Raw genomic sequence first — 55,952 nt, forward strand, 5'->3', positions numbered from 1 at the left:
ACCCTTCTGGCCTGTTGTGCGGTCGACCGTCAGGTCGTGAATCAGGACCGGTATGCCGTCTTTTGACAGGACCAGATCCAATTCAAAATGCCGGATTCCATGACGATAGGCATGGATGAACCCCGGCAGCGTATTTTCGGGAGCCTCACCTTTGGCTCCCCGGTGTCCGTAGACGATCATTCTGGTGCTGAATCCTTCAGGCGTTGGTAAATGTCTCTTCGTTTTTTCCACGTGTCATGGCACAGGCGAATGTCTTCAAGGTAGGCTGACAATTCTTTCATCAACAGCGCCTGGGGGCCATCGACCAGAGCTTTTTCCGGTTTCGGATGGAAGTCGACCAGTACCATGTTGGCACCGGCAATAACACCCTGAGCCGTTGCGTGCATGACATCCAGAATGCCGTCAGGTGAGGCCTCACGACTGCCTACGGAGTGGGATGGATCAACGCAGACAGGCATGCGCGTCAGGCGTTTTACCGCAGGCACATGAGCGAAGTCCACCATGTTGCGATGGGGTTGGCCCGCCTCGGTTTTCATACCCCGCAGGCAGAACACGACATTGGCGTTACCTTCACTGGCGAGATATTCTGCCGCATTGAGGGATTCGTTCAGGGTGATGCCAAAGCCTCGCTTGAGCAGAACCGGGTAGGTGCTCTGGCGACCGATGGCCTTGAGCAGCTCGAAGTTCTGGGTGTTGCGGGTACCTACCTGCAGCATGACCCCGGTAGGACGCCCCAGCTTTTCGAGGCAGGTATCAATCTCTTCGATATGACTCTCATGAGTGATCTCCATGGCGATCACCTTGATACCATGCTTTCCGGCCTTCTCGAAGACCCAGGGCAGACAGCCCTTGCCGTGACCCTGGAACGAATAAGGGTTGGTGCGGGGCTTGTAGGCGCCCATACGGGTACACACTTCACCTTGATCCTCGAGGGCTTTGAGGATCATTTCCACGTGTTCAGGGACATCCACCGCGCACAATCCGGCGAACACGTTGAGGTTGTCCTGGTTGAACTCTACCCCGTTGTAGTTGAACCCGCTCTGGCGCCGGTCATCCTTGTGGCGGCCAAGAATCCGGTAGTCATCGGAAATCCGGATCGCCCGTTCAACAGCCGGGAGTGCTTCAATTTCTTCTTTGTCCAGTGACTTGGTGTCACCCAACAGATAGATTTCCGTCAGACGCTGGCTGGCACCCTGAACTTCATGGACCCGCAGGGACACTCCGGGCAGGTTCTCCAGATAATGCAGGGTCTGGCGGTACCCTTCGCTGTCCAGAGGGGTATTAGGATGAAGAATCGCTAGCATACTGTCTCCTTGTTAACCGGCGCCTTCTGCGCGGTGTCTCGCCTGCATGTATTCCCTGTGATTAAGGTGCAGCAGGTCGGCCATGCGGCGAATCAGGTGCTCTTCGTATTTGTCGATGCGACCGTCCGCGAATGCGACTCGCCAGATATTTTCGAGCAGAATCTGCTTTGCGTCCTGATCCAGGCTTTCGTTGATCTGGCCGGTGAACTCGTACATGGATGTGGCATCATCGGCGTGATCGAGGGCATCCTTCAGGATCTCTTCGGCCTCTTCCCGCGTCACCTGGTTGGCTTTGACGGCACAATCGACGATGGTCTGGAGTTCACGGTCATCCTGATTGCTGTCGACCCGGGCCAACTGCACCATAAGCGACGTGGAGGCTATGGCCAGTTGGCGGGCGTCCGGAGCTTTTCGCTCCGGGGCAGGTGCCGAGAAAAGTTGTTTCAGGCGTTCAATCATAGTTGGATCAACAGCTCCGCTTGTGTATCAGGCCGCCTTGGCCAGTTGCCGGACACGGTTTTCCAGCTCAATCTGATCAACGGTAAATCGGCGAATGCCGTCTGCCAGTTTCTCGGTGGCCATAGCGTCTTCGTTGGACTCCCAGCGGAACAGTACCTCATCGATTCCGCCGAAGTTGTCCGAAGATGAGGCGTTTTCCGGAGCCAGACGGCGGCTGAGACTGCCGGTGTCGTCCTGCAACTCCTGCAACAGGGAAGGGCTGATGGTCAGACGGTCACAGCCCGCCAGCATTTCAATCTCCCCTGTGTTACGGAAACTGGCGCCCATAACCACAGTGTCGAACCCTTTGGTTTTGTAGTAATTATAGATCCGGGATACCGACAGCACACCGGGATCTTCTGCTGCCGGGTAACTGTCACGCCCTGAGTTAGCCACGTGCCAGTCCAGAATGCGGCCTACAAACGGCGAGATCAGGAATGCACCTGCTTCGGCGCAGGCGGCAGCCTGAATAAACGAGAACAGCAGCGTGAGGTTGCAGCGAATCCCTTCCTTTTCCAGCTGTTCAGCTGCCCGGATGCCTTCCCAGGTGGAGGCGATCTTGATCAGTACGCGATTAGTGTCCACTCCCTGTTTGTCGTAGAACTCGACGAGGCGTCGGGCGCGGTCCAGGGTACTTTGGGTATCAAAAGACAGTCGTGCATCGACCTCGGTGGATACAACGCCCGGGATCAGGTTGAGTATCTCGCGTCCCGCCAGTACAGCCAGCATGTCGGTGGCGATGGCTAACTGGTCGGCATCCGATCCACCCAGACGCCGGGCTTCGGCTACGGCCTGATCCAGCATGGGGCGATAGGCATCAGAGGCAGCCGCTTTCAACAACAGCGACGGGTTGGTGGTGGCATCTTCCGGCCGCCATTTTGCAATGGCGTCAATGTCTCCGGTATCGGCCACCACGGTGGTCATGGTCTTCAGTTGGTCGAGCTTGTTCGTCATTCGTCCTGTCGTCCCGGTTGAACTGTTTTGTAGGCATCCGTCTCCCGGATGTGGTGTTAATGCCTACAATAGCGGGCTGCTCTGACAGGAACAAGACAACAAAAGGTATGGAGACGATTACGCTTCCGCAATGGCGGGGTTTTCATGCTCGCGTACTTTTTCCAGGGCGGCCTGGATTACTTCAATTCCGGCGCCACGCTTGTGAGCATTCTCGCTGATATAGCGACGGAACTGGCGGCCGCCGGGAATGCCGTGGAACAGGCCCAGCAGGTGGCGGGAGATGTGAGTAAGGAACACCCCACGCTCGAGTTCGCTTTCGATGAATGGGATCATGGCGCGCAGGGCCTCATGACGAGTCTGCACCGGTGCCCGCTCGCCAAAGAACTCGGGGTCTACCCCGGCCAGCAGCCAGGGGTTATGGTAGGCCTCGCGCCCCAGCATCACGCCATCGGTGTGTTGCAGGTGGTCGTGGCACTCATCAAAGGTTTTGATGCCGCCGTTAATGATGATTTCCAGATCCGGATAGGTCTGCTTCAGGCGGTACACCCAGTCGTATTTGAGCGGCGGAATATCGCGGTTTTCCTTCGGGCTCAGGCCTTCCAGAATGGCAATGCGGGCGTGGACGATGAACGTCCGGCAGCCAGCGGCAGCCACTTTCTCAACAAATTCACACAGTTCGTCCCAGGATTCGCGGCCATTGATACCGATGCGATGTTTGACGGTAACCGGCAGGTTGGTCGCGTCGATCATCGCCGACACACCCTCGGCTACCTTGTCCGGGTGCCCCATCAGGCAGGCGCCAATCATATTGTTCTGAACCCGATCACTCGGGCAGCCAACGTTCAGGTTCACCTCATCAAACCCGAACTGTTCAGCCAGTTTTGCACATTGTGCCAATTCACCGGCATGACTGCCGCCTAATTGAAGCGCCAGGGGATATTCCGCCGGGTCGTGGCGTAAAAAACGCTGGGTATCGCCGTGGATCAGGGCGCCAGTGGTGACCATCTCCGTGTAGAGCAGCGTGTGACGGCTAAGCAGGCGGGCCAGGTAACGGAAGTGTGGTGTCGTCCAGTCCATCATTGGTGCCACCGAGAAGCGGCGCGAGAGGCCAGTGGTCGGGGGCATGGTGTTTTCTGGGGGCAATACGGACATTTCAGGAACCTGTTTGCGACAAACTCTGGGGTATACGTGTCATTGAGCGGTGTAGTTTAACAGGAAGGGGGGTGTGATTTCTGTAGGGCTTTGGCGAAGGCTATAGCGGACAGTACTCTTCCAGTCGCGCATATTGTGTAAACCGTTCCCCATTCCATTGCAGCACATAGTGCCCTGACTGAATAACCGGAGTCGTCGCTGAGGGCCGGAGCAGGGCAATGGCTTCGGCGCCGGGATGGCGGATGGAGCTGAACAGAACGCCGTATTCACCGGCATTCAGGAGATCGGCTGCCATACGCTGTCCTGGCGCGTAGTTGGTGTCGTGCATGTATTGAGACTGGTTGCGCAGATCCACCAGAGGCTCTGCGGTGTGGCCGGTGTAACACCTGACGACTGCGGAGTAATCATTCGTTACCCCGAACCCCTGCCACACCTTGCCCGAGTGATAGACCCATTCCCGGAGTGCGGTTTCAAGTGAATCTCCGGCATAGTATGCCCCGCGTGAAAGCGTATTGAAGCGGCCTTCAGCCGGGTAGCAGAATGAGGCCATGACCGGCCCCCAGCCTGGGCCGTAGCGAAAATCCGATTCGTCGACATACCGTGGCCAATGAGCCACCCGGTCGCTGGTGGCGGACTCGAGTTCGCCGAGGATCATGGCGTCATCGCTCTCAAAGCAGTCCAGCGGGGGGTACTTGCTGTGTATGACCCTGTGATGCTTCCATTCCGGCTTTATGTGTTCCACCGGGTGCTCCTTATATCATTTATGCGTCAGCCGCGCATGGCGTCAAGGTTGCGGCGCACGTAATAGAGAGCGTCCATGGAGCCCTGTTCGAGCAGATAGTCCCGGATGGATTGGCCCCTCAGCCCCATGAGTTCCACAGGCTTCTGGAACCATTCGTAGGCCAGGCGCTCATGCCCCGCTGGTGAGAGCAGGGTAAGGGCCTTGTGGATTCCCAGCAGCAAGCTGATCCTGTCCATGGTGTCGCGAGAGACCTCAACCTGATCTCCGCCATTGATCCGCCGTTGCCAATCAGTGAGTGTGCGCCGGCGAACGCCGCCCAGAAGGGTTCCGAGGTCGTCCATTGTCAGGCCCCAGAGTTCACGGCGTTCAAACAGCCAGCGCAGCCCCGCTGTGCTGTGTACGGCTGTCAGTGCAGGACCTGATCTGGATGGCGGTGCGGTATCAGTTGGCTGATGGTGTCCCAGGCCGATCATGGGGTCGCCTCCTGTTGAATGTGGATTGCTCACTGTTGTTATTGTGAAAGTTTAGTGCCTGGGATGTGTATAGGCAAATATGCTCAGATTGGGTATTTGTGGGAATTATTGCCTATGCATGTTTCCCTTCGGGCAGATACACTGTGTGTTCATGACGACAACGAGGCGTCCGTGACGGTACCTGGAGCCATCCGGGCTGTGCTGGATGACGATGTTAGGTGGCAGACAAGTAGAATGAACAGATCTCCCCGGATAGAGAACGCCGGTGTTGGCGCCTGGCTGGTGCGGTTATTCGACATGATCGAAGAGCAGAACCTGCCATGGGTGATGGCGCTGGCCCGGGAGTGTGAACAGACCTTTGGAGTGGCATTGATCGATCTTGTGCCATCTTACACAACACTCCTTGTTCAATATGACCCTCTGAGGATGTCTCCGGATCAGGCCAGGGGCTTGCTTCAGCAATTGGTATCCGCACTGGCTGTGACGGACGATGGAGGTGATAGCCCGGTCCGGGAGCTGCCGGTGTGGTATGACCCTTCGGTGGGCCCTGAACTTCTGGTCCTTGCAGAGGGCAAAGGGCTGAGCGTGACCTCATTAATCGAACTGCATACAGCGCCTGTCTATCAGGTATTTGCGCTGGGCTTCGCACCCGGATTTGCCTTTATGGGTTCGGTGGATCCTGAACTTCGGGCCCCCAGATTGGCGACACCGAGAAAGCGGGTTTACCCGGGCAGCGTTGCGATTGCCGGAAGTCAGACCTCCGCTTATCCGGCGGCGTCTCCAGGCGGCTGGAACCTGATCGGGCGTACACCCACGGTGTTGTTTGACCGGAATCGTGAACAGATGAGTTATTTCCAGGTGGGCGATAAAGTCCGGATGGTCTCTGTCAGCAAAGACGAGTTTCTCCGCCTCGGTGGCGACACTACACCTCAGGAGGCTGACGGATAAATGGCACACGTTTCTGGTTTTGAAACGCTCCGGTCGGGGCCGCTGGCTTCCCTTCAGGATGCCGGGCGTTTTGGTGTACGTCACCTGGGTATTACTCAGGGCGGCGCGGTGGATCTGCATGCTTGGGCCTGGGCCAACTGGCTGGTTGCGAACCCGTGGGGAGCTCCTGCTCTCGAAATTACGTTCGGTGGTTTGCAATTGAAAGCCATGGAAGATCTCTACCTGGCTATTTCAGGTGCTGACCTGGGTGCTGAGATCGACGGCGAACCACCGCCCCCCTGGTCTGCCTTCATGATGCGGTCTGGTCAGGTGCTTGAGTTCAAGGCACCACGTTCGGGATTGCGGGCTTATCTGGCGGTCTTCGGCGGGTTCCAGGCGGAGCCGGTACTGGGGAGCTGTTCCGGGGTTGTGCGCGAAGGGCTGGGCGGCCATGACGGACAGGGGCGTCAACTGGCGGTGGGAGATCGCCTGCAGGTTCGCCGGGAGGCCATCGAAAACACTCCATGTAACCGGGCCGTGCCTGAGATCGAAAAGCTGGATTATACCGGGCTTGCTGAGCTTGAATTTGTGTTGGGCGCACAAGCCGGTGAATTCAGTGGCGTCAGCCTTTTTGAATTTTTCAATCGCCAGTGGGAAGTTGACAGCCGTTCTGATCGAATGGGAATCCGCCTGCAGGGGCCGGCGCTGAAATGTGCGATTTCCAACATGGTATCTGAGGGGCTGGCTCTCGGTGCGGTACAGGTGCCGCCGGACGGCCAGCCCATCGTGTTGATGAATGACCGGCAAACCATCGGTGGTTATCCGAGGCTGGGTACCTTGCCGCCTCTTGCATGTAGCCGATTGGCCCAGTGCCAGCCGGGTAGCGAGGTCAGCTTTCGGCCGGTATCGCTTGAGCGGGCACATAGGGATTACATAGAGTTTGTTCGTCGGTTTCAGTGACGCTTGTTCCCCGGCAGGCTAAGCCCTCGCCACAAACTGATCAAACACTTGTTTAAGTTTGGCGTTGGTGTTTATCTACACCCTGGACGTCGTGGGCGTTTCCAGATGAATTCACCAACAAAAACGGACTTAACACATGACCCAATCGATCTTTATTACCGGCGCCGCTGCCGGCATAGGCCGGGAAACTGCTCGGCTCTTCGCTTCCAAAGGCTGGTTTATCGGTGCGGCCGACCGCGATGAGCAGGCGCTGGCGGAACTGAAAACCGAGTTGGGGGAGGGTGCCTGTTCGATTCATGTGATGGACGTGACAGACCAGGCTTCGGTTGCCAGAGCTCTGGCGGATTTTGTTCGTCACACGGATGGCAAGATCCATGCGCTGCACAATAACGCGGGCATTCTTCGGGTTGGTGCATTTGAAGAGATCGAAATGTCTGTTCATCGGGCCATTGTTGATATCAACGTTGTTGGCCTGATGAATGTCCTGCACGCGGCTTTCCCCTATCTCAAAGAAACCCCGGGTGCCGTCGTGGTGAATATGAGTTCAGCATCTGCGGCCTATGGTACACCGGACTTTGCCTCATACTCGGCCAGCAAGCATGCCGTACGCGCGATGACGGAGGCGTTGGATATCGAGTGGGAAGAGCACGATATTCGCGTCTGTGATCTCATGCCTCCGTTCGTGAACACCGGAATGGTTCAGGACAATGCCGGTGCATCGAAGCTGTTTGATTCCCTGGGTATCAATTTGAAGCCAGAGCAGATTGCCCGGGAAGCCTGGGCGCAGGTTCAGTCTCCCCGCTTGCATCGGCCCATTTCTGCACAGTTCAAAGCGCTGTGGCCAATTACCCGTTCCGCGCCGACCAAAGTCACGCGCACCATTCTCAAAAAGCTGCGGGGACGCTAACCTCAGCACTTTGTATACGGGACGCTGGATAGGGCATTTGTTAAGCTTCGTCGCAGTATCGCACTGTCTGGAGGTTTGAATGCCCGTCGTTGTGCAGGCGCTGTTTCCTGTATTCACCCTGATTCTGCTGGGTTACTTCCTCAACCGGGTGCAATTCCCGGGTGGCGACTTCTGGCACCAGGCTGAGCGCTTCACCTATTATGTGCTTTTCCCGGTGATGCTCGTGTTCAAGCTGGGTCAGGCCCGGCTCCCGCCTTCGGCCTATACTGACATCGCCATTCTTATCTGTTCCATGTTGCTGGCCATGACTCTGGTGCTTGTATTGGCCCAGTGGTTCTGGAAATGGCCCGGTGCGGTGTTCTCTTCGGTCTACCAGGGAGCGATCCGCTTTAACTCCTATGTAGGCCTGGCGGCGGGCGGCATGCTGCTGGGTGATGACGGGTTATCTCTGACAGCGATTTCAGTGGCGGTTATGGTGCCACTGCTCAATCTGCTCTGCATTGTGATGTTCTCGCTGGTGTCCAGCCAGGACAAGGTGCGGTTTGCGCCGCTGATGAAGGCCATTGTCACCAATCCACTGATTGTCGGATCGGTGATTGGCGTACTCTGGAGTTTCTTTGAAGTGGGTTTTCATCCGCTGTTAGCGGGCATTCTGGCTCCGCTCAGCAACCTGGCTTTACCCATGGGCCTGATGACGGTCGGGGCGGGTCTGCATCTGAAGGCGCTCAGCGGCGCATCTGTTCCGTTCCTGGTCTCGTCCGTGCTCAAGCTCTTTGCCTTCCCCGTGATGGCTGCCGGCCTTGCCATGCTGCTCGGGATAGAAGGGCTGCTGGTTCAGGTGATTGTGCTGCTGGCGGCGCTGCCAACTGCCACCTCGGCCTATATTCTGGCCAGGCAGCTGGGGGGCGATGCGCCGCTCATGGCCGGCATTATCAGTGGCCAGACATTGCTGGCCATGATTTCCATTCCCTTAATGCTGGCTTTCCTCTGGTAGGCATTTCAGCACGGCGTCAGCGATGCTGTGCTGGAATTCCAGATAGCCTGTTGCCGAAACCTCGACATCGGTGGCCAGCGGGTCCCAGGTGCTGAAGGACACGTCCAGTCCGCGAGTAATCGATGTCCACCACTGCCGGTTGAACTGAGGCTCGGTCAGCAGGCAGGGGTGAGTGGCATCTTTCAGCTTGTTTTGAACCTCTGCGATGTGACGGGCTCCGGGCGACAGCTCCGGGTTCAGTGTCAATACATCCACCAGTTCCAGTTCATAGTGTTCTGCAAATCGGGTGAATGCCTCGTGGTAAGCAAACAGGCTGATGTCACGGGCTGGCGCGAGTTTGTCCCGGATGGCGGCTTCGGTTTCGGCAACCTGGGCTTTAAACCGGGCCAGATTGCGGTCCAGCAGCTCGGTGTCAGCACTCTCCAGTGCTGCCAGTGCATCCCGAATCCGCTCGGCCATTTCAATGGCCATTTCCGGGTCCGTCCAGATATGCGGGTCTTCCCCGTCACCATGATCATGACCGTGGCCATGGCTGTGCTCTGTAGGCTCTTCTTCATGGTGGTCCGGTTCGTGGTGGTCGTGATCGTCATGCTCTTCATGCTCGTCACCTTCCAACTCATGCTCCGCGCCGTCTTCTGTTGGCATCAGGGCGATGGACCGCGCCTCGAACTCGTGGCCACTGAGAAGACGGGTCAGAAAGCTCTCCATATCAGGACCTACCCAGAAGATCACATCGGCATTTTCCAGAGCCCGTCTCTGGGAGGGCTTCATGGTGTACGTGTGAGGGCTGGAGCCGGCCGGAACAACGGTGCTGGTGTGCACGTCATCTGTGGCAATAGCATGGACCAGAAGTTCAAGGGGTTTAATCGAGGTAACAACTTCCGCGGCTGTAGAAACAGAGGGAAAGGCGAGTATAGCGCTTGCGGTAATGGCGGCAGCGAGGGTGGAGCGTTGATGCATGATGTGATCATCCAGCAGATTTAACGAAATGTTATAATATTACATTAAGGCGGGTGGTTAGCCAATAGGGCGGGTATCGGAATTGCCGGTTATGCGAAACACCGGGCGGGTCGGTATAATGCCGGCCTTAATAAACGGCCACCGATAATTCAGGAAGCTTTCATGACAGTACGTACCCGAATTGCCCCTTCACCCACCGGTGATCCTCACGTTGGTACCGCCTACGTGGCCCTGTTCAATCTGTGTTTTGCCCGTCAGCATGGCGGCCAGTTCATTCTGCGGATTGAAGACACCGACCAGGTTCGCAGTACCCCGGAATCCGAACAGGATATTCTGAAGGCACTTCGCTGGCTGGGGCTGAACTGGGATGAGGGCCCGGATGTTGGCGGCCCTCATGGCCCGTACCGTCAGTCAGAGCGCAAGGATTCCTATCGCCAGTACGCCGAAGATCTGGTTACGGCAGGCCACGCGTTTTACTGCTTTCGTACTCCTGAAGAACTGGATGCCATTCGTGAAGAGCGCAAAGCTGCCGGCCTGAACCCGGGTATCAAGGGTGATCTTGAATTACCCGAAGAGGAGGTCAAGCGGCGTCTGGATGCGGGTGAGCCTCACGTAATCCGCATGAAAGTGCCGGATGAGGGCGTGTGCGAGATTCAGGACATGTTGCGTGGGGTGATTGAAATCGACTGGGCGCAGGTCGATTGCCAGATTCTGCTCAAGTCTGATGGTATGCCGACATACCACCTGGCCAACGTGGTTGATGATCACCTGATGCAGATTACCCACGTGTTGCGGGGCGAGGAGTGGATCAACTCGGCTCCCAAGCACAAGCTTCTGTATCAGTACTTTGGCTGGGATATGCCCGAGTTGTGTCATCTGCCGCTTCTGCGCAATCCGGATAAGAGCAAGCTGTCCAAGCGGAAAAATCCCACCAGCATCAATTTCTATGAGCGCATGGGGTTCCTGCCGGAAGCAGTGACCAACTACCTTGGCCGCATGGGCTGGTCCATGCCGGATGAGCGGGAGAAGTTCTCTCTGGATGAGATGATTGAGAACTTCGACATCCAGCGAGTTTCCCTGGGTGGCCCGGTATTTGATGTGGAGAAGCTTCGCTGGCTAAACGGTCAGTGGCTGCGTGACGACCTGACAGAGCAGCAGTTCGTGGAGCGCATGCGCCAGTGGTGGTTTAACGAAGATGCCCTGCAAGCGCTGATTCCCCATATCAAGGGTCGGGCAGAGGTATTCTCGGATGTGGCTCCGATGGCTCAGTTCATGTTCTCGGGTATGCTGAATCTGAAGCCGGAGGATTTCAGCCATAACAAGCTGGAGGAGGCGCAGATCAAACGGGTGCTTCAGTTTACGCTTTGGAGGCTGGAAGCCCAGCGCCATTGGAGCAAAGAAAATATCTTTGCAGATGTGAAAGCACTGGCCAAAGCCATGGATCTGAAAATGGGGGATTTCATGTTCTCCATCTTTGTGGCCATCGCCGGTACGCCGAACTCCTGGTCAGTTATGGACTCTATGGCGTTGCTGGGGCCGGATATGACCCGTTCGCGTTTACGCCATGCGCTTGATGTACTGGGCGGTTTCTCGAAGAAGGAAACCAAAAAAGTGGAGAAAGAGTACGCCGCTCTGGGTTGATCTGGCTGCTAAATAACCGCTTTGTGCAAGAAGTAAACGGCTGCAGTACGAATGTTCAGAAAACTGATAAAAAGTGTGTTTTAAAGGTTGACGCCCATAGGGCGGATCCTTAATATACGCAGCCGTTGAGGGGCCATAGCTCAGCTGGGAGAGCGCAACACTGGCAGTGTTGAGGTCAGCGGTTCGATCCCGCTTGGCTCCACCAATTTCTAGTCCCCTTCGTCTAGTGGCCTAGGACTCCGCCCTTTCACGGCGGCAACAGGGGTTCGAACCCCCTAGGGGACGCCAATACGGCTTGACGGTTTAGTCCACCGGATAGCCATCAAAAAAACCGCCTTCGGGCGGTTTTTTTGTGCCTGACAGAAAGTCAGGGAGCAATTCGGCGAAAGCCAGGTAATAAAAAAGGCCGGAAGAATATTCTCCAGGCCTTTGCTTCCGGGTACAGACCCTGCATTACCGCTCGGCAATCGCGCCCTTGCCTACACCCTCGTATGCCTTGACCCGAATGGAATCAGTCGGGAACTCCAGCTTTAGCTGGTCTGCAATGTGGGCCGCGATTAGCTCAACCGTCGTGTCCGTATCCAGCATATACACCTGTTCCTCCGGCAGTGTCAGACCAAATTCGCCCTGATTTGCCTCATACTCGAAGGTGATATAGCGAATGCCATCCTCGCCCACATGACGGCGGGCAACGTCTTCCTCCGAGCCCACATAGATATCCTGCCAAAGGATGGCCCAACGCTGTTCCAGGTCGTAATCCCGGTGGCCGTTGCGATCAATCCGAATAGGGGAGCGGTGGCCGTGGGCGATGCGCTGGCAGTTGCCCAGGTGTTTCTTGAGTCCGTGGACATAATGGTAGTAGGGACCTTCGATAACCTCTTCCCGCAGGTTAATCTCAATCGAGATGACGTTTGCCGGCAGGACCGATTTAAGTTCCCGCTCCAGTAAGGCTGCAACGGCCGATGGCACTACCCGCTCGGAAGAGAGCCAGACCACAGCTTCGTCCGGGCCACGGTGGACCAGTTGGCCGCCGGTGGTCAGAGTCCAGCTGAAGGTGTCCGGTTCATCATCATTCAGAGTCAGGCCTTCGTAGCCGCGAGGGATCACCAGGCGATGATCTACGCGCTCGTCGATAACCCGTTTAATCGTGCGTTTTACGTTACTGAAATCGAACACCATACCCTGTTCGTCGAGGTTTCCTCCCAGGACGACGTCCACGATCCAGCTTTCACCGACCAGCCCTCTTGAAGGGTCCAGGTAGGCAAAATCGATAACAGTCAGGTTGTCCACAAACAGGTGATTCATCAGGTGTCCGGAAGGGTATGGTTGATTGATGGGCGAATTCTAGCAAAAATCGGGGTCTACGGCAGTCTGGCACAGTGCCAGCGTTCATTGCTTCTGGCTATTGGGGTGAGAAAATAAACCTGTCTCCTGTTTCAAACGATCAGCAATTTCCGGTACTTGTGCTAGCCGCCGGGGCATCCAGTCGAATGGGGCGGCCAAAGGCTCTGTTACCGCTCAAGGAGGGCGGGGGTGTCCTGCTGGATCGGGCAATTGCTCAGGCCAGGGTGCTGAGCCGAGATGTACGCGTGGTGTGTGGTGCCTGGTACCCATTGATACGCTTTCGTGTGGCGGTGCCGCCATCTGCCTGGCTGCGAACCCCGGATTGGCATGAAGGGCTCTCTGCGTCAATCAGGCGTGGGCTGCTATCGTTGGGTCCCGAGGTGAAAGGGGTGTTTATTCTGGTGGCCGATCAGCCGCTACTCGGGATTGCTGAGCTCAAGGCCCTTGGGAAGGCCGCGCGTTATGTTCCGAACCAGCCGGTTGCTGCGGACTATAACGGTTGGCCGGGTGTTCCGGCCTATCTGCCCCGCTGGCTCTGGCCTTACGCCAAGTCGTTGGACGGTGATCAGGGCGCGGGCCGGCTTTTAGCGGAAGTCAGCGCTACTCGGGTCGGGATTCCAGGTGCCCAGGACGACGTTGATACATTGGAAGACTGGGACCGAATAAGGCATCGCTTAGCCGAGTAGGCCTGATAACCACGCAATTCCGACGCTGAAAATCCCGAGGCTGATCGCCAGGCCCACGGTATAGATCTTGGAGGCCGCAGTTTGCTGCTGGGCCACGAACAGGTCTATGGTGCGCTGGGCAATGTCTTCAGCGGTTTCACGGGAGATCTCGTGGGCTTGCTGAATGGCTTCAGACTGCAATGTTTGCCAGAACTCGGTATCGATGGTTTGTACGCTGGTGATGTGGTCTTTCAGCTCAGCCATGTGCTCGCCAGTGAAGCCCGTGTTTTGCTTCAACTCCTTCTTCAGTCCAGCGAGTTCCTGAACGAGGTTCAGGTTTACTTCTGCCGCCACGTCGTCCCGCAAGTGACGGGTACGCTCTTCAATCATGGCTTCCATGGCATCCAGCTTTTCCTGAATCACGCCTTCCTGTTTGTGCCGGGATTCATCCAGAGCTCGTTTGAGATGGTCGAATTGCTCATCAAACAGTGAACTGAGCAGTTCGTGCAGACGGTTGTTGATATGGGTTTTCACCGCCGAGCGGGCGATCTGTTCAATCAGCTCGCTGGTCAGCGGTACCGAGCTGGACTGAGGGGTGTAATCCGGTTCTTTGTCGGTCTTCGGAGACATTGCCACGGAGGCATTCGGAGCTACGTCGAGGCGGTCTTCCTCGTCGATTGCCAAATCTGCTGGTGGTGCTTCTGGCAGGGTGCCTTCCGTAACGTCCCGGTCGAGCTGGTCGAGTACCAGGGACAGTCCTTCGGTGTGAGGGGGCTTGGTCAGAATGTTATAGACACCGAAGTTTTTGGCCTCGTCCATAAAGCTGGAGGACTTCTTGGATGTGCACATGATGATCGGAATGGAGGCGGTGTCCGGGTTGCCCTTTATGGCCTTGGTGGCTTCGACACCGTTCATCCCCGGCATCAGGTGATCCATGAAAATCACATCTGGTCGGCTCTGGCTGTTCAGGAAGTCCAGGGCTTCCTCGGCAGACCCGGCCATGTTGACTTCCATATCACGACTTTCCAGCAATTTGCTCAAGGCAAAGCGTGCCACTTTCGAGTCGTCCACCAGCAGAGCGTTCTTGATCGCCATGTCACTACCTCAATCCTGTACTACAAGCGCGTGTGTTATCGGGCTGGCGCCAGTCACCAGCCTTCCAGTTGCGGGCATTGGGTTGCCCGGTAGCTCTTTTCCCGATAACAGACACCGGGTTCCGTGGTGCGGGCAGTGAACATTTCTCCTGCCGCTGTTGTCAGGCGAACCTGTCCGTATGGTTTGCCATGTTTGAAGGTTGCTTCGATGGAACTGCCGTTTGGGTTGAGAAGCAATCCATGCCCGTGAAATCGACCTTCCATGTACTCACCTTCGTACTTTTTGCCATCGGCAAAAATCTCCGAACCCTTGCCATGGAAGGCTCCATTAGAGAACTCGCCTTCGTAGTGACGGCCATCCGGGTAGGTCAGGGCGCCACGTCCGTGGAATTCGTCATCTCTGAAACTGCCGACATAAAGCATGCCGTCTGCTGTCGTGATGGAACCGTGGCCGTTGAGGCGGCCACGCTGCCAGTTGCCGGTCAGGATATCTCCGTTAGCCATTGTCAGGGTGCCCTTGCCGTTAAACTGGTCGCCTTCGAACTCGCCGGAATAGTACGTGCCATCCGCATCGCGCCAGGCGCCTTCACCACTGCGCTGACCTTGCTCCCAATCACCTTCGTAACGACTCCCGTCAGGGTACCAGGCTGTTCCTTCGCCGCTGAATTGTCCATCCATGAAGTGACCCTGGTATTTCAGGCCGTTGTCATCCTGGTAGGTGCCATCCCCGGTTTTCACTCCGCCGGTCCAGGTTCCGTTCTTATAATCAACGGTGGTGTAGGCGTGTAACTTTGCTGCCAGGGTCAGTTCATTACCGGCTTTCAGTGAAATGCTTTGGCTCCATGGTTTGAAGCCGTCTTTGCTGATCACAACGTCATACTGACCAGGCTTAAGTTCGAGATCCAGGCGGGTTGCGCCGTAAGGGGTGCCATTGATCGTGACAGTGTCATCCGTCACATTGGAGCGTAAAACCAGCTTTCCGGTGGTCGGTGCCGGTTTATCCGGCTCAGGGGTCGGTTCCGTTTCCGCGAGAGTAAAGGGCTCACTGACACGGCCCGTTGGGGGGATCATGGCCTCTGTGGATTCGGCCATGGCAAGCATTTCCGGCTCTTCCGAACGCGGGGTAGTGATGAAAATCTCTGGTTCTGCTTCGATATCCGCAGCCTGAACCGATTGTGATCTGGCTTCCTCTGCCACGTTCAGCGCCATGTCCCTCTGTACCGACGCATAGCCGGCGGTGACCAGCAGCATCAGAGCGAGTGCGTTAATAAACAGAAGTGGCCTGAAATCGACCATGGCGGAACCTCTTGATCCTGATTTCCCTGGAACCCGTCTACCTGGTCATCTTAACCAGTGATTGCAACGCTATGTAACGAAAAGTGACTGGATTTGATGAGAATGCTGGCCAAATCACATTTTATCCGGAAGCTGATCATGGTTAAGTTGTTCCCAGGATCTCATGTACACGTCAGCTTCATATTCGTAGGGAGACCGGAAGGGAGTCAGTACGAAATCAAATACCAGGAATATGAACCCGATTGAGGCCCATGCAATGGTCAGGGTACTGAGGGTCGTTGCCTGTACTTCCGGGTTTGAGTTCACGAATTCCTGGAGCATGGGGATGAATTCGGAGGCCATCACTACCGGATTGAAACTGGCCAGCACGAAAGGAATCCAGAAGGCGATGAATACCGGGAAAAAGCCAAAAGACCACAACACGCGTCGCAGCAGATAAATTGCAACTTCGCGCCAGAAACGGTGTCTGATTTCAGGAACCTTGCGAATGCGCTCCAGATATCTCCGTCTCTCGGCCCAGTAAGCTGCAACTTCGGGGGCATCCACGGGTTTTGTCTGAGGAGGGGTGGTGGTCATGGATCGCGATACTACCTTATCGGGTCTGGACTGTGCATGATAATCGAAACTACGTGTTACCCTACAAGTCTACAAACGTTAAAGACAGGATAGTTTGAATGGCTGCAGTGATCGACAACGCAACCCATCCGGCCTTTGAAAAGCTACGCACTCACCGGATTGGCACCCTCAACCTTGATGTTGAGGAATATCGCCACAAAAAGACCGGTGCCCGCCATCTGCATCTGGCGGCAGACAACGAGGAAAACGTATTCTTCGTGGCCCTGCGGACCTTCCCCATGGATTCCACTGGGGTGGCTCATATCCTGGAGCATACTGCCCTGTGTGGCAGCGAACGCTATCCGGTGCGTGATCCGTTTTTCATGATGATCCGCCGTTCGCTCAATACCTTCATGAACGCGTTCACCAGCAGTGACTGGACAGCGTATCCATTTGCGTCCATGAACCGAAAGGATTTCGACAACCTGTTGTCGGTCTATCTGGACTCCGTGTTCTTTTCCAAGCTGGATCAGATGGACTTCTCTCAGGAAGGGCATCGCCTGGAATTCGACAAACCGGAAGATCCGGAAACCGATCTGGTGTACCGGGGTGTTGTTTACAATGAGATGAAGGGCGCCATGAGTTCGCCGACATCACAGCTCTGGCAGAACCTCAGCAGTTACCTGTTCCCGACGACCACCTACCATTACAACAGTGGTGGTGAACCGGACCATATTGTTGATCTGAGTTATGAAGATCTGGTGAAGTTCTACCGTCACCATTACCACCCGAGCAATGCCATTTTTGCCACCTACGGCAACATTCCTGCGCGCGAGCACCATGACCGTTTTGAAGAATTGGCGCTCAAACGTTTTGATCGCCTGGACATCGAACTGCCGGTGCATGATGAGAAGCGGATGTTCGCTCCAATCAGAGTGGAACAAGGCTATGCAGTCAATGAGGGTGAAGGGACTGATAGCAAGACTCACATTGTGATGGGCTGGTTGCTGGGACACAGTTTTGACCTGCAGGAGAATCTGGAAGGCCAGTTGCTTTCCGCAGTGTTGCTGGAAAACAGCGCATCGCCGCTGATGCGTGCTCTGGAAACCACCGATCTGGGCCATGCGCCTTCACCGATGTGTGGTCTGGAAGACTCGAATCGGGAAATGACGTTTGTTTGCGGTATCGAGGGTAGTGAGCCCGAGAAGCAGGCTGAACTGGAAGCACTTGTTGAAGGTACCCTCAATAAGGTTGTTGAGGACGGCGTCAGCGAGGAACGCCTGGAAGCTATTTTGCACCAGCTTGAGCTGCACCAGCGGGAGATTGCGGGTGATCAGTTCCCATATGGTCTGCAGTTGATCATGAGCGCTATTGCTCCGATGGTACACGGCGGTGACCCGGTTGAGCTGCTGGATCTTGAGCCGGTATTGGCGACCCTTCGGGAGAAAATCAAGGATCCGCAGTACGTTCCAAACCTGATCCGCAAAAAGCTTCTTGATAACCCGCACCGGGTCACCTTGACCCTGCGCCCGGATGACAAGTTGGAAGCCCGTCGCCAGCAGGCCATTCGTGAAGCGCTGGCTCGCCGGAAGGCTGAGCTGACTGAGGATGAAAAGCAGCAGATCGTTGATCGGGCAAAGGCTCTTGAAGAGCGGCAGATGAGCAAAGACGACATATCCATTCTTCCAAAGGTGGATCTGACCGATGTGCCCTTGCAGATGCCCGAGCCGGAGGCCCGTTTCGACGGCGATATTTCAGCAACAGTTTATGCCCGGGGGACGAATGGTCTGGTCTATGAGCAGGTGATCGTGCCGGTTCCTGAGCTCTCTGAAGAAGAGCTGTTGCTGATCCCGTACTACACCACTTTGATCTCCGAAGTCGGCTGTGGCGACCTGGACTACCTGCAGATGCAGGACCGTATTTCTGCTGAATCCGGCGGCATCGGGGCTGCCTTCAGTTCGAAAGGGCGTATTGACGATGTTCAGGATCTGTCCGGGTACATCATCTTCAACGGTAAAGCGCTGGCCCGGAACCGTGGTGCGCTGACCAGACTGCTCAAGGACGTTTACACCAGTGCCCGTTTTGATGAAAAAGACCGAATCCGGGAAATCATCGCCCAGATTCGCGCCCGTCGGGAACAGGCCGTTACCGGCAGTGGTCATGCGCTGGCGATGGGAGCCGCTGCCCAGGGTATGAGTCCTGGCGCCTGGCTATCTTTCCGTTTGGGTGGCCTTGAAGGTATTCGTGGCACCAAGCAGCTGGACCAGGCCCTGAAGGATCCGGCCGAGCTGGAGGCGTTGTGCAGCAAGCTGGCGGCGTTGCATCGAAAGATCAATCAGCAGCAGCGTCAGTTCCTGGTTATTGGCGAGGAAGAACAGCTTTCAGCCATGGTGGATGATCTGAAATCAGGCTGGGAGAATGAGTCCGGTGTCAGCGGCGGAGGCTGGAAGTTTGAGCCAGTCAGCTACACCACCAGGGAAGCCTGGTTGACATCAACCCAGGTCAATTTCTGTGCGAAGGCCTACAGTACGGTGCCGGTAGATCACCCTGATGCGGCGGCATTGACGGTTCTCGGCGGATTCCTGCGTAATGGGTATCTGCATCGGGCGATCCGGGAGAAAGGTGGTGCCTATGGCGGAGGCGCAGGTCAGGACAGCGTTAACGGTACGTTCCGCTTCTTCTCCTACCGAGATCCCCGTCTGGCGGAGACCCTGGAGGACTTTGACAAGTCGCTGGAGTGGCTGCAGGAGACCGAGCACGATGCGCAGGAGCTGGAAGAGTCCATTCTCGGCGTGATTGGCCAGCTGGATCGTCCTCGCTCGCCTGCAGGTGCTGCGCGTCATGCTTTCCATAACAAACTGTTTGGTCGCTCTCCGGAGCAGCGCGCGCGTTTCCGTGAGCGGGTATTGGCTGTGACTCTGGAAGATCTGAAACGGGTTGCCAGTACCTGGCTGGTGCCGGAAAAGGCCAGTATGGCGGTTGTCACCAGCCCGGAAAGCCGGGAGCTGGTTACTTCCCTCGGGATGTCCGTGCAGGAAATGTAATCCCCGGAAGTTGAATCAGAAAGAGGGCCCTCAGGGCCCTCTTTTTTGTTGCGTGGGTGCGTGCTTCAGCGATTCCGTTTAAGCCCTGTGGTCACCATGATTCGCGTTGAGATCTCTTCGACGGAGTAGGCGGTTGTGTTCAGATAGGGAATCCGTTCTCTGCGATACATCAGTTCGATTTCTTCGATTTCGTGCATACACTGCTTAAGTGAGGAATAGCGGGAATTTGGCCGTCGTTCATTACGGATAGTGGCCAGCCGCTCCGGATCAATAGTGAGCCCGAAGATTTTCTGTTTATGGGCCCGCAACGCCCCCGGGATCTTCTGGTCTTCCAGGTCTTCTTCTGTGATTGGATAGTTTGCCGCCTTGATGCCATATTGCAGCGCCAGATAAAGGCATGTGGGGGTCTTGCCACTTCGAGAGGCGCCCACCAGGATCAGGTCCGCTTCGTCGTAGTGGCGTGTGCGCGCGCCATCATCGTTATCGAGAGCAAAATTCACAGCGTTGATGCGGCGCTCGTAGCCTCCGGCATTGTTGATTGAATGAGATTTCCCGACGGTATACGAAGAAGATGATTGCAATTCCTGCTCCATCGGGCTCAGGAATGTGCCGAAAATATCCACCATGAATCCGTCTGCCGTAGCGATAATCGCCCGGATGTCGCTGTTAACGATGGTATCGAACACCAGAGGGCGTTCACCGTCCGATTCTGCGGCCTTGTTTATCCGTTTGACCATGTCCCGGGCCTTTTCTTCATCATCAATGTAAGGCACGGTGACTCTCTCGAATTCAATCTTTTCAAATTGGGCCAGCAGGCTGTGGCCGAGTGCTTCAGCAGTCAGCCCGGTGCCGTCAGAAATGAAGAAAGCGGTACGTCTCATGGCAAATTGTCCGGTGATGAGTTGTCCGGGACTTGGTTATGTCCCTAGGTAATTTCCGCAGGTTACAGTATCATACACGCCAAGTTCGAGACCCCGCAGTGGATATTGCTTACTTCAGACCCGTCGATATCCTGCTGGCCGGGCAGCCTCTATGTAATACAGATTCAAGGGAGACGTGCTTTGGAAGATTACATTATCTGGTTTGATCACCTGGGAATGTCCGATGTAGACCGGGTGGGCGGTAAAAACGCTTCTCTCGGTGAAATGATCAGTAATCTCGCCAACGCAGGTGTTACCGTCCCGGGCGGTTTCGCGACTACGGCTCATGCCTATCGCGAGTTTCTGGCCACCGACGGACTGAAAGACAAGATTGATAACGCTCTGGATGTTCTGGACGTTAATGATGTGAACGAACTGGCTCGTGTGGGCGCCCAGATTCGCCAGTGGGTTATTGATACAGACTTCCCCGAAGCTCTGGAGACTGCTCTGGAAGAGGCTTATGCCAAGCTTCGAAGCGGAAACGAGCATATGGCTGTTGCGGTGCGTTCCTCTGCTACCGCAGAAGACCTGCCGGATGCGTCCTTTGCGGGCCAGCAGGAAACGTTCCTCAACGTCGTCGGCCTGGAGCAGGTGCGCACCTCTGTGAAGGAGGTTTTCGCTTCTCTGTTTAACGATCGCGCGATTTCCTACCGTGTTCACCATGGCTTCGACCACAAACTGGTGGCCCTGTCTGCGGGTATCCAGAAAATGGTACGAAGTGAAACCGCGGCCAGTGGCGTTATGTTCACCCTGGATACCGAATCCGGTTTCCGTGATGTGGTATTTGTGACTGCATCCTATGGCTTGGGTGAGACGGTGGTTCAGGGCGCTGTAAACCCGGATGAATTCTACGTACACAAGCCGACTCTGGCTGCAGGCCGGCCGTCTGTGCTGCGCCGTAACCTTGGTAGCAAGGCCATCAAGATGGTTTACCACAGCAACCCGGGCGAGGGTGAGTTCGTGGAGACCGTCAAGGTTGATCAGGAAGAGCGTAACCGCTTCTCCATTACTGATGCTGAGGTCGAAGAGCTGGCCAAGCAGGCCATGATCATCGAGAAGCACTATGAGCGCCCGATGGACATCGAGTGGGCCAAAGATGGTGATGACGGCAAGATCTACATCGTTCAGGCCCGTCCTGAAACAGTCAAGAGCCGTGCATCAGCTAATGTGATGGAGCGTTACCTGCTGAAAGAAACCGGCAAGGTATTGGTGGAAGGTCGTAGTATCGGTCACAAGATCGGTAGTGGTCCGGTCAAGGTGATCACCAGCATTAACGAAATGGATCGGGTCCAGGCCGGCGACGTTCTGGTTACCGATATGACCGACCCGGACTGGGAGCCGGTCATGAAACGTGCTTCTGCGATTGTCACGGACCGCGGTGGCCGGACCTGTCATGCAGCGATCATTGCCCGTGAGCTGGGTATCCCTGCGGTTGTGGGCTGTGGTGATGCCACCGAGCTGCTGAAAGAAGGTCAGGAAGTTACCGTTTCCTGCGCCGAAGGCGACACCGGCATGATTTACGAGGGTGCACTTGACTTCGAACTGCGCGAGAACACCGTAGACTCCATGCCGAATATACCGTTCAAGATCATGATGAACGTAGGCAACCCGGATCGTGCCTTTGACTTCCAGGCGCTGCCGAACGAAGGCGTTGGACTTGCCCGTCTGGAGTTCATCATCAACCGTATGATCGGCGTACACCCGAAGGCGCTGTTGAACTTTGATGGCCTGCCTCGCGACGTCAAGCAGACTGTTGAGAAGCGTATCTCGGGCTATGACTCTCCCGTTGATTTCTACGTAGACAAACTGGTTGAGGGAATCTCTACCCTGGCTGCGGCATTTGCGCCGAAAAAGGTCATTGTTCGTCTGTCTGATTTTAAATCCAACGAATACGCCAACCTGATTGGCGGTACGCTCTACGAGCCGGACGAAGAAAACCCGATGCTGGGCTTCCGTGGTGCTTCCCGTTATATCTCGGAAACCTTCCGGGATTGCTTCGAGCTTGAGTGCCGTGCCCTGAAGAAGGTTCGTAATGAAATGGGCCTGACGAATGTTGAGGTCATGGTGCCATTCGTTCGTACGGTTGGTGAAGCGAAGCAGGTTGTGGATCTGCTGGCTGAGAATGGCCTGAAGCGTGGCGACAACGGCCTGCGGGTTATCATGATGTGTGAGTTGCCGGCCAATGCCTTGCTGGCGGATCAGTTCCTGGAGCATTTCGATGGCTTCTCCATTGGTTCCAACGATCTGACTCAGCTTACTCTGGGGCTGGACCGGGATTCTGGCATCATTGCTCACTTGTTTGATGAACGTAACGATGCGGTCAAGGTGCTGCTGTCCAACGCGATTCAGGCGTGTAAGAAGGCAGGTAAGTACATCGGTATCTGTGGTCAGGGACCGTCCGATCATCCGGACCTTGCCAAGTGGCTGATGGAACAGGGTATTGACACTGTCTCTCTGAACCCGGATTCGGTTCTGGATACCTGGTTCTTCCTGGCCGATGAAAAGATCGACTGAGCCCCATTATTCAATCCAGGAATAGGAGAGCGACAAATGGCAGATATTATTACGCCTGATCTGTGCGATGAGTTTCCGGATGTGCAGGTAGTTGAGCCCGGTTTCAATAACTACGGTGGTATCAAGGCATTTGGCGGTGAGATTGTCACCGTCAAGTGCTTCGAAGATAACTCGGTCGTCAAGGAGCAGGTAGGGCAGCCGGGTAACGGCCGGGTGATGGTTGTAGATGGCGGTGCTTCCAAGCGTAACGCGCTTCTGGGCGATATGCTGGCTGAAAAAGCAGCCAAGAACGGCTGGGCAGGGCTGATAATCTATGGCTGCATCCGTGATGTCGATGAGATCGGCAAAACGGATCTGGGCGTCCAGGCTCTGGGTACCGTACCTATGAAAACGGAAAAGCGTGGAATTGGAGATCTGAATGTACCGGTCAAGTTCCACGGGGTTACGTTCTACCCGGGCCAGTACATCTACGCTGATAATAACGGCATTATCGTGTCTGAGAAGCCTCTGGTCTGAGGCTTTTCGGTGATTCCGGGGGGGGCGGGGCCGGGCTGCTGGTACACCCCCGTGCCCACCCCTGGAATTGCGTGTGACCTGAGGGTTCAGGTCACTTCATTGATGGTGGTTCCGATCAGGAAACCGTCCCCCTCCAGTTCACACCGCAGTACTTCACACACGGTTTCCAGCGGCGGAATGGCGTCGCCGGTAGGGTGGAGAACCGTTTTCAGCTCTTCGCCTACGGCTACCGGTCGGTCAACAAACAGTTGCATGCCGGTTGCGCTCAGGTCGCGACAGGTTCCCGTGAAAACCTCGCCCTTGCTATTTGTGATTTCGATTTTCGAGTTCACCTGCATGCGGTGAAAATCGCGCTTTTCCGAGTAGTCCTTCATAGCGTCATGCCCAATTGTCAGTTTTTCTTGTTGGTTTCAGCATAGGGATAATCAGTGCAAGTAGCACGCCGCCAAGTACGAGGCCTGCACCCAGTAGCATGAAATCGGATTCCTTGCTGGCTTCGAGTCGTTCGTTTTCGGCTGTCAGTACTTCGAGGTCGTTGCGGATTTTCTGGTTTTCTTCCAGGAGTTCGCGGTTTCTGCGCTCAAGGTTGATAGAGTCCGCAGCGATATTCTTGATGCGCTGGAGCTCCTGCTGGAGGTCCTGTGAGCGTGAAGACAGGGCCGTTTCGGAGCTTTCCAGCGAATTACGCTCGGAGGTGACCTGTGCCAGCTGTTCTTTGGCCTGAGACAGTTCTTCCCGGGCTTGCTCCAGCTGACGATTCGCCCGAGCTAACTGATCCGCGGCTACCGGTGTTTCGCTGACATACTGGCTTGCTACCCAGCCCTCATTGCCTTTCGGTGTGCGAACCCGGGTATATCCGGAGTCACTTGTCTCGAGCAGTTCCAATGGTGTTCCACTGGGGAGAGCATTCTCGATGATCCTGTATTGGGTGCCTGCGCCGGAACGGACCGGTAGGTACAGCATGTCGTCCACCCACACGGTTTTGGCCTGGGCGACCGCGACTGAGGACAGAATCAAGATTGTGCTGAGAATGAGACGAAAAGGCGTCACTGGATGCTTTCCCTGAGTTGGACAATTAGAAAATAGATTATGAGATTAAAGACGCAATTCTGTCACAGATGACCCGCCGTTCAAGCGGGCCATCATTACAATAAACTCATCGACTGCTGCCGTTCCTTATGGCAGGACAACTTTGTAAGGTTTGACGACCACTTTCTGATAAACGCCTGCTTCAATATAAGGGTCAGAGTCAGCCCAGCTCTGCGCGGCTTCCAGTGAGTCAAACTCTGCGACGACCAGGCTACCGGAAAATCCCGCATCGCCAGGATCAGGGGTGTCGATAGCCGGATGGGGGCCTGCTACAAGCAAGCGACCTTCCTCTTTCAGGGCCTGCAGGCGTTCCACATGGGCTGGGCGGGCCTCCATGCGCATGGGCAGGCTGTTCTCGACATCTTCGCTGATAATGGCGTAATACATTCAAAACTCCCTTGGATGAACTTCTGCCGAACATGGCGGCGGAATGGAAAATACAGGGCCCGGGGAGGGCTGTTATACTGGACCCTCAACTTAAGCAGGACTCCACGTGACTATACCGCAACACCCTGATTTGTGCATCGATCTGCATTGCCACAGCACTGCATCGGATGGCGCTCTATCCCCCTCAGAGCTTCTGAAGAGGGCGGCAGAGCGTGGTGTGACGCATCTGGCATTAACCGACCATGACACTATTGCGGGCCTGGCTGGAGCGCGCTCTGAGGCCCGGTTGCACGGAATTACATTGATTCCTGGGATTGAACTATCGTGCCAATGGAAGGGGCGGACCATTCACATTGTTGGTCTGGATTTTGATGATCAGGATGAGCGTTTCCTGGCAGCGCTCGCACGGCAAAATGATAATCGTTGGGCCAGGGCCAGAACGATTGCTGACCGGTTGAGCCGATTGAAAGTGGACGATCTGCTTGACCAGGCGACGGCAGTAGCTGGCGGAGATGTGCCTGGCCGGCCGCATTTCGCGGAAGTGATGGTGCAGTGCGGCATCGTGCGTAATCCGGCTCAAGCCTTCAAGCGTTATCTGGGCAACGGTAAACCCGGGGATGTGAAGGCTTTCTGGCCGGAATTACCTGAGGTGGTTCAGTGGATTAGCGGTGCTGGCGGCGTTGCCGTTCTCGCTCACCCAAGGAAGTACCAGCTTACTGCCACCAAGCTCCGCGATCTGGTGAAAGATTTTTCCAGAGCAGGGGGGCGTGGCATTGAGGTGTCCACCTCGGGGCAATCCAGCGGCGATCTGGGGTTCCTGGCAGAGCTATGCCGGCGGGAAGGGTTGTTGGCGTCACAAGGCAGTGATTTCCATTTTCCCGGAGCACCCTGGTGTGAACTGGGAAAGATTATGAAAATGCCAGACGGGCTGGAGCCAGTCTGGCATCATTTCAAAGCACCTGTTGGTCTTCCGTCCCCGATTTAATCCGGGGCGTGGAACAGCAAGTAGAGGTCGGTCAGGGCGTCAGGGATGGCATCCGCCATCTGGCGTGACAGTTTGTCGCTGTTCCGCACCTTCTTGAAGTCCTCGTCGTCAAACAGGCCAGACAGCGTCAGCATCGGCACCATCAGATCAGCGGTTTCTTCCTCGCTCGCACTCTCCAGCCACTCTTCCTCGTGCTCAAGGAAGGTGTCTACAAAGCCTGCACACCAGTTTTCCAGGGCATTCATCGGGTCGCCGTCTTCGGGCTCTGGCAATTCCAGCGCCTGGCCCATGTCCAGAGCGTTTGCCATACCTTCAGCCAACTGCTTTACGCAGCGGCTGAATACCTCGGGAACCTTGCTGTCGGCAATATCTTCCACCCCGGTCGCGAGGCAGAAGATATCCCTGGCATCAAGTTCTACCGGACCGATAACGCTGGCGCATACCACACCGTGAAGGCCGAAGAAGTCCAGGGCATCGTCGCCCCAGGGTTCGGCGAACAGGATGTCCTCCAGCGCCTCAATGTCGGAATTCGATAGCATCGATCAGTTACTCCCCGGCCTTTTTGGCCTCTTCCGCAGCGCGCTGGCGCCGACGGACTTCCCTAGGATCATTGTAGGCGCGTCCCGGAGTAACAGGAAGGTCAGCTTCCGGCTTCTGGTCAGCTTGTGGCTGTTTGCTTTCCTGCTGAGCCGGTTTCGGCTCGGGCGCTTTTGCTTTCGGAGTTTCCTGTTCGGATGCAGAAGCTGTGGTTTCAGCTCCCTTGGCTTCCCCGGCTGGCTTACCCTGCTTTGGCGCTTCGACCTTCTCTGCAACCGGCTTTTCAGTAGCGGTGGGCTTTTTCGGCTCGACCGGCTTCTGCTCGGTGGCAGTAACTTCAGAGGCGACAGGAGCCTTGCTTGAAGACTTCTGCTCCGGAGCCTTTTCTTCGGCGGGCGCGCTGGTCTTGGTTGAAGCTTGCTCTTCCTTGGCCGTTGTTTTGGTCTCAGAAGAGGCCGCTTCCTTGGTTTTAGCGCTGGCCTGGGGGGCTTCCTGCTTGGCCTTTTCGGTTTTAGCGGGCTCGGCTGTAGCGGGTTTTGCGTCTGCAGACGCGGCAATTGCCTCGGAAGAGCTCTTATCCTCTGTCGCGGCGTCTTGTTTCTTCGGCTCGGCTGCGGGCGCTTCAGCGGCCTTTGGCGCCGCCGGTTTCGCGGACGCTTCTCCGGATTCGGGAGCCTTTTCTGCAGTTAGCTGCCTGGCTTCATCTTTGCCTGCTTCTTCCTTGGGATCAGCCTTGGGTAGGGCTGCTGCTTTGCTCGGCTCCTGCTTCACAGGTGCCTTGTCATCGGCCTTGGCTTCTGGCTTGGACTCGGCTTTGCTCTCAGGCTTGCCAGAGGACTTCTCCGCTTGCGGCTTTGTATCCTGCTTGCGGCTATCGCCGGATTGTTCCGGTTGCGTGTCTTTCTGGTGCTTTTCACTGCGCGCGGCTTTACGGTCTGCCGGCGTGGATGTTGCCTTCTCTTCAGGCGAGCCGTCACGACCGCGCTGGCGGCGGGGCTTGCGACGTTTTTCGTCGTTGCCTTTGTTCTCGCTGCTCTGACCCTTCTGGCCAGTATCCTGGCTGTCCTTCAGATCCTTGCGATCACGGTTGTCCTTCTGGTCCCGCTGCTTGCTACGGCTTTGGTTGCGACTGCGACCCTGGTTGTCACGACGGTTGTCGTTACCCTTATCGTCAGTGCTCTTGTCCTGGCTTTGTCGACCCTGTGAGCTTCGGCTTTGGGTGCTTTTGCCCTGATCATCATTTCGGGTGCGACTGCGATTGCCTCGATTGTCGTCGGAGCGGCCTTGCTGGCTTCCCTGGCGGCGTTCGCTACCGCTACGCTTTTCTCCGGAGCGCTGATCATCGCGGGCGACGCGGGATTTGCGACGATCCTGGCGGCCCTGATTGCGACGGTCATTGCGGCTTTCTTGGGCGCTCTTTTCGCTCTGGCCTGACTCTTCTTCCTCTCCGCTGAAGAAACAAGCAATTTTGCGGCCGATGCGACGGAAGATGCCTTCTTCCTGTTCGCTGGATTCCTCGACCTTTGCTCCTGGGGTAGGGGCTGGAGCGACAGGGCGAACGGCCTTTACGGCGGCCTGTTCACGAACCGGGCGCTCAACAGTCGGCGCCTCAAAGATTTCTTCTTCGCGTTCGTTGTATTCCTGGGCTACCTGGTGGCTGGAGACGTGCTCCGGCGCCGCCTCATCCTGGCGAATGCGGAGGATTTCGAAGTGCGGAGTCTCCATGTGAGGGACCGGCACAACAACGACATCCACTTCCTGGCGACGTTCGATGTCGGCCAGTTGGCGGCGCTTCTCGTTCAGCAGGAAGGTGGCGACGGATACCGGAACCACCGCGCGGACTTCGCCAGTCTTCTCCTTCGAAGATTCTTCGTAGATCAGGCGCATGATGCTCAGAGCCAGGGATTCGATGCCCCGGATGGTGCCTTGTCCTTCGCAGCGAGGGCAGACTTCGCTGCGGGTTTCGCCAAGAGACGGGCGCAGGCGCTGACGAGACATTTCGAGCAGGCCAAAGCGGGAGATCTTGCCGACCTGAACGCGGGCGCGGTCGATTTCCAGTGCTTCACGCATCTTGTGCTCGACTTCGCGCTGATGTTTGGCCGGCGTCATGTCGATGAAATCGATAACGATCAGGCCGCCCATATCGCGAAGGCGCAGCTGGCGTGCAATTTCTTCGGCTGCTTCCAGGTTTGTCTGGAGTGCGGTTTCCTCAATGTCGTGACCTTTGGTGGCCCGGGAGGAGTTGATGTCGATAGAAACCAGGGCTTCGGTGGGATCGATGACAATGGAGCCCCCGGACGGAAGTTTGACTTCGCGCTGGAATGCAGTCTCGATCTGACCTTCGATCTGATAGCGGCTGAACAGCGGAATTTCGTCCTTGTACAGCTTGATCTTGTTCTCAAAGGTGGGCATGACGGCGCGAACAAAGTTGAGGACATCTTCGTAAACGCTTTCAGCATCAATGAGCACTTCGCCAATATCCTGGCGGAGATAGTCGCGTACCGCGCGGATAATGACGTTGCTTTCCTGGTGAATCAGGAAGGGGGCTTTGCGCTCACCGGCAGCCTGTGTGATGGCTTCCCAGAACTGTACCAGGTAGTCCAGGTCCCACTGGAGCTCCTCGGTGCTGCGGCCAATACCTGCTGTGCGTACAATGATACCCATGGACTTGGGTACCTGAACGTTGCTCATGGCCTCTTTGAGTTGTGCCCGCTCTTCGCCTTCGATTCGGCGGGAAATGCCGCCGGCACGGGAGTTGTTGGGCATCAGAACCAGGTAGCGGCCGGCCAGAGAGATGAAGGTGGTAAGGGCTGCGCCCTTGTTGCCACGCTCTTCTTTATCGACCTGAACAATGACTTCCTGGCCTTCGGAGACCACATCTTTAATGTTAATCTTGCCTTCGATCTGCCCGGGAGATTTCTTGAAATACTCCTTGGAGATTTCTTTCAGGGGGAGGAAGCCGTGGCGTTCCGCGCCGAAATCAACAAAGGCTGCCTCGAGGCTCGGCTCGACACGGGTGATGCGCCCCTTATAGATGTTGGCTTTCTTTTGCTCGCGGGTACTTGATTCGATGTCGAGATCAAACAGTCGCTGGCCATCGACCAGTGCTACGCGCAACTCTTCAGGGTGAGTTGCATTGATGAGCATTCTTTTCATGGAAGGAATAGGTTCCTGTCGTTTGGTTTTGACAGAAAACCACGGGGGTTCGCATCAGCGAAGCAGGATGTGCGCACTGCAGGCCCTGTTACAGCAATTGTGGGGCCGGCAGTCAGACGAATCAGACCCGTATAGGGCGTGATTTCCTTGGTTGTAAACCAATGCCGACGGTCCGACTGCCTGCTGGCAGGGGGAGGTCGTGTACTGTTTGTGTCTGTTGACGCATGTTATCCGTTTTCAGGTTCACACAGGTGCCTGGGTCTCACGTCGTATTCGTAAGCTGGACGGCCCGGCCTTGCGTGACAATGAATCTTCGCGATGTCGCCCGACGGTTTTCCGTTCGGTTTTTTCTTCTCCCGGTGCCAGTCAAGTTGCCGTTTTTTGGCTAACCCTGGAGTTCCGGGAGTTCTTCTGTTCTCTTTCGCCGTTCCCGCTAAGCGTATGGGTGCACGGCGTTCAAACTCTTCAATAGTGTCGGTATACTTCTGCCGCTCCGGCTTCTGACCAGAGTTTTGGATCAGGCCGTAGACAAACGGCAGAGCACGCCGGAATATAACAGTATTCGGGCAGCTGTTCAATGCTGCAAAGATAGCCATAAGGAATCTCATGTCTCGCAAGTCTGCGACCACCAAAAAACCTTCAGGACATAGAACGCGTAAGCCCGAAAGGGCGGGTGCCCGGCCGGTTGCCAGGCAAGGTCGCACTGATGACCGGAGAGCAGCCGCTGTCGGCGGGGGAGAAGTCCGTCACGGTGTGCAATGGGTCACGGTAGATGAAGATAATGATGGCCAGCGGGTGGATAATTTTCTGCTGTCCCGTTTGCGGGGGGTGCCCAAGAGTATTGTCTACCGGATTGTCCGGAAAGGGGAAGTGCGGGTAAACAAGGGGAGAGTTAAGCCGGACACCCGGTTGAAGTCCGGTGATCAGGTGCGCATCCCGCCCATTACGCAGAAGGAGAAGCCTGAGCAGGTCAGTCCGGGGGCTCGTGTGCAGGGGGTTATGGAGGCGGCGGTCATCTTCGAGAATGAGCAGATGCTTGTCGTCAATAAGCCGTCAGGTATCGCTGTTCACGGCGGAAGCGGATTGAGCTTTGGCCTTATTGAAGTGCTGCGTTCAGCTCGTCCGGACGCCCGGTTTCTGGAGTTGGTGCATCGGCTTGACCGGGATACGTCTGGCCTGGTGATGGTGGCCAAAAAGCGGTCTTCGCTGCGGTTTCTGCAGGATGAGTTACGCCAGAAACGCATCCGAAAAACCTACCACGCTCTGGTTGCGGGTGTGTGGCCGGAGAGTCTGACCCGGGTCGATGCGCCGCTTCTGCGTTATGAAATGCCAAACGGCGAGCGGCGGGTGAAGGTAAGTGACGAGGGCAAGGAGTCCCTGACGGTATTTCGTCGGTTGGCTGTGTACGAAGGGTACAGTCTGGTGGAGGCTTCGCCTGTGACCGGACGCACTCATCAGATTCGGGTTCACTGTGCGTCTTCCGGGCATCCTATCGCCGGCGATGACAAGTATATGGATGACGCCAGTCAGAAGGCGTTCAGGGCTGTAGGTGGTCTGCGTCTGATGTTGCATGCCCGGGCTCTGGAGTTTCGCTTGCCGGGTACGGAGGAGTCCATGCGCCTTGAGGCTCCGTATGATGAAGTATTTAATGCCGTGTTGAAAAAGTTGGAGGCGCGGTCAACAGGAAGTGATTCATGAATGTAAAGGTTGTGATCTTTGACTGGGACGGAACCCTCGTGGATTCCGTGGAGCACATTGCCGACAGTCTCGAGCAGGCGGCAACGGATCTTGGCTACCCGGCGAGGGAGCGGGAGGCCTATCGCGACATTATAGGCCTGGGGATGGTTGAGGCTCTGGAGAAGTTGTATCCGGGGTTGAGTCGCCAGGAGATGGATTCGATTCGCGAGGGCTATGCGGGGTATTTCTTTAAAAAAGTAACAACGCCGCAAAATGTGTTCGCCGGCATGGCCGATGTGGTAGCGGATATCCGATTGTCCGGGAGAGGGTGCTCTGTTGCCACCGGGAAGAGTCGTCGCGGTCTTTCGAGGGCTCTGGATACGAGTGGTCTGGGGCGGCACTTTGAAATCACGCGCTGTGCCGACGAAACGCGTTCCAAGCCCGATCCGACAATGCTCGAGGAAATCATCCGGTTTTACGGTATTGAACCGGCGGAAGCGGTGATGATTGGTGACACCCGCTACGATCTTGATATGGCCCAGCGTATTGGTATGCCTTCCATCGGTGTCGAGTGGGGTGTGCATAAACGAGATGTTCTGAGTGACTATGCGCCTCATGCGATTGTGGATACTGTCCCGGAACTGCGTCGGGTTCTGGGGCTATGATCGGCATTTCCGTTTTAATGGTGTAGGCAGGAATCAGTTATGAGTGATTGGGATTCGGATAAATCGCCAGAGTGGGGCGATAAGCCGGTTGAACAGGTGTCATCGCAAGGTGGCAGGAAGTCTCCGTCGTTGCCGCCTGAAAGCGCGCGGGACTGGAAGTTGATTGAAAAGCTGGTGATGTCGCTGCAGTCCGAGCAGAGAAAACACCGTCGTTGGGGGATCTTCTTCAAATTTCTGATGTTTGCCTACCTGTTCGCCTTGCTCTTCATTATCAAATTTCCGATTGGGGATTCGCTGGATGAGGTGGCTGGCCACAGGCATACCGCGCTGGTCGAGGTGGCGGGGCCTATTGCGGCTGATGAAAGTGCTAACGCAGATGATGTGGTGGGAGCGCTGCGTGCGGCATTTGAAGAGCCGAATGCGGTGGCTGTGGTTATGAGGATCAACAGTCCTGGCGGAAGCCCCGTCCAGTCCGGTTACATCTACGATGAAATTCGCCGTTTGCGAGAAGAATATCCGGATAAGAAGGTTTACGCGGTCATTTCCGATATCGGGGCCTCCGGTGCCTACTATATTGCATCCGCTGCAGACGAGATCTATGCGAATAGGGCAAGCCTTGTAGGGTCTATTGGTGTGGTAGCCGGAGGTTTCGGGTTCACCGGCATAATGGATAAGCTGGGCGTTGAGCGCAGGCTTTACACTTCTGGTGAGAATAAGGCGTTCCTGGATCCTTTCTCTCCGGAGCAGCCCGGGGAAGTCGAATTCTGGCAGGGTGTTCTGGAAAATACGCACAAACAGTTCATTGCTGCCGTCAAACAGGGAAGGGGGGATCGACTCGCAAGTGACGATCGGCTTTTCAGTGGGCTGGTCTGGAGTGGTGAGCAGGCGTTGGAGCTGGGGTTGATTGATGGCCTGGGCAGCTCCTCATGGGTTGCCCGTGAGGTTGTTGGTGCTGAGGACTTTGTTGACTACACCCATCGAGAGTCCCCATGGCAGGAGATTGTCGGGCAGTTGGGGGTATCCCTTGGCGAGGGTGTCGCGAGTCAGTTGATGGAGTCCCGGATGGAGCTGCGCTGAAAGCCGTTTGTGCGGTCAGGGTTCCAGCAGTGGGTTCCTCTTCCATGCTCTGAGCATGTCAATCAGGGCGATCAGGGGCAGTCCGATCAGGCTGTTGGGGTCCCTCCCTTCGAGTCGCTCAAAAAGCGTGATGCCGAGCCCTTCCATGCGAAAGCTGCCCGCGCAGTCATAGGGTTGCTCCTTGCGCAGGTAAGCTTCGATTTCCTCCGGTGTCAGGGCGCGGAAGTAGACGGAAAAAGGTTCGCAGCAGGTCTGGATGTTGTTTGTCTGAGAATTTAACAGTGCCAGGCCTGTCAGGAATCGCACATGCTGGCCGCTGCTGATGGTCAGCTGCCTGGTTGCGACTTCATGGTTTTCCGGCTTGTTGAGCAGGGTGTCGTCTGGCAGGCAGGCTACCTGGTCTGAGCCGATGATCCAGTGGTTGGGGTGTCGTGCCGCCAGTGCTCTGGCTTTTTGTTCCGCGAGCCGAAGGGCAAGGGCTTCACCCGTCTCTCCGGGCAGTGGGGTTTCGTTGATGTCGGGGCTTGCGCACTCAAAAGGAAGATTCAGTCGCGCCAGGAGTTCCCGTCGGTAGGGGGATGAGGAAGCCAGCAGTATCGGTAATGGCGGCATAGAAGCATTTCCGGTGGTTGGTTTGCAGCAGTTTCAGCCGGATCGTACCGTTCATTATCGTAAAATACACCTATTCCCCGGAGAACGCTGGCCCAAAACGTAAGGAAGTCTTTGACAGTCGGAGGTTCCGCCCCTAAAATTGCGCGCCTATGTCAAAAGCGTCACCTACCGAACTGCCAAAAACTGTCGATCCTTACCGATTGGCAGAACAGAACAGTACGCTGGAGGGAACTATTCCCCTCGGCGACCTGACTCGTTTTCAGGAAGCGGTTCTGGGGGTTGATGAAGGGGCCGCGTGTAGCGTTAAGCTGTCTTTTTATATGGATGGTGAGCGTCGCCGTGTTGTCTCGGGTGAGCTGGAGGCTCCTGTTAACCTGGAGTGCCAACGTTGCATGGGTTCCATGCCGGTGACACTGAATTCCCGGTTTAGCCTGGGATTGGTTACCAGTGATGAGCAGGCGCAACAACTGCCGCGAGATCTCGAGCCCTTCCTGACTGAAGATTTCACTGCAAATCTGTGGTCAATGGTAGAAGACGAATTGTTGCTGGTGCTGCCGCCGTTCCCTCTGCACGACAGGAATGAGTGTCCGGCAGGAGAGGAGCTCACTGCGTTCGAACCTGATGGGTCCGAGGCTGAGCCGGAAGCGCCAAAAAAAGAGAATCCGTTCAGCGTGCTGGCGGGACTCAAAAAGACAAAGCATTAATCTGGGCGCAGGGCTCTTTCTAAGGAAGGAAGCTGCGCGATTTTACGAACAAACGTTATTGAAGTTTACGTTAACAGGTCAGGAGCACAATCATGGCTGTACAGCAAAACCGTAAGACCCGTTCCAAGCGTGGCATGCGCCGTTCACACGACGCACTGACTGCTGCGACTCTGTCTACCGACGCGACTACTGGCGAAGTTCATCGTCGTCACCACGTGTCTCCTGACGGTTTCTACCGTGGTAAGCAGGTAATCGAAGCTCGCGACGAGTAATTTCGTTGCAGGCAAGCACCGCACAATGTCGGATGGACGAACGGTGAAACCGGTCACCATCGCGATTGATGCCATGAGCGGTGACCGCGGCCCTTCGGTTGTGGTCTCCGCGGCTCTGGAAGCGGTGCGCGAAAACGAAGCCTTGAGTCTTGTTCTGGTTGGTATCCGGAGCGAGCTTGAGGCTTTGTTGCGTGAAGGGCATGCCAGAATCAGTGTTGTTGAGGCCGCCGATGTGGTGCGCATGAATGAGCGCCCATCCCACGCGCTCAGACACAAGAAAAATTCATCAATGGCTGTGGCCCTGGGGTTGGTTCGTGATGGCGAGGCCCAGGGGTGTGTGAGTGCTGGTAACACCGGTGCCCTGATGGCTTTTGGTCGTTCCGTGATACGCATGTATCCCGGTATAGAGCGCCCTGCCATTTCCAAGCTTATTCCTTCTCTCCGTGGGCGTTGCCACGTTCTCGATCTCGGAGCAAACGTCGATTCGACGGCCGAGAACCTCTATCAGTATGCCTTGATGGGCTCATTGATGGCGTCTGCCATTTCCCGGCAGTCCGAGCCTCGTGTGGCGTTGCTCAATGTTGGCGAGGAAGAAATCAAAGGTAATGAGCAGGTTCGCCTGGCGTCTCACATGCTGGCCCAATGTGAAACCATAAACTATATCGGCTATGTTGAGGGCAGCGATCTGTTCCGGGATGTGGCGGATGTGGTGGTGTGTGATGGTTTCGTCGGTAATATTGCCCTGAAAACCGGTGAGGGTGTCGCGGGCCTGCTGATCGAGTTGATGGAACAGGCGTTCACCAAAAACCTGTACGGGCGTCTGGTTGGTTTGCTTGCCCGTCCCATCATTGGTCGTCTTCTGCAGTTGATGGACCCTTCCCGTCACAATGGCGCCAGCCTGCTGGGTCTCCAGGGAGTGGTCATCAAAAGTCACGGCAATGCCAATGAAAGAGCCATGCTGGCGGCTATCCGGCAGGCGGTCAAAGAAGTCGAGCTTGAAGTGCCGCGACGCATCAATGAGCGCCTGGACGATTTGATGCTTTGATCCTCTGAGACTAAAGTCTGTTCCTTTTCTGTCTCATAAGTCCGGATAATCGTCCAGACTTGTACTATTGGCTAATCTCCCGAAACCGCTCAATGACGATAAGATTCTGCCTATGAAATCAGCGTTTATTTTTCCCGGTCAGGGCTCCCAGTCGGTTGGCATGCTTGCAGCAGCTGCCGAGGCGTGGCCCATCATCAACAAAACCTTTGCCGAAGCGTCTAATGTGCTTGGCTACGACCTGTGGCATGTTTGTCAGAAAGGTCCGGTAGAGGAACTTAATCAAACCATGATTACCCAGCCTGCGCTGCTGACAGCCAGTGTCGCCCTTTGGCGCCAGTGGCTGGTAGCCGGCGGCTCTGCGCCGGACTTTGTAGCCGGCCACAGCCTCGGCGAGTACAGCGCCCTGGTAGCGGCAGAAAGCCTGGACTTCGTCGAGGCGGTCAAGCTGGTTCGCCTGCGCGGTGAGCTCATGCAGGAAGCTGTACCTGCCGGCGAAGGCAAAATGGCAGCTATTCTGGGCCTTGAAGACGCCGATGTGGTTGCCGCCTGTGAAAGCGCAGCCGAGGGTGACGTGGTCTCTGCGGTTAACTTCAATGCGCCGGGTCAGGTGGTTATTGCCGGATCATCGGCGGCCGTTGAGCGTGCAATTGAAGCCTGCAAGGAAAAGGGCGCCCGCAAAGCCATGCCTTTGCCGGTCAGTGTTCCTTCTCACTGCGCCCTGATGAAAGATGCAGCGGAAGAGCTGGCAGGCGCGCTGGATGAAGTTCGTTTTAACGATGCTGTCATCCCCGTTATACAAAATGTTCACGCTGCTGCCGAGACGGATTCAGGTACACTCAAGGCCAATTTGCTGAAGCAGCTATATTCACCTGTTCTGTGGACTGATTCCGTAAGGACTCTGGTCGCAAATGGCGTGGAACAGGCCGTAGAATGCGGCACGGGTAAAGTCCTCGCGGGCCTGATCAAACGAATCGACCGGAATCTGACGGTGCATAGTGTCGAAGATCCGGATTCTCTGGCCAAGGCGTTGAACGCGTTCGGCGAGTCATAACGAAAGGGAGTCATTCATGTCTCTGGAAGGAAAGATCGCTCTGGTTACGGGTGCGACCCGCGGTATCGGAAAGGCGATTGCCCATGCGCTGGCGAAGCAGGGTGCTGAGGTTGTTGGTACAGCTACCAGTGCTGAAGGTGCTGAATCCATCACTCGTGATCTGGAGTCTGCCGGGCTCAAGGGCTACGGTATCGTCATGAACGTTGCTGATGCCGAGAGCATTGATGCAGGTCTGAAGGCAATGGTCGAGAAGACCGGAGCGCCTCAGATTCTTGTGAACAACGCCGGTATCACCCGTGATAACCTCCTGATGCGTTTGAAGGACGACGACTGGACCTCGGTTCTGGAAACCAATCTGTCCAGCGTTTATCGCACCAGCAAGGCGGTATTGCGTGGTATGGCCAAGGCCAAATGGGGGCGTATTATCAATATCAGCTCGGTTGTGGCTGGTATGGGCAACCCGGGGCAGGGTAACTACTGCGCGGCAAAAGCCGGCGTAGAAGGCTTTACCCGGAGTCTCGCCAAGGAAATGTCAAACCGCGGCATCACTGCGAATTGTGTGGCACCGGGTTTTATTGACACAGACATGACAAAAAAACTGGACGACAAGCAGCGTGGGGCTATGCTGGAAATCATACCCGCGGGTCGTTTGGGTGAGCCGGAAGAAGTGGCAGCGGTTGTTGCTTTCCTGGCCTCAGATGCAGCTGGCTACGTGACGGGTGAAACCATTCACGTGAACGGCGGAATGTACATGGGCTAAGTGGCGTGGGGTTAGCGGAATGCAACCCCTTGTCGCACAACATGTTTAACCGAATCCCTGCTTGTTTGCAGGTAGGGTTTAATCTAAACTGGCAGCACTTGAGTTGCTTGGTTGATACATAAAGTGAGGACATTATGAGTACAGTTGAAGAGCGCGTTAAGAAGATTGTTTGCGAACAGTTGGGCGTTAAAGAGTCCGAAGTTCAGAACACATCTTCTTTTGTAGAGGATCTTGGCGCTGACTCACTGGACACCGTCGAGCTGGTAATGGCACTGGAAGAGGAATTTGAAACTGAAATTCCTGATGAAGAGGCCGAAAAGCTGGGCACCGTTCAGGACGCAATCGACTACATCGTCGCGCACACCTGATACTCTGCATTTCAAGAAGCCAGGCGAAGCCGTCCTTGTTGTAAAATAAAGGACGGCTTTTTTATTGCCTGGAAAACAGGTTCAATCGGCGATAGCAATCACACGGATTAAGATCAGGTGAACGAAGTTATGGGTAAGCGAAGAGTCGTCATCACGGGTATGGGCATGCTCTCCCCTCTTGGGAATGATGTGAAAAGCACCTGGGAAGGCATTCAGGCTGGACGTAGCGGAATCGGAATGATTGATCGCTTCGATGCGACGGACTACAACACCCGCATTGGTGGTGCTATCAAGGATCTTGATCTTGATGCGTGGCTCTCATCAAAAGAAGCCCGAAAGCTCGATGCGTTTATTCATTATGGCCTGATCGCGGCTCAGCAGGCCGTCGATGATAGCGGGCTGGACGATTATGATGGCCTGGACAAAGAGCGGGTAGGCGTTGCCATCGGCTCTGGAATTGGTGGTCTCGAATACATCGAGAAAACGGTTCTGACCATGGATAAGTCTGGCCCGCGTAAGGTTTCTCCATTCTTTGTGCCGGCCTCCGTGATCAATATGATTTCCGGCAATGCGGCGATTCGATTTGGTTTCAAGGGACCGAATATTGCCATTGTTACGGCTTGCACAACCGGAACCCACAACATTGGCTATGCTGCCCGCACTATCGCTTACGGTGATGCGGATGTGATGCTCGCAGGTGGCTCGGAAATGGCCACTACACGAACCGGTGTGGCTGCTTTCTCCGCTGCGCGGGCGCTCTCTACCCGTAATGATGAGCCAGAAAAAGCGAGCCGTCCCTGGGATAAGGATCGCGATGGTTTTGTTCTTAGTGACGGCGCCGGAGTTGTCGTGCTGGAGGAACTGGAGCATGCGAAGGCCCGTGGCGCCACGATCTATGGTGAGGTGATTGGCTTCGGGATGAGTGATGACGCCCATCACATCACGGCCCCCCCGGAAAGTGGCGAAGGCGCGGCACGTTCCATGGTTAATGCTATCCGCGATGCCGGTATCAGTCCGGACGAAGTGGACTACATCAATGCTCATGGGACGTCTACCCAGGTCGGTGATGTAGCTGAAGTGGCCGCGGTACGAAGTGTTTTTGGTGACCACGCAGACAAACTTGCGATGAGTAGTACCAAATCCATGACCGGCCATCTGCTGGGCGCGGCCGGTGCGGTTGAGGGGATCTTCTCGGTGTTGGCACTCCGTGATGGAATTCTGCCGCCGACCATCAACCTCGAAAACGCCGATGAGGGGTGCGACCTTGATTTTGTGCCAAATAAGGCGCGCAAATCCGATGTTCGCGTCGCGCTTTCCAACTCATTCGGGTTTGGTGGCACTAACGGTACACTGATCTTCCGACGCTTCGACGCCTGACGGACAGGTATGGTTAACCTGTTCTGGGCCGATGAGAGTGGTCTTCCTGTTAATGACCGGGGGCTGGCATACGGCGACGGTTTGTTTGAGACGATCCGGATGCAGGGGCGAAAGAGTGTTCTTTTGCCCCGGCACCTCGATCGAATGGTGCGTGACGCCCGGCGCCTGGGAATAGCGGTTTCTCTCAAAGAGCTGGACGCTGTTGCCAGGCAGGCCGCTGAGCGCTGGGGCAGTGACGATCCTTCCAAAGGATGGGTTCTGAAGCTGACGCTCACCCGCGGCGCAGGTGGCCGGGGATACCGTCCTGATGCGGGAATGACTCCGAACTTGTTGGTGGCCTGCGGGCCTGTGCCGCCTGCGACTGCCGATGAAGGGGTGGTGGCGGATTTTTCCAGTGTAACCTTATCCGTGAATCCGCTTCTTTCCGGTATCAAATCTCTTAATCGCCTGGAGCAGGTTATGGCGTCCCGGGAGTTGGATGGGGCGGTCTTTGAGCTGATTATGTCGAATCCCGCCGGACATCTGGTTGAAGGGACCCGGACCAATCTACTCGTGAAGTCCTGTGACGGCTGGCTTACACCACCCGCCCGGGATCTGGCAGTTTCAGGCATTATGCGACAGTGGGTGCTGGAACGCCTGCGGCAGCAAGGTGAAGTTGTTCAGGAACGACCAGTGGAAGTCGGGGATGTGCTCTCGGAATTCTGCCTCGGGGTTTACCTGTTGAACAGTGTGTTGGGTGTGGTGCCGGTTCGTAACCTGGCAGGGCGTAATTTGCCTGTCGATGGTGGACTTGCGACAATCTGCAATCCTTTCGAACTATTGGAATAATTCGTTTGTTCAAGAAGTTGATGATTATAGCGCTTTGCGCTCTGGTACTGATCATTGCCGGATCCGGTCTCTGGGTGTGGCAAGGAATGCAAACGCTGGATCGCCCCATCACGCTCGAAGAACCCTTGTTGTTCGATGTTCCCAGCGGTTCGGCTTTCAGTCAGATTGCCAGAAAGCTTGAGAGCGAAGGCCTGGTGGCGGACAGTTTGTGGTTGCGCCTCTATGGCAGGCTGTATCCTGAACAGGCCCGGATCAAAGCGGGTGAGTACGAGTTTTCAGACGGTATGACCCCGAAAGCCATGGTTGAAGCAATGGTTGCGGGCGATACCAAACATTGGTCCATCCAGTTCATTGAAGGCTGGACGTTTCGGGAGATGCGGGCAGCTCTTGCCCAGAGCCCGCGCCTGAGTCAGGAAACGGCGGACTGGACCGATGAAGAGATCATGAAATCCCTGGGGGCGGAGGGTGAACACCCTGAAGGGCGCTTCTTCCCGGATACCTACCTGTTTGTCAGCAGTGAAACAGATCTGGACCTTATTCGTCGCGCTTATCAGAAGATGTCCGACGTGTTGGCCGAAGAGTGGGCTGGTCGGGAAGAAGGGCTCCCATACGACACCCCTTACGAGGCCCTGATCATGGCTTCCATTGTTGAGCGGGAGACGGGTGCCCCTCACGAACGCGAGCAGGTTGCCGGGGTGTTTGTTCGCCGTCTTGAGAAGGGGATGCGGCTGCAGACGGATCCTACGGTTATCTATGGCATGGGCGATAAATACAAGGGGCGCATCGGTAGCCGCGATTTACGGACTTACACCCCCTACAACACCTATCGTATCAATGGACTTCCGCCTACACCGATTGCATTGCCGGGGCGTGAAGCCATTCACGCGGCATTGAATCCCGATGACGGGGAGGCACTGTATTTCGTCGCCCGGGGCGACGGTACGCACAAGTTTTCACGGACCCTCAGAGAGCACCAGAAGGCCGTGCGTGAATTTCAGCTGAATCGGCGTGACGACTATCGTTCGTCTCCCTCCAGTAAAGAGCAAGCGGATGGTGGGTCCTGATGGCGAGTCGTGGACAGTTTATTACCTTTGAAGGTACCGAGGGCGTTGGTAAATCGACCCAGTTGGTGAATGCTGCAGAGACTCTCAAATCCCTGGGTGTTGATTTTATCGTCACCAGGGAACCGGGCGGGACGCCCATGGCGGAGGCAATTCGGGAGTTGTTGCTAGCCCCCAGGGATGAACCCGTCAATGATATTACCGAGTTGCTACTAATGTTCGCTGCCCGGGCGCAACATCTGCATACCCGGATTATACCGACACTCGAACAGGGTACCTGGGTGCTTTGTGACCGCTTTACAGATGCGACCTTCGCCTATCAGGGCGGCGGCCGGGGCGTACCTGAGGGCCGGATTGCTTTGCTGGAACAGCTGGTGCAGGGCGACGTTCGCCCGGATCATATCATCCTGCTTGATGCTCCGGTGGAAACGGGCATGGCCAGGGCTCGTCAAAGGGGCGAGCTGGATCGCTTCGAGCAGGAAGCGGTGTCATTCTTCCAGCGTATTCGGGATACCTACCTGAGTCGGGCGGAGGCGGATCAGCAGCGTTACAGTATCGTTGATGCTGCAGCGCCTCTTGAGCAGGTAAACGAAAATGTGCGGGACCTGATGTGCAAGTTTCACTCAGATCTGCTTTAATTGAGTAACGTTCTCACTTAAAAGGCACTGTTTCAGGTTATGCTGGACGCCCGGTTACTCAAATTGCCGATAGCATCCCATCAGCATCGCCATGAACACCACCAGATCGTGGTTGGGGTTCAGGGTAATGCTGACCTGAGTGTTGATGGCACTGGTTCCCGCCTGGACACCTGGAGAGCGTGTCTGGTCCCCACTGAAGCCCGTCATGACTACTGTGGGGATAACCAGAATCATGTTCTGGTTATTAATCTGGACCCCTATTTTCCCGCCATCAACGCACCGGCTCACGCCGACTACGAACGCCTCGCGCCACTGTTCGAAAAGCCCCATACCCTTGAAATGGATAGCAAATTGCAGGGATTAGTGCAGTTTGCAGCGGGTGAGTTTGATCGGGCACCGGACAATGACGGGCTAAAACGTCACCTGGCAGCGAGTATTCTTCACTGTATGGCTGAACGTATGAATCATCGTCGCCGGGAATCCGGCACCCGGAATACCCTGAGCCCTGATGTCGTTCGCCGATATGTTATGGAAAATTTGCATCGAAAGATCAGTGTTCGGGACCTCGCAGGCGTTGCTTGCCTCAGTGTCAGCCGGTTTCATGAGTTGTTTCGTGATCTCACCGGACTGACCCCCCATCAATTTCTACTGCAGACCCGGCTGGACCATGCTGCCGAGCTGCTGGTTTCCACATCATTATCTGTATCGGAAGTCAGTTTCCGGACGGGCTTCTCATCACAGGGTGCGCTGACCAACGCACTAAAAAAGCACAAGGGAATTACACCTACGAAGTTACGATTTGGTGAAAAAGTAGCCTGAATTTTAGAGTTATCAGGCCTTTTCGGACGAATTTATAAAAAAATCGTAGGATTTTGTAAGTGTGGTGTTAGTAGTAATACTAAGTTAACAGGGCTGGAGGCCCGTCCAAGCGTATTAGCTCAAGGCCGCTGTTTCAGTCCCCTTTGCCCTTTTGTGGGGCAGGGCTGGTCCCAGTTTCAGGCCTTGCTCCAGTCACCATGGAGTTCGGGTAAAAAAGAATAAGGGTGCAGCTTTCCGGCAGCGTCGGGCGTTGCACTCACATCCAGGATTGATGAAATCCGGCTCGCTTAACAGGAGAACCTTCTTATGGCCATTGGTGTGTGGGTCAGTCTATTTGCTTATTTTGCGCTGATGATTGCCATCGGCGTCTACGCGATGCGTAGAGCGACGTCTTCCTCGGAAGACTACATGTTGGGCGGTCGTGCGCTCAGTCCCAAGGTGGCTGCTCTCTCTGCTGGCGCCTCAGATATGAGTGGTTGGCTGCTTCTTGGGCTTCCCGGGGCGCTATATGTAACCGGCCTGGCGTCTGCCTGGATCGGCATTGGGCTCTTCGTTGGTGCTTTCTTTAACTGGCTCCTGGTCGCTCCGCGTCTGAGGGAACAGACAGTTCACTATGGCAATGCCATTACCATTCCATCCTTCCTCGCCAACCGTTTTCCGACCCAGGCGCTGTCACTGCGGACTGTTTCCGCTGTCGTTATCGTTATTTTCTTTGCTGTGTACACAGCCTCTGGCCTGGTTGCGGGCGGTAAGCTGTTTGAAAGCGCGTTCTCCGGGATCTTCAATTTTGGTGGCTTGAGTGATTACGCAGTGGGTATCGTTATCACTCTGGGCGTTGTTCTCGCCTACACCGTTGTAGGTGGCTTCCTCGCGGTGAGCATGACTGACTTCGTTCAGGGTTGCATCATGATGCTCGCGTTGGTCATCATGCCCGCGGTGGTGCTGTTTGGCGAAGGTGGCGGCGGCTTCGCCCAGGCTTCCGAGACTCTGAATTCCGTTGATCCCACGCTGCTTTCCTGGACGGAAGGTCTGACCTTTATTGGTTGGTTGTCAGCGGTTACCTGGGGTCTGGGTTACTTCGGTCAGCCTCACATTATTGTCCGATTCATGGCGATCCGTACGGTTGAAGACGTGCCAACAGCTCGTAATATCGGTATGGGTTGGATGGGTATTTCCCTGATTGGTGCGATTTCTCTGGGTGTGTTTGGCCGCGCCTACGCTGTGCGTAACGGTATGGACATCGCTGATCCGGAAACCATCTTCATCATCCTGTCTGACCTGCTGTTCCACCCGCTGATTACCGGTTTCCTCTATGCTGCGCTTCTGGCTGCCGTGATGAGTACTATCTCCAGTCAGTTGCTTGTGTCGTCCTCATCGCTGACCGAGGACTTCTATCGTCTGTTCCTGCGCAAGGAGGCCAGTGATAAAGAATGCGTGAACGTTGGTCGCGTGTGTGTTGTGCTGGTTGGCCTGGTTGCTGCGGTGATCGCGTCTGACCCGAACTCACAGGTACTGTCTCTGGTGGCACACGCCTGGGCTGGATTTGGTGCGGCATTTGGTCCGCTGATTATCCTGTCTCTGATGTGGCGTCGTACCAACGGTGCAGGCGCTATCGCCGGCATGGTGGTTGGTGCAGCGACCGTTATGATCTGGACTTCCCTGGGCTGGAGTGGTGAGTTTATGGGTGGCCCGGGTGTCTATGAGATTATTCCTGGCTTTATTCTGTCCTGGATTGCAATCATGGTTGTCAGCCTCGCGACCCGTGATGCTGGAGAGTACCAGCATATTCACCGGTAAGTCCCTGCGTCTTTGACGTTGTCAGTATTGAAGAGGGCTCCTGCGGGGGCCCTTTTTTTGTCTCAACGGATATTCGGGCATAAAAAAACGCCAGCCCGTGGGCTGGCGTTTCCTGAAGATCACCTTTCAGGTGGAAGCTTATTCAACAGAAGCTTCAGCGGCCTTCTTGGTATAGTCTTCCATCTGGTCGAAGTTGAGATACTTGTAGATCTCTTTCGACATGCTGTTCAGATCCTTGGCGTACTCCATGTACTCCGCAGGTGAAGGCAGTTTGCCCAGCACCGCGCCGACAGCAGCCAGTTCCGCAGAGGTCAGGTACACGTTGGCGCCATCACCCAGACGGTTCGGGAAGTTACGGGTAGAAGTGGACAGAACGGTAGACTTCGGAGCCACACGTGCCTGGTTACCCATGCACAGGGAGCAGCCCGGCATCTCGGTGCGAACACCGGCTGTGCCGTAGGTGTTGAAGTAACCTTCTTCCATCAGCTGTGCCTGGTCCATCTTGGTCGGCGGAGACATCCACAGACGAGTGCTCAGAGGGCCCTTGTGCTGTTCCAGAAGCTTGCCAGCGGCACGGAAGTGACCGATGTTGGTCATGCAGGAACCGATGAACACTTCGTCAACCTTGTCGCCAGCGACTTCAGACAGGAACTTGGCATCGTCCGGATCGTTCGGGCAGCAAACGATCGGCTCTTTGATGTCAGCCAGATCGATTTCGATGACGTGAGCGTATTCAGCGTCCTTGTCGGCACGCATCAGGCTCGGGTTCGCCAGCCATTCTTCCATGGCTTTGGCGCGACGCTCCAGGGTACGCGGATCGCCGTAACCTTCAGCAATCATCCAGCGCAGCATGGTGATGTTGGAACGCAGGTACTCAGCAACAGAGTCTTCAGACAGGTTGATGGTACAGCCGGCAGCGGAACGCTCAGCGGAAGCGTCAGACAGTTCGAACGCCTGCTCAACGGTCAGTTGCTCCAGACCTTCGATCTCCAGGATGCGGCCGGAGAATTCGTTGATCTTGCCTTTCTTCTCAACAGTCAGGATGCCTTGCTTGATGCCGTACAGCGGAATGGCGTGTACCAGATCACGCAGAGTGATGCCCGGCTGCATTTCGCCTTTGAAGCGAACCAGAACGGACTCAGGCATATCCAGCGGCATTACGCCGGTAGCGGCTGCGAAAGCAACCAGACCGGAACCAGCCGGGAAGGAGATACCCATCGGGAAACGGGTGTGGGAGTCACCACCGGTACCGACGGTGTCTGGCAGGAGCATGCGGTTCAGCCATGAGTGGATGATGCCGTCACCAGGACGCAGGGCAACACCGCCACGAGTCTGGATGAAGTCCGGCATGGTATGCTGCATCTCAACGTCTACCGGCTTCGGATAAGCCGCAGTGTGACAGAAAGACTGCATAACCAGGTCAGCCTGGAAGCCCAGACACGCCAGGTCTTTCAGTTCGTCACGGGTCATCGGGCCAGTGGTGTCCTGAGAGCCAACGGTGGTCATCTTCGGCTCGCAGTAGGTGCCAGGACGAACGCCTTTGCCTTCTTCCAGACCGCAGGCCTTGCCAACCATCTTCTGGGCCAGTGAGAAGCCTTTGGTACCAGCTTCCGGGTCAACCGGCAGACGGAAGGTGTCGGTAGCGCCCAGACCCAGAACTTCGCGGGCCTTGTTGGTCAGACCACGACCAATGATCAGCGGGATACGACCGCCGGCCTGAACTTCGTCCAGGATGACGTCGGATTTGAAGCCAAACTCTGAGATCACTTCACCGGCTTCGTTCAGGATCTTGCCATCATAAGGGCGAATCTCAATGACGTCGCCCATGTTCATATCGTCGACAGGAGCTTCAAATACCAGGGCGCCGGCATCTTCCATGGTGTTGAAGAAGATCGGGGCAACCTTGTTACCGATACAGACACCGCCGGCGCGCTTGTTCGGTACGCCAGGCATGTCTTCACCGAAGTACCACAGCACGGAGTTGGTGCCGGACTTACGGGAAGAACCGGTACCGACAACGTCACCAACAAAGGCAACAGGCAGGCCTTTGGACTGGATGTCTTCGATCTGCTTGAGTGGACCAGTTACGCCGGGCTCTTCCGGGTTCAGGCCGTCGCGCTCCATTTTGTACATGGCGCGGGCGTGCAGCGGGATGTCCGGACGGGACCAGGCATCGGGGGCTGGCGAAAGGTCGTCAGTGTTGGTTTCGCCAGTCACCTTGAACACGACCATCTTCATGCTCTCGGGTACGGCTTTCTTGCCAGTGAACCACTCGGCGTTGGCCCAGGATTCCATGATGCTCTTGGCGACAGCGTTGCCGGCGTCCATTTTTTCCTTCACGTCGTTGAAGGCGTCGAACATCAGCAGGGTTTTTTTCAGCTGCTCGCCGGCCAGTTCGGCCAGGTCAGCGTTGTCCAGAAGCTCAACCAGAGTGGCGATGTTATAGCCACCCTGCATCATGCCCAGCAGCTGGACTGCTTTGCTCTTGTCAATCAGCGGGGAAGACGCTTCGTCTTTAACGATAGCGGTCAGGAAAGCGGCTTTCACGTAGGCGGCTTCATCCACGCCAGGCGGAATACGGTTTTCCAGGAGGTAAACGAGTGTTTCTTCTTCACCGGCCGGCGGGTTTTTCAGCAGCTCAACCAGGGCTGCGGTCTGCTCGGCGTTCAGCGGCTTGGGAGGAATACCCAGAGCTTCACGTTCTTTAACGTGTTCACGATAGGCTTCTAACACGATATGGACCCTCATCAGTTGGAATTTTCCGCGCCGATGGCGTCATGCCTGGCGGGTGTTTTACGGCAAAAGGCCACGGGAGCCTCTGAATAACGCCTCAAATCGCCGCCGGTGATAACAGGTTTTATTCAGAGACACCCTGATCTGGCGCTGCATTCTATAGGAAACCCCTTATAAAGTTAAGTTGGACAGTGGTCTGATGCTTCTGTTATGGCAGTGCTTGAGTGCGATATACTCCCGCGCTCCATTGAATCACCCCGTATGCCAACATGAATGACGCCCTGCAAGAGATCCGAAATTTTTTACCTTGCCGCACGCCCCGGCAGTGGATAGATAATGCCTTGGCCAATCAGGATCTGATGCTGATCGACCATGCCCATTGTGAAAAGAAGGCAGCATCAACCGCGCTGAGTCTGATGTATCGCTATGTCGATAATACCGATCTTCTGAACAAAATGTCCCGGCTGGCCCGTGAGGAATTGCGGCATTTTGAGCAGGTGTTGGCCATTATGAAAAAGCGTGGTGTGGAATACGGCCATCTGAGCCCCGCCCGGTATGCAGCCGGGCTGCGGGAGGAAGTTCGCAAGGACGATCCGGGCCGCCTTGTTGATGTTTTGATTGTCGGCGCGATTATTGAAGCTCGGTCCTGCGAGCGATTTGCCGAACTTGCCCCGTATCTGGATGATCGACTGGCTGACTTCTACAACAGTCTGCTCAAATCAGAGGCGCGTCACTATCAGGACTACCTGGCGCTGGCTGAACAGGCCAATGGAGGCCCTGTGGATGAGAGAGTTGCGGAGTTTCTGGCCATAGAACGGCGCCTCATTGAAGAGCCTGATTCGGAATTCCGGTTCCACAGCGGCCCGATCCAGTAATCTGCAGATAACGGCCTTGGTGGTGCTGCAACCGGGTTCTTAAAGTTCCCGGCAAAGCGCCATCCAGGCATCGATGCCAGCGCTGCGGTATTTCTGCTTGTGCAGGATAAAGTAGAACTGGCGGTCGAATCGCCTGTGGTCTGGAACCCTCAGAGGAACCAGGCTTCCGCGCCTGAAGGCATCTGCCAGAACCACCTCGGACAAACACCCGATGCCGAGATTTGCTTCTACGGCGCGTTTGATTGCTTCAGTGTGTTCCAGTTCGAGCAGCACATTCAGGTCAGGGAGCAAACCGTGCATCCCTCTTTCAAAACTCTGGCGGGTACCTGACCCCTGTTCCCGCATGATCCAGGTGGCCGCCCTGAGGTCGTCATCCGTCAGGCTCTGTTTGCGGGCATAGGGGTGGTCTGGTGAACAGAACACCACCAGTTCATCCCCGCGCCATGGCAAAACCTCCAGCTCTGAGGATTGCAGTTCGCCCTCAATCAATCCGATATCAAGTTCGAAGTCCCGGACCCGCCGGGCAATGGTGCTGGTGTTGGCAACCTCCAGCGATACCCGGGGGTGGGTAGGGGTATTCATGTATTGGGCCATAACCCCGACGGCCAGATAGTTACCGATAGTGAGTGTTGCCCCGACTTTCAAAGCTCCGACCTCGGTATGTTTGCTGAAGGCCTGTTCGAGTTCATTGGCCTGGGCCAGAACGGCTTCCACTTTAGGGCGGTAGAGGCGTCCTAATTCGTTCAGTTGCAATCGTTTGCCAACCCGGTCGAACAGCTGGATGTCAAACTGGTTTTCCAGTTCTTTCAGTGCGCTACTGGCGGCAGACTGTGACATCGCCAGGGATTCGGCGGCGCGGGTTATGTTCTGGAAATGTGCCGCGGCGAGGAAGACTTCCAGTTGCCGGAAACTGTATTTCATGTCGGAACGCTCTATATCGATTTAGTCGAATAAGGTTATGAAAATATCCCGTTTTCCCGATAGGTTAGTGTCGGGATACAATGAACGCAATTCAAACTTGAACTTTAGCCGCTGTCATTAGTGTAGCGTGCGCCGCATGGGTAAGAGGTCTACCGACAAATGAGCAATCTTATTAAAGAAACCGTCACCAGCGTTCACCACTGGAATGATACCCTGTTCAGCTTCAAGACCAGCCGTGACCCCGGCCTGCGATTCAAGAACGGACACTTTGTGATGATCGGTCTGGAGACTGATGGCAAACCGTTGATGCGGGCGTACAGCATTGCCAGTGCGAACTACGAAGAAGAGCTTGAATTCTTCTCTATTAAAGTACAGGACGGCCCGCTGACATCCAGACTGCAAAAGATCCAGCCGGGTGATGAAATTCTGGTGAGCCGGAAACCTACTGGAACCCTCATTCTGGACAACCTTCTGCCCGGCAAGAATCTCTGGCTGATCAGCACCGGAACAGGGCTGGCTCCTTTTATGAGCATCATTAAGGACCCGGAAGTATACGAGGCATTCGACAAAGTCATTCTGACCCACGGCGTTCGCTACGTATCTGAGCTGGCATATCAGAAAGATATCGAAGCGCTCCCTGAAAATGAATTCTTCGGCGAAATGGTTCAGGGCAAACTGCTGTACTACCCGACGGTAACGCGGGAAGAATTCCGCAACCAGGGGCGCCTAACGGATGCAATGGAAACCGGAAAGATCACAACTGATCTCGGATTGCCGAAGTTTGATGTTGAAAATGATCGTTTCATGATCTGTGGTAGCCCGAGCATGCTCAAGGATACCTGCGCGATCCTGGACAATATGGGCTTCAGGGAAGCGCGTGGTGGAGATATGGGACACTACGTGATCGAACGGGCTTTTGTTGAGCAGTAAACCAGTACATCACGCTGGCATATCGTTCCATCATCGCTCGCTGTTATGATCCGGCACTATCTGGCCTGGATCATGGGAGAGGTGAGCGGTGGTGACAAGCGCCCTGATGAAGAGTGCCCTGGTGAAGAGTGCCCTGCTGAAGAATGGCCTGGTGATACTGATGTTCTGTTTGGCTGCGCTCCTTGCAGGATGTGAGGGGGGCAGCGATGAAGTACCGACGGCTGCCGCGAAACTGGACCGGGACATCGAACTGATCCTTCAGCCTGCCGAGTTGGATTGGGTGGGGCAGAAGATCTTTCAGAATGAATGCGCTGGTCAGTTTGAATGTCTTGTGCACTGGAATGTAGGCGAAGCATTTCCCTCCCTCGGCATCGGCCATTTCATCTGGTATCCGGAAGGTGTGAATGGAAAGTTCACGGAAAGCTTTCCGGATCTTGTCCAATACATGATTCAGCGGAAAGCATCTGTCCCGGGTTGGCTTCAAAGCCTGGATCCTCTGGATGCGCCCTGGCCAGACCGGTCGTCGTTTCTTGAACTTGAGAATTCAGACCGTGTGGCAGAGTTTCGGGAGTTCCTTGCGGAAACTCAGGGTGTTCAGGCCAGGTTTATGTTCCAGAGAGCCGGGGGTTCACTGGCCAACATTATTGCCGCAGTCCCGGAGGGTGAGGTCAGGGACGCTGTCATTGGCCATCTGCGAGCGCTTGCTTCTACCCCGGGCGGTGTCTATGCCCTGGTGGACTACGTCAATTTCAAGGGGGAAGGACTTTCCGAAAGCGAACGCTATAAAGGGCAGGGCTGGGGGCTGCGCCAGGTGTTGGTCGAGATGGATTCGGTGGACGACCATCCGGCTCTGGATCGTTTCAGGGAAGCCGCAGGCAGGGTGCTCACCCGGCGGGCGCAAAATGCTGACAATGAAATAGAGCGAACCCGCTGGCTGGCTGGCTGGATGAAGCGGCTGGAGACGTACAGGGAGCCAGACAATCTTTTGGTGCATCCTGTCGGTGGTTAGGCACAATTGCTGTGCATGTTCAGGACTCTCATTTCATATATTCTTTTATTTTGTTCTTATGCTTTACATTCCCCTTTTTTAAATCAATAGGTTGTGGGCTTTGGCTCGCAACTTGCTCAACTGCCTTCTCAGCGGATAAACCAATCGACGTTTGGAGATATCAGGATGAGAAAGGCGAAATCTATTGCTCTGGGTGTAGCGTTGGCGTTAGGAGCCACTGTGGCGTCAGGTGTTATGGCCGCCACCACACTTGAAAATGTCATGGAGAAAGGACGTCTGCAGTGTGGCGTAACCACGGGCCTTCCGGGCTTCTCTCAGCCGGACGAAAAAGGCAACTGGACAGGGATTGATGTAGATACCTGTCGCGCAATGGCCGCCGCCATTTTTGGTGACCCTAAAGCTGTTGACTTTACACCGCTGACAGCCAAAGAGCGTTTTACTGCACTGCAGTCAGGTGAGATTGACGTGCTGTCCAGAAATACCACGTGGACTCTTACCCGGGACGTATCGCTGGGCCTCAATTTCGCCGGTGTGAATTACTACGATGGGCAGGGCTTTCTCGTAAGCAAAGATATCGGTGTAAACGACGCGGCTGAGCTCGATGGTGCGACTGTCTGTATTCAGGCCGGTACAACCACTGAATTGAATCTCGCAGATTATTTCCGCGCCAAAAGCATGGAGTTCAAGCCTATTGTATTTGATACATCTGAACAGACTGTGCAGGGTTTTGCCGCCGGTCGTTGCGACGTACTGACTTCGGATCGCTCCCAGTTGGCAGCATTGCGTTCCAAACTGGCTGACCCCAGCTCGGCAAAAATTCTGCCCAATACCATTTCCAAAGAGCCGCTGGGGCCGGTCGTCCGCCAGGGGGATGATCAGTGGTTCAATATCGTAAAGTGGGTGCTGTCTGTACAGATCAACGCGGAAGAACTGGGCGTTACCAGTTCGAATGCCGACGATATGCTCAAGTCTGATAATCCGAGCATTCAGCGCCTCCTGGGTACAGACGGGGACATGGGTGCGAAGCTTGGTCTTCCAGCGGACTTCGGATACAAAGTTGTGTCTCTGGTGGGTAATTACGGTGAGATCTACGATCGAAACGTCGGCCCTGACACCCCTCTTGGCCTCGACCGGGGCATCAATGCTCTCTGGAACGACGGCGGCATCCTCTACGCTCCTCCCGTCCGCTAATACCTGAAAAGCACGCAGCGTGACCTGTCGATCTGGCGGGTGCGCTGCCGTATCTGATGCACTCAGTAGTTGCTCGGCTGATCAGGGAACGCATGAAAAAACAAGCGATCAATGCCCGAACTTATGGGGTTAAACCGTGGTATGACCCGCGAGTACGCTCGCTTGTCTATCAAACACTTGCTATTGCGCTCGTATTTTGGGGTGGGTGGGTTCTCGTAGAGAATACGCTATCCAACATGGCGAGTCGGGGGATCAGCACCGGCTTTGGTTTCCTCGATGAGACAGCCGGGTTTGGCATTATCATGCACCTGGTACCTTACGACGCGACCATGTCTTACGGCCGGACTTTCTGGGTCGGCCTGGCCAACACCCTTCTTGTTTCTTGCATGGGTGTGATTGCTGCAACGGTTCTGGGGTTCATTATCGGGGTGGCCCGCCTGTCCAGTAACTGGCTGATTGCCAAGTTGGCTCTGGTCTACATCGAGGTTATTCGGAACATTCCGTTGCTCCTGCAGATTTTCTTCTGGTACTTCGCTGTTCTCAGCAACTTGCCCTCGCCGCGCCAGAGTGCGGATCTGGGCAGCGCTCTGTTTATCAACAATCGGGGGCTCTATCTTCCGCAACCGGTACCCCAGGAGGGCTTCGGCCTATTTATTGCCGGGGTTGTGCTCGCGGTCTTTGCAGTCGTTTGGGTGGCAAAGTGGGCTAGGAAAAGGCAGCTTGCAACCGGGGAGCGCTTTCCAATGGTCAAAGTCGCCCTCGCCATTCTGGTTACCGTGCCTTTCGTGGCTTATGTCATCGCCGGGGACCCTCTCGGATGGGATGTGCCCGCACTGAAGGGGTTCAACTTTAAAGGTGGTATCACTGTCATTCCCGAGCTGGCAGCGCTCTGGATTGCGTTGTCTTTATATACCGCAAGCTTTATTGCGGAAATTGTGCGTTCCGGGATTTTGTCTGTCAGCAAGGGGCAGACAGAGGCCGCTAACGCGTTGGGGCTTCCAAACCGGTTAACGCTTCGTTTAGTGGTTATTCCACAGTCGTTGAGGGTCATTATCCCGCCACTCACCAGCCAATACCTGAACCTGGTCAAGAACTCATCGCTCGCGACGGCCATTGGCTATCCCGATCTTGTGGCGGTGTTTATGGGGACAACGCTGAATCAGACAGGGCAGGCGGTTGAAGTAGTCGCGATGACCATGGCGGTGTATCTAACCATCAGTTTGCTGATCTCGTTGCTTATGAACCTGTACAACCGGGCCGTAGCCATTAAGGAGCGATGATGACCGACCTGAGTGTGATGCCGCCAAAAAAGGCGATTGGCCCGATTCAATGGATGAAAAGAAACCTGTTCTCAACCTGGTACAACGTGGTGCTCACGCTGGTAGTTGCCTATCTGATCGTGACCAGTGTCGGGCCGCTGATCAGTTGGTTCTTTGTTGATGCCAACTTCATGGGTAGTGACCCCAAGGATTGTAGCGGTGCTGGTGCCTGCTGGGTGTTTATCAGCCAGCGACTGGATTTCTTTATTTATGGATTTTATCCGGGCGAGCAACAGTGGCGGGTTGATCTTATGTTCCTGTTGCTTGCTGTGGCATTTGTTCCCCAGTTCATAGAGAGATTTCCCGGGAGGAAGTGGCTCGGATTATTCGGGGTCGTCGGTTTGCCTGTGGCGGGCTATATCCTCATCCCTGGTGGGCCATTCGGGCTTTCTGAGGTTGAGAGCACCAAGTGGGGCGGTTTGATGTTGACGTTGATTCTTGCCTATATCGGCATTATTGCGTCGTTGCCCATAGGTATCCTGTTGGCGCTTGGGCGCCGTTCAGAGATGCCGATTATTCGCGGGCTGTGTGTTGTGTTCATTGAGGTGTGGCGGGCGGTTCCGCTGATCACCGTGCTTTTTATGGCATCGGTGATGTTGCCGCTGTTTCTCCCTGAGGGACTCAATTTCGAAAAGCTTGCGCGTGCCCTGATCGGTATCACATTGTGGCAGTCGGCCTACATGGCTGAGGTGATTCGCGGCGGCTTGCAGGCGATTCCGCGGGGACAATATGAAGCCGCAAGCGCGCTGGGGCTTGGGTATTGGCGGAAAATGGGGCTGGTGGTGCTTCCCCAGGCGCTGAAGCTGGTCATCCCGGGCATTGTTAATACCTTTATCTCACTGTTCAAGGACACCACGCTGGTACTCATTATCGGCCTGCTGGATATTCTGGGAACGGTCCAATCTACGGTCACAGACCCCTCTTGGCAGAACGTTGCTGTCGAAGGCTACGTATTTGTGGCGTTCTGTTTCTGGGTCTTCTGCTTCGGTATCTCCAGATACAGCCAAAGCCTTGAACGTAAACTCGACACTGGTCATAAATCGTGATGGATAACACAATGCTCAATGAAGCTTCTGGTATCGATGCGCAGTCATCACCGGGTGGACAGCAGCCTGCAGTCAAGCCGGACATTATCCGGATTGAGGGTGTTCACAAGTGGTATGGCGGCTTTCATGTCCTCAAGAACCTTAACCTTACGGTAAGGCAGGGGGAGAAAATCGTGATTTGCGGTCCCTCGGGGTCAGGTAAATCCACGTTTATCCGTTGCATTAATCGTCTGGAAGAACACCAGCATGGCAGCATCATCGTGGATGATATTGAGCTGACCGATGATGTGCGCCAGATCGACAGTGTTCGCCGGGATGTTGGTATGGTGTTTCAGCACTTCAACCTGTTTCCCCATTTGACGGTGCTTGAAAATTGCTGTCTGGCGCCTGTGTGGGTCAAGAAAATTCCGCGAAAAGAGGCGGAATCCACTGCGATGGAGTATCTGGAGCGGGTACGAATACCCGATCAGGCAAACAAATACCCGGGACAATTGTCGGGTGGGCAGCAGCAGCGGGTGGCTATTGCCCGAGCGCTTTGTATGAAACCGAAGATCATGCTGTTTGATGAACCAACATCTGCGCTTGATCCTGAAATGATTGCCGAGGTGCTGGATGTGATGATCGAGTTGGCGGGAAGCGGAATGACCATGCTTTGCGTAACCCATGAAATGGGGTTTGCCAAAACTGTTGCAGATCGCGTGATTTTTATGGACGCGGGGGAAATTGTTGAACAGGCGCCACCACAAGAATTCTTTTCCAATCCGAAGGAGCCCAGGGCTCAGAAGTTCCTTCAACAGATCTTGCAGCACTGATTGAGGAAGCAGATCGGGCTGGGCCCGACCTGCTGATGCCTAGAGGGGTTGGCTCTTCAACGATGGTGCCTTTCCGGGCTGTGCCTCTATCCACCAGACATGTTTGTCCCAGTCGCCCAGAACAATCCTCTCAGCCGGCTTGCCGTTCGCTTCCATTTGGTGAACCGCTGGCCGGTGGGTGTGGCCGTGAATCATTCGCTGAACACCATGTTTTTCCAGTTCCCTGACGACCTCTTCAGGCGTTACGTCCATGATGGACTCGGCCTTTCCCTGATTCTTGGCCATGCTGATTTCCCGAAGCTGGCGGGCCATCTGCTGGCGATCTGCCAGGGGACGGGCGAGCATCATGCTGATCATCTGCGGGTTGCGCATGTTGGCCCGGAATTTCTGGTACTCCACGTCTGCGGTACACAGGCTGTCGCCGTGCATCAGCAGGGTAGGGGTGCCATCCAGGTCGATCACAGTGGGGTCTTCGAGCAGAGTGGCGCCAGAGCGGGAGCAGAACTCCTCTCCGATCAGAAAATCCCGGTTGCCGTGCATCAGGTAGATGTTCGTGCCGCTGGCATTGAGTTCGCGCAGTGCATCAGCGACCCGTTCCTGGAGCGGCGTTCTCTCATCGTCGCCAATCCAGGCTTCGAAGAAATCCCCGAGGATATAGAGTGTCTCGGTACCCTGAGCCTTTTCCTTCAGGAACAAAAGGAAAGCGTCCGTAATGTCCGGACGCGATTCCTCCAGGTGCAGATCTGAAATA

The 55,952-nt window shown here is 55.6% G+C and carries 55 protein-coding genes and 2 tRNA genes (2 of these 57 only partly in view); 34 read left to right on the forward strand and 23 right to left on the reverse strand.

What is annotated here, in order from left to right; genetic code table 11:
* From FWJ25_RS05535 to FWJ25_RS05565, 7 genes are all read right to left on the reverse strand, one after another.
* Window positions 1-180, reverse strand: the start of a protein-coding gene (locus FWJ25_RS05535; RefSeq protein WP_149599268.1) for a glycerophosphodiester phosphodiesterase. Its footprint begins 615 nt before the window's first position; the window shows 180 of its 795 coding nt (coding positions 1-180); the start codon lies at window positions 178-180; its stop codon lies off the left edge, out of view.
* Window positions 177-1,304: a 3-deoxy-7-phosphoheptulonate synthase gene (locus FWJ25_RS05540; RefSeq protein WP_149599269.1), complete on the reverse strand. Its 1,128-nt coding sequence runs from the start codon at window positions 1,302-1,304 to the stop codon at window positions 177-179. Before FWJ25_RS05540 ends, FWJ25_RS05535 begins: the two co-directional genes overlap by 4 nt.
* 12 nt (window positions 1,305-1,316) lie before the next feature.
* Complete coding sequence (locus tag FWJ25_RS05545) at window positions 1,317-1,763, reverse strand: tellurite resistance TerB family protein (protein ID WP_149599270.1); 447 nt, start codon at window positions 1,761-1,763, stop codon at window positions 1,317-1,319.
* Window positions 1,764-1,790: 27 nt separating this feature from the next.
* Complete coding sequence (tal, locus tag FWJ25_RS05550; protein WP_149599271.1) at window positions 1,791-2,756, reverse strand: transaldolase; 966 nt, start codon at window positions 2,754-2,756, stop codon at window positions 1,791-1,793.
* A 117-nt stretch (window positions 2,757-2,873) separates the two neighbouring features.
* Complete coding sequence (gene dusA, locus FWJ25_RS05555) at window positions 2,874-3,881, reverse strand: tRNA dihydrouridine(20/20a) synthase DusA (protein WP_246166665.1); 1,008 nt, start codon at window positions 3,879-3,881, stop codon at window positions 2,874-2,876.
* Window positions 3,882-4,008: 127 nt separating this feature from the next.
* Window positions 4,009-4,650 (reverse strand): RES family NAD+ phosphorylase, encoded by a 642-nt coding sequence (locus FWJ25_RS05560; protein WP_149599273.1) that lies wholly within the window; start codon window positions 4,648-4,650, stop codon window positions 4,009-4,011.
* Window positions 4,651-4,676: 26 nt separating this feature from the next.
* Window positions 4,677-5,123, reverse strand: coding sequence for a DUF2384 domain-containing protein (locus tag FWJ25_RS05565; protein ID WP_149599274.1), 447 nt, complete (start codon window positions 5,121-5,123; stop codon window positions 4,677-4,679).
* Between the two features lie 234 nt (window positions 5,124-5,357).
* Between FWJ25_RS05565 and pxpB the strand changes: the two genes are divergently transcribed.
* From pxpB to FWJ25_RS05585, 4 genes are all read left to right on the forward strand, one after another.
* The gene (gene pxpB, locus FWJ25_RS05570; RefSeq protein WP_149599275.1) at window positions 5,358-6,071 is read left to right on the forward strand and encodes a 5-oxoprolinase subunit PxpB; all 714 of its coding nucleotides are present in this window, start codon (window positions 5,358-5,360) and stop codon (window positions 6,069-6,071) included.
* Complete coding sequence (locus tag FWJ25_RS05575; RefSeq protein WP_149599276.1) at window positions 6,072-7,010, forward strand: 5-oxoprolinase subunit C family protein; 939 nt, start codon at window positions 6,072-6,074, stop codon at window positions 7,008-7,010. It abuts the gene before it with no gap.
* Window positions 7,011-7,146: 136 nt separating this feature from the next.
* Window positions 7,147-7,917, forward strand: coding sequence for an SDR family oxidoreductase (locus FWJ25_RS05580; protein ID WP_149599277.1), 771 nt, complete (start codon window positions 7,147-7,149; stop codon window positions 7,915-7,917).
* A gap of 79 nt (window positions 7,918-7,996) precedes the next feature.
* A complete protein-coding gene (locus FWJ25_RS05585; protein WP_149599278.1) occupies window positions 7,997-8,911 on the forward strand; it encodes an AEC family transporter in 915 nt (304 codons plus the stop codon).
* Here FWJ25_RS05585 and FWJ25_RS05590 read toward each other — a convergent pair.
* The gene (locus FWJ25_RS05590; RefSeq protein WP_149599279.1) at window positions 8,888-9,871 is read right to left on the reverse strand and encodes a zinc ABC transporter substrate-binding protein; all 984 of its coding nucleotides are present in this window, start codon (window positions 9,869-9,871) and stop codon (window positions 8,888-8,890) included. The two genes, FWJ25_RS05585 and FWJ25_RS05590, sit on opposite strands and share 24 nt — an antisense overlap.
* 162 nt (window positions 9,872-10,033) lie before the next feature.
* Between FWJ25_RS05590 and gltX the strand changes: the two genes are divergently transcribed.
* From gltX to FWJ25_RS05605, 3 genes are all read left to right on the forward strand, one after another.
* Entirely contained in the window at window positions 10,034-11,512 is a 1,479-nt protein-coding gene (gltX, locus tag FWJ25_RS05595) for a glutamate--tRNA ligase (protein WP_149599280.1), read from the forward strand.
* Between the two features lie 129 nt (window positions 11,513-11,641).
* Window positions 11,642-11,717, forward strand: a tRNA-Ala gene (locus tag FWJ25_RS05600).
* Between the two features lie 7 nt (window positions 11,718-11,724).
* Window positions 11,725-11,800 (forward strand) — tRNA-Glu (locus tag FWJ25_RS05605).
* A 165-nt stretch (window positions 11,801-11,965) separates the two neighbouring features.
* On the opposite strand, the gene FWJ25_RS05610 is transcribed toward FWJ25_RS05605, so the two are convergent.
* A complete protein-coding gene (locus FWJ25_RS05610; protein ID WP_149599281.1) occupies window positions 11,966-12,817 on the reverse strand; it encodes a 6-pyruvoyl trahydropterin synthase family protein in 852 nt (283 codons plus the stop codon).
* Window positions 12,818-13,002: 185 nt separating this feature from the next.
* Between FWJ25_RS05610 and FWJ25_RS05615 the strand changes: the two genes are divergently transcribed.
* Complete coding sequence (locus tag FWJ25_RS05615) at window positions 13,003-13,542, forward strand: nucleotidyltransferase family protein (protein WP_149599282.1); 540 nt, start codon at window positions 13,003-13,005, stop codon at window positions 13,540-13,542.
* On the opposite strand, the gene FWJ25_RS05620 is transcribed toward FWJ25_RS05615, so the two are convergent.
* The 3 genes from FWJ25_RS05620 to FWJ25_RS05630 all read right to left on the reverse strand — a co-directional run bounded on the left by FWJ25_RS05620 (window position 13,531) and on the right by FWJ25_RS05630 (window position 16,487).
* Complete coding sequence (locus FWJ25_RS05620) at window positions 13,531-14,616, reverse strand: response regulator (RefSeq protein ID WP_149599283.1); 1,086 nt, start codon at window positions 14,614-14,616, stop codon at window positions 13,531-13,533. The two genes, FWJ25_RS05615 and FWJ25_RS05620, sit on opposite strands and share 12 nt — an antisense overlap.
* 53 nt (window positions 14,617-14,669) lie before the next feature.
* Window positions 14,670-15,911, reverse strand: a complete 1,242-nt coding sequence (locus FWJ25_RS05625) for a PEGA domain-containing protein (protein ID WP_149599284.1) — start codon at window positions 15,909-15,911, stop codon at window positions 14,670-14,672.
* A 114-nt stretch (window positions 15,912-16,025) separates the two neighbouring features.
* Complete coding sequence (locus FWJ25_RS05630; RefSeq protein ID WP_149599285.1) at window positions 16,026-16,487, reverse strand: hypothetical protein; 462 nt, start codon at window positions 16,485-16,487, stop codon at window positions 16,026-16,028.
* 98 nt (window positions 16,488-16,585) lie between these two features.
* Here FWJ25_RS05630 and FWJ25_RS05635 point away from each other — a divergent pair, with 98 nt between their 5' ends.
* A complete protein-coding gene (locus tag FWJ25_RS05635; protein WP_149599286.1) occupies window positions 16,586-19,510 on the forward strand; it encodes an insulinase family protein in 2,925 nt (974 codons plus the stop codon).
* Window positions 19,511-19,575: 65 nt separating this feature from the next.
* Here the strand turns inward: FWJ25_RS05635 and ppsR are convergent, their stop codons facing one another.
* Complete coding sequence (ppsR, locus tag FWJ25_RS05640) at window positions 19,576-20,391, reverse strand: posphoenolpyruvate synthetase regulatory kinase/phosphorylase PpsR (RefSeq protein WP_149599287.1); 816 nt, start codon at window positions 20,389-20,391, stop codon at window positions 19,576-19,578.
* A 180-nt stretch (window positions 20,392-20,571) separates the two neighbouring features.
* Here ppsR and ppsA point away from each other — a divergent pair, with 180 nt between their 5' ends.
* Together ppsA and rraA are read left to right on the forward strand one after the other, a co-directional pair.
* Window positions 20,572-22,944: a phosphoenolpyruvate synthase gene (ppsA, locus tag FWJ25_RS05645; RefSeq protein ID WP_149599288.1), complete on the forward strand. Its 2,373-nt coding sequence runs from the start codon at window positions 20,572-20,574 to the stop codon at window positions 22,942-22,944.
* Between the two features lie 36 nt (window positions 22,945-22,980).
* Window positions 22,981-23,460: a ribonuclease E activity regulator RraA gene (gene rraA, locus FWJ25_RS05650; protein ID WP_149599289.1), complete on the forward strand. Its 480-nt coding sequence runs from the start codon at window positions 22,981-22,983 to the stop codon at window positions 23,458-23,460.
* Window positions 23,461-23,546: 86 nt separating this feature from the next.
* Here the strand turns inward: rraA and FWJ25_RS05655 are convergent, their stop codons facing one another.
* The 3 genes from FWJ25_RS05655 to FWJ25_RS05665 all read right to left on the reverse strand — a co-directional run bounded on the left by FWJ25_RS05655 (window position 23,547) and on the right by FWJ25_RS05665 (window position 24,936).
* Complete coding sequence (locus FWJ25_RS05655; RefSeq protein WP_149599290.1) at window positions 23,547-23,834, reverse strand: PilZ domain-containing protein; 288 nt, start codon at window positions 23,832-23,834, stop codon at window positions 23,547-23,549.
* Window positions 23,835-23,838: 4 nt separating this feature from the next.
* Window positions 23,839-24,510 carry a TIGR04211 family SH3 domain-containing protein gene (locus FWJ25_RS05660; protein WP_149599291.1) on the reverse strand — a complete coding sequence of 224 codons (672 nt, stop codon included), beginning with the start codon at window positions 24,508-24,510 and terminating at the stop codon, window positions 23,839-23,841.
* A gap of 126 nt (window positions 24,511-24,636) precedes the next feature.
* Window positions 24,637-24,936, reverse strand: a complete 300-nt coding sequence (locus FWJ25_RS05665) for a YciI family protein (protein WP_149599292.1) — start codon at window positions 24,934-24,936, stop codon at window positions 24,637-24,639.
* Between the two features lie 106 nt (window positions 24,937-25,042).
* Here FWJ25_RS05665 and FWJ25_RS05670 point away from each other — a divergent pair, with 106 nt between their 5' ends.
* Window positions 25,043-25,921 (forward strand): PHP domain-containing protein, encoded by an 879-nt coding sequence (locus tag FWJ25_RS05670; protein ID WP_149599293.1) that lies wholly within the window; start codon window positions 25,043-25,045, stop codon window positions 25,919-25,921.
* On the opposite strand, the gene FWJ25_RS05675 is transcribed toward FWJ25_RS05670, so the two are convergent.
* The 3 genes from FWJ25_RS05675 to FWJ25_RS05685 form a co-directional block, all read right to left on the reverse strand.
* On the reverse strand, window positions 25,918-26,460 hold the full coding sequence (locus FWJ25_RS05675; protein WP_149599294.1) for a YecA/YgfB family protein: 543 nt from the start codon (window positions 26,458-26,460) through the stop codon (window positions 25,918-25,920). The genes FWJ25_RS05670 and FWJ25_RS05675 overlap by 4 nt on opposite strands.
* Window positions 26,461-26,467: 7 nt before the next feature.
* Window positions 26,468-29,614 carry a ribonuclease E gene (rne, locus tag FWJ25_RS05680; protein WP_149599295.1) on the reverse strand — a complete coding sequence of 1,049 codons (3,147 nt, stop codon included), beginning with the start codon at window positions 29,612-29,614 and terminating at the stop codon, window positions 26,468-26,470.
* 227 nt (window positions 29,615-29,841) lie between these two features.
* Complete coding sequence (locus FWJ25_RS05685; protein ID WP_149599296.1) at window positions 29,842-30,210, reverse strand: hypothetical protein; 369 nt, start codon at window positions 30,208-30,210, stop codon at window positions 29,842-29,844.
* Between the two features lie 10 nt (window positions 30,211-30,220).
* Here FWJ25_RS05685 and rluC point away from each other — a divergent pair, with 10 nt between their 5' ends.
* The 3 genes from rluC to FWJ25_RS05700 are packed head-to-tail and all read left to right on the forward strand — an operon-like array spanning window position 30,221 to window position 33,033.
* The gene (gene rluC, locus FWJ25_RS05690; protein WP_149599297.1) at window positions 30,221-31,312 is read left to right on the forward strand and encodes a 23S rRNA pseudouridine(955/2504/2580) synthase RluC; all 1,092 of its coding nucleotides are present in this window, start codon (window positions 30,221-30,223) and stop codon (window positions 31,310-31,312) included.
* Window positions 31,309-31,956, forward strand: a complete 648-nt coding sequence (locus tag FWJ25_RS05695) for an HAD family hydrolase (protein ID WP_149599298.1) — start codon at window positions 31,309-31,311, stop codon at window positions 31,954-31,956. Before rluC ends, FWJ25_RS05695 begins: the two co-directional genes overlap by 4 nt.
* A gap of 39 nt (window positions 31,957-31,995) precedes the next feature.
* Window positions 31,996-33,033 carry a S49 family peptidase gene (locus FWJ25_RS05700; protein ID WP_149599299.1) on the forward strand — a complete coding sequence of 346 codons (1,038 nt, stop codon included), beginning with the start codon at window positions 31,996-31,998 and terminating at the stop codon, window positions 33,031-33,033.
* A gap of 15 nt (window positions 33,034-33,048) precedes the next feature.
* Here FWJ25_RS05700 and FWJ25_RS05705 read toward each other — a convergent pair whose 3' ends face one another.
* Window positions 33,049-33,645, reverse strand: coding sequence for a Maf family protein (locus FWJ25_RS05705; protein ID WP_149599300.1), 597 nt, complete (start codon window positions 33,643-33,645; stop codon window positions 33,049-33,051).
* A 149-nt stretch (window positions 33,646-33,794) separates the two neighbouring features.
* Between FWJ25_RS05705 and FWJ25_RS05710 the strand changes: the two genes are divergently transcribed.
* The 12 genes from FWJ25_RS05710 (at window position 33,795) to putP (ending at window position 44,365) form a co-directional block, all read left to right on the forward strand.
* Entirely contained in the window at window positions 33,795-34,349 is a 555-nt protein-coding gene (locus FWJ25_RS05710; RefSeq protein WP_149599301.1) for a YceD family protein, read from the forward strand.
* A 92-nt stretch (window positions 34,350-34,441) separates the two neighbouring features.
* Window positions 34,442-34,621, forward strand: a complete 180-nt coding sequence (rpmF, locus tag FWJ25_RS05715; RefSeq protein ID WP_149599302.1) for a 50S ribosomal protein L32 — start codon at window positions 34,442-34,444, stop codon at window positions 34,619-34,621.
* Window positions 34,622-34,664: 43 nt separating this feature from the next.
* Window positions 34,665-35,666 (forward strand): phosphate acyltransferase PlsX, encoded by a 1,002-nt coding sequence (gene plsX, locus FWJ25_RS05720; RefSeq protein ID WP_438616556.1) that lies wholly within the window; start codon window positions 34,665-34,667, stop codon window positions 35,664-35,666.
* A 112-nt stretch (window positions 35,667-35,778) separates the two neighbouring features.
* Window positions 35,779-36,717 (forward strand): ACP S-malonyltransferase, encoded by a 939-nt coding sequence (fabD, locus tag FWJ25_RS05725; protein WP_149599304.1) that lies wholly within the window; start codon window positions 35,779-35,781, stop codon window positions 36,715-36,717.
* Window positions 36,718-36,733: 16 nt separating this feature from the next.
* Window positions 36,734-37,477: a 3-oxoacyl-ACP reductase FabG gene (gene fabG / locus FWJ25_RS05730; RefSeq protein ID WP_149599305.1), complete on the forward strand. Its 744-nt coding sequence runs from the start codon at window positions 36,734-36,736 to the stop codon at window positions 37,475-37,477.
* Window positions 37,478-37,611: 134 nt separating this feature from the next.
* Complete coding sequence (gene acpP / locus FWJ25_RS05735; RefSeq protein ID WP_008938713.1) at window positions 37,612-37,845, forward strand: acyl carrier protein; 234 nt, start codon at window positions 37,612-37,614, stop codon at window positions 37,843-37,845.
* 129 nt (window positions 37,846-37,974) lie between these two features.
* On the forward strand, window positions 37,975-39,222 hold the full coding sequence (fabF, locus tag FWJ25_RS05740; protein WP_149599306.1) for a beta-ketoacyl-ACP synthase II: 1,248 nt from the start codon (window positions 37,975-37,977) through the stop codon (window positions 39,220-39,222).
* Window positions 39,223-39,231: 9 nt separating this feature from the next.
* Window positions 39,232-40,050 (forward strand): aminotransferase class IV, encoded by an 819-nt coding sequence (locus tag FWJ25_RS05745; RefSeq protein ID WP_149599307.1) that lies wholly within the window; start codon window positions 39,232-39,234, stop codon window positions 40,048-40,050.
* A 5-nt stretch (window positions 40,051-40,055) separates the two neighbouring features.
* Window positions 40,056-41,114: an endolytic transglycosylase MltG gene (gene mltG / locus FWJ25_RS05750; RefSeq protein WP_246166666.1), complete on the forward strand. Its 1,059-nt coding sequence runs from the start codon at window positions 40,056-40,058 to the stop codon at window positions 41,112-41,114.
* Complete coding sequence (gene tmk, locus FWJ25_RS05755) at window positions 41,114-41,749, forward strand: dTMP kinase (RefSeq protein ID WP_149599309.1); 636 nt, start codon at window positions 41,114-41,116, stop codon at window positions 41,747-41,749. The genes mltG and tmk overlap by 1 nt, the downstream gene beginning before the upstream one ends.
* A 39-nt stretch (window positions 41,750-41,788) precedes the next feature.
* Window positions 41,789-42,568 (forward strand): AraC family transcriptional regulator, encoded by a 780-nt coding sequence (locus FWJ25_RS05760; RefSeq protein WP_149599310.1) that lies wholly within the window; start codon window positions 41,789-41,791, stop codon window positions 42,566-42,568.
* Window positions 42,569-42,874: 306 nt separating this feature from the next.
* On the forward strand, window positions 42,875-44,365 hold the full coding sequence (putP, locus tag FWJ25_RS05765) for a sodium/proline symporter PutP (protein ID WP_149599311.1): 1,491 nt from the start codon (window positions 42,875-42,877) through the stop codon (window positions 44,363-44,365).
* Window positions 44,366-44,503: 138 nt separating this feature from the next.
* On the opposite strand, the gene FWJ25_RS05770 is transcribed toward putP, so the two are convergent.
* Complete coding sequence (locus FWJ25_RS05770) at window positions 44,504-47,098, reverse strand: bifunctional aconitate hydratase 2/2-methylisocitrate dehydratase (RefSeq protein WP_149599619.1); 2,595 nt, start codon at window positions 47,096-47,098, stop codon at window positions 44,504-44,506.
* 269 nt (window positions 47,099-47,367) lie between these two features.
* Here FWJ25_RS05770 and FWJ25_RS05775 point away from each other — a divergent pair, with 269 nt between their 5' ends.
* The gene (locus tag FWJ25_RS05775; protein WP_149599312.1) at window positions 47,368-47,973 is read left to right on the forward strand and encodes a MiaE family protein; all 606 of its coding nucleotides are present in this window, start codon (window positions 47,368-47,370) and stop codon (window positions 47,971-47,973) included.
* A gap of 39 nt (window positions 47,974-48,012) precedes the next feature.
* Here FWJ25_RS05775 and FWJ25_RS05780 read toward each other — a convergent pair whose 3' ends face one another.
* Entirely contained in the window at window positions 48,013-48,894 is an 882-nt protein-coding gene (locus FWJ25_RS05780; protein WP_149599313.1) for a LysR substrate-binding domain-containing protein, read from the reverse strand.
* A 159-nt stretch (window positions 48,895-49,053) separates the two neighbouring features.
* Between FWJ25_RS05780 and FWJ25_RS05785 the strand changes: the two genes are divergently transcribed.
* The 6 genes from FWJ25_RS05785 (at window position 49,054) to FWJ25_RS05810 (ending at window position 55,201) form a co-directional block, all read left to right on the forward strand.
* On the forward strand, window positions 49,054-49,824 hold the full coding sequence (locus FWJ25_RS05785) for a ferredoxin--NADP reductase (RefSeq protein ID WP_149599314.1): 771 nt from the start codon (window positions 49,054-49,056) through the stop codon (window positions 49,822-49,824).
* 88 nt (window positions 49,825-49,912) lie between these two features.
* Entirely contained in the window at window positions 49,913-50,833 is a 921-nt protein-coding gene (locus tag FWJ25_RS05790; RefSeq protein WP_246166667.1) for a hypothetical protein, read from the forward strand.
* 165 nt (window positions 50,834-50,998) lie between these two features.
* On the forward strand, window positions 50,999-52,024 hold the full coding sequence (locus FWJ25_RS05795) for an amino acid ABC transporter substrate-binding protein (protein WP_149599315.1): 1,026 nt from the start codon (window positions 50,999-51,001) through the stop codon (window positions 52,022-52,024).
* 92 nt (window positions 52,025-52,116) lie between these two features.
* The gene (locus tag FWJ25_RS05800) at window positions 52,117-53,304 is read left to right on the forward strand and encodes an amino acid ABC transporter permease (RefSeq protein WP_149599316.1); all 1,188 of its coding nucleotides are present in this window, start codon (window positions 52,117-52,119) and stop codon (window positions 53,302-53,304) included.
* Window positions 53,304-54,389 carry an amino acid ABC transporter permease gene (locus FWJ25_RS05805; RefSeq protein WP_149599317.1) on the forward strand — a complete coding sequence of 362 codons (1,086 nt, stop codon included), beginning with the start codon at window positions 53,304-53,306 and terminating at the stop codon, window positions 54,387-54,389. Before FWJ25_RS05800 ends, FWJ25_RS05805 begins: the two co-directional genes overlap by 1 nt.
* 11 nt (window positions 54,390-54,400) lie before the next feature.
* Window positions 54,401-55,201: an amino acid ABC transporter ATP-binding protein gene (locus FWJ25_RS05810; protein WP_188093582.1), complete on the forward strand. Its 801-nt coding sequence runs from the start codon at window positions 54,401-54,403 to the stop codon at window positions 55,199-55,201.
* Window positions 55,202-55,240: 39 nt separating this feature from the next.
* On the opposite strand, the gene FWJ25_RS05815 is transcribed toward FWJ25_RS05810, so the two are convergent.
* Window positions 55,241-55,952: the 3' portion of a UDP-2,3-diacylglucosamine diphosphatase gene (locus FWJ25_RS05815; RefSeq protein ID WP_149599318.1), read on the reverse strand. The gene runs 14 nt beyond the window's last position; 712 of the gene's 726 nt are visible here — the last part of the coding sequence; its start codon lies beyond the right edge, outside the window; its stop codon occupies window positions 55,241-55,243.

The sequence above is a fragment of the Marinobacter salinexigens genome, from assembly GCF_008370345.1.
Taxonomy (GTDB): Bacteria; Pseudomonadota; Gammaproteobacteria; order Pseudomonadales; family Oleiphilaceae; genus Marinobacter; species Marinobacter salinexigens.

Excerpts from the sequence above, each read along its gene's own strand:
- gltX (WP_149599280.1), top strand. The coding sequence starts at position 10,034 with ATGACAGTACGTACCCGAATTGCCCCTTCACCCACCGGTGATCCTCAC.
- FWJ25_RS05545 (WP_149599270.1), bottom strand. The coding sequence starts at position 1,763 with ATGATTGAACGCCTGAAACAACTTTTCTCGGCACCTGCCCCGGAGCGA.
- FWJ25_RS05775 (WP_149599312.1), top strand. The coding sequence starts at position 47,368 with ATGAATGACGCCCTGCAAGAGATCCGAAATTTTTTACCTTGCCGCACG.
- FWJ25_RS05625 (WP_149599284.1), bottom strand. The coding sequence starts at position 15,911 with ATGGTCGATTTCAGGCCACTTCTGTTTATTAACGCACTCGCTCTGATG.
- FWJ25_RS05745 (WP_149599307.1), top strand. The coding sequence starts at position 39,232 with ATGGTTAACCTGTTCTGGGCCGATGAGAGTGGTCTTCCTGTTAATGAC.
- rne (WP_149599295.1), bottom strand. The coding sequence starts at position 29,614 with ATGAAAAGAATGCTCATCAATGCAACTCACCCTGAAGAGTTGCGCGTA.
- pxpB (WP_149599275.1), top strand. The coding sequence starts at position 5,358 with ATGAACAGATCTCCCCGGATAGAGAACGCCGGTGTTGGCGCCTGGCTG.
- FWJ25_RS05565 (WP_149599274.1), bottom strand. The coding sequence starts at position 5,123 with ATGATCGGCCTGGGACACCATCAGCCAACTGATACCGCACCGCCATCC.
- FWJ25_RS05655 (WP_149599290.1), bottom strand. The coding sequence starts at position 23,834 with ATGAAGGACTACTCGGAAAAGCGCGATTTTCACCGCATGCAGGTGAAC.
- acpP (WP_008938713.1), top strand. The coding sequence starts at position 37,612 with ATGAGTACAGTTGAAGAGCGCGTTAAGAAGATTGTTTGCGAACAGTTG.
- FWJ25_RS05705 (WP_149599300.1), bottom strand. The coding sequence starts at position 33,645 with ATGCCGCCATTACCGATACTGCTGGCTTCCTCATCCCCCTACCGACGG.
- FWJ25_RS05795 (WP_149599315.1), top strand. The coding sequence starts at position 50,999 with ATGAGAAAGGCGAAATCTATTGCTCTGGGTGTAGCGTTGGCGTTAGGA.
- FWJ25_RS05540 (WP_149599269.1), bottom strand. The coding sequence starts at position 1,304 with ATGCTAGCGATTCTTCATCCTAATACCCCTCTGGACAGCGAAGGGTAC.
- FWJ25_RS05610 (WP_149599281.1), bottom strand. The coding sequence starts at position 12,817 with ATGAATCACCTGTTTGTGGACAACCTGACTGTTATCGATTTTGCCTAC.
- FWJ25_RS05580 (WP_149599277.1), top strand. The coding sequence starts at position 7,147 with ATGACCCAATCGATCTTTATTACCGGCGCCGCTGCCGGCATAGGCCGG.
- FWJ25_RS05810 (WP_188093582.1), top strand. The coding sequence starts at position 54,401 with ATGCTCAATGAAGCTTCTGGTATCGATGCGCAGTCATCACCGGGTGGA.
- fabF (WP_149599306.1), top strand. The coding sequence starts at position 37,975 with ATGGGTAAGCGAAGAGTCGTCATCACGGGTATGGGCATGCTCTCCCCT.
- rluC (WP_149599297.1), top strand. The coding sequence starts at position 30,221 with ATGTCTCGCAAGTCTGCGACCACCAAAAAACCTTCAGGACATAGAACG.
- rraA (WP_149599289.1), top strand. The coding sequence starts at position 22,981 with ATGGCAGATATTATTACGCCTGATCTGTGCGATGAGTTTCCGGATGTG.
- FWJ25_RS05805 (WP_149599317.1), top strand. The coding sequence starts at position 53,304 with ATGACCGACCTGAGTGTGATGCCGCCAAAAAAGGCGATTGGCCCGATT.
- FWJ25_RS05575 (WP_149599276.1), top strand. The coding sequence starts at position 6,072 with ATGGCACACGTTTCTGGTTTTGAAACGCTCCGGTCGGGGCCGCTGGCT.
- putP (WP_149599311.1), top strand. The coding sequence starts at position 42,875 with ATGGCCATTGGTGTGTGGGTCAGTCTATTTGCTTATTTTGCGCTGATG.
- FWJ25_RS05635 (WP_149599286.1), top strand. The coding sequence starts at position 16,586 with ATGGCTGCAGTGATCGACAACGCAACCCATCCGGCCTTTGAAAAGCTA.
- FWJ25_RS05675 (WP_149599294.1), bottom strand. The coding sequence starts at position 26,460 with ATGCTATCGAATTCCGACATTGAGGCGCTGGAGGACATCCTGTTCGCC.
- FWJ25_RS05710 (WP_149599301.1), top strand. The coding sequence starts at position 33,795 with ATGTCAAAAGCGTCACCTACCGAACTGCCAAAAACTGTCGATCCTTAC.
- dusA (WP_246166665.1), bottom strand. The coding sequence starts at position 3,881 with ATGCCCCCGACCACTGGCCTCTCGCGCCGCTTCTCGGTGGCACCAATG.
- FWJ25_RS05630 (WP_149599285.1), bottom strand. The coding sequence starts at position 16,487 with ATGACCACCACCCCTCCTCAGACAAAACCCGTGGATGCCCCCGAAGTT.
- FWJ25_RS05665 (WP_149599292.1), bottom strand. The coding sequence starts at position 24,936 with ATGTATTACGCCATTATCAGCGAAGATGTCGAGAACAGCCTGCCCATG.
- tmk (WP_149599309.1), top strand. The coding sequence starts at position 41,114 with ATGGCGAGTCGTGGACAGTTTATTACCTTTGAAGGTACCGAGGGCGTT.
- fabG (WP_149599305.1), top strand. The coding sequence starts at position 36,734 with ATGTCTCTGGAAGGAAAGATCGCTCTGGTTACGGGTGCGACCCGCGGT.
- FWJ25_RS05585 (WP_149599278.1), top strand. The coding sequence starts at position 7,997 with ATGCCCGTCGTTGTGCAGGCGCTGTTTCCTGTATTCACCCTGATTCTG.
- FWJ25_RS05800 (WP_149599316.1), top strand. The coding sequence starts at position 52,117 with ATGAAAAAACAAGCGATCAATGCCCGAACTTATGGGGTTAAACCGTGG.
- ppsR (WP_149599287.1), bottom strand. The coding sequence starts at position 20,391 with ATGAGACGTACCGCTTTCTTCATTTCTGACGGCACCGGGCTGACTGCT.
- FWJ25_RS05615 (WP_149599282.1), top strand. The coding sequence starts at position 13,003 with ATGGGGCGGCCAAAGGCTCTGTTACCGCTCAAGGAGGGCGGGGGTGTC.
- FWJ25_RS05695 (WP_149599298.1), top strand. The coding sequence starts at position 31,309 with ATGAATGTAAAGGTTGTGATCTTTGACTGGGACGGAACCCTCGTGGAT.
- FWJ25_RS05785 (WP_149599314.1), top strand. The coding sequence starts at position 49,054 with ATGAGCAATCTTATTAAAGAAACCGTCACCAGCGTTCACCACTGGAAT.
- FWJ25_RS05700 (WP_149599299.1), top strand. The coding sequence starts at position 31,996 with ATGAGTGATTGGGATTCGGATAAATCGCCAGAGTGGGGCGATAAGCCG.
- FWJ25_RS05590 (WP_149599279.1), bottom strand. The coding sequence starts at position 9,871 with ATGCATCAACGCTCCACCCTCGCTGCCGCCATTACCGCAAGCGCTATA.
- fabD (WP_149599304.1), top strand. The coding sequence starts at position 35,779 with ATGAAATCAGCGTTTATTTTTCCCGGTCAGGGCTCCCAGTCGGTTGGC.
- FWJ25_RS05685 (WP_149599296.1), bottom strand. The coding sequence starts at position 30,210 with ATGGCTATCTTTGCAGCATTGAACAGCTGCCCGAATACTGTTATATTC.
- FWJ25_RS05620 (WP_149599283.1), bottom strand. The coding sequence starts at position 14,616 with ATGGCGATCAAGAACGCTCTGCTGGTGGACGACTCGAAAGTGGCACGC.
- FWJ25_RS05780 (WP_149599313.1), bottom strand. The coding sequence starts at position 48,894 with ATGAAATACAGTTTCCGGCAACTGGAAGTCTTCCTCGCCGCGGCACAT.
- tal (WP_149599271.1), bottom strand. The coding sequence starts at position 2,756 with ATGACGAACAAGCTCGACCAACTGAAGACCATGACCACCGTGGTGGCC.
- rpmF (WP_149599302.1), top strand. The coding sequence starts at position 34,442 with ATGGCTGTACAGCAAAACCGTAAGACCCGTTCCAAGCGTGGCATGCGC.
- FWJ25_RS05760 (WP_149599310.1), top strand. The coding sequence starts at position 41,789 with ATGCTGGACGCCCGGTTACTCAAATTGCCGATAGCATCCCATCAGCAT.